Raw genomic sequence first — 57671 nt, 5'->3', positions numbered from 1 at the left:
GCGACCGGGCCCACTCCCGCCGTGATCCGGATGCTCGGCCGACGGCCGAGCTCGACCAGCCGCTCGGCAAGGGCGGTGCGCGCCTGCACGTCCGGAGTCTCGACGAGTATCAAGAAGTGTCCGGCGTCGCCGAGCAGCTCGATCCGGCGTCCCGGCTCGGACAGTGCTTCAGCCAGCGTCACCCGGAGCCGATCCACTTCTGCCGGGACAGTCCCGACAGCAGCGGTCATCCGGAGCACGATGGGCGTCGTCGCCCGACGCTTCCATCCAAGGGCGAGGAGCAGGTTCTCGGTGGTCTCCGCGTCCCCCGCTGCGAGCAACCGGTCCCGAGCAGGGCGCAGCGCCTCGGCCCCGATCAGCGACAGGGCGCCGGCGGCGATCTGTGCACCAATGGCCTCGAGGAGCACCTCGTCCTCGGGGGAGAATCGCCGCGTCCGGAAGACCGTGACGGCGCCGATCGGTGCAGCCACGCCCAAGGGGATCCGCAACCGTGAGGGGCTAAGGGGTGCCAGCAGTTGCGCGAGCTTGGTCTTGTCCTGCTCGCCTGCACGTACGACGTCGCTGTGCTCCTCGCAGAAGGCTTCGGACGCAGCGACGACGTGGAGCGAACCCTGCCCGTGCGTGCGGTCGGTCGTGACCTCGAGCGAGCAGAGGTCTGCGTCGAGGTCGACGGCGCAGTGCTGGGCCATCACCCGCAGGCACTGGGTGAGCGAACTCCACGCCTGGTCCGGCAGGTCGTGCAGGAAGCGGGCGGCCGTCGACTGGACCTGGAGCTTGGTCAGCGTCTCTGCCTGGACGAGACCGCTGGCGAGCAGTGAGCCGACCTCTGTCGCCAAGCTGACGTCGCTGGCGCTGAACGCCTCCTCGGTCGGCGCGTAGAGGGAGAAGACCCCCAGAACCTCTTCACCCGGAGCGACGATCGGGACAGCGACCATGGACTTGAACGTGGATTCACGCAGTTCGGGGAACGCCTTGAACCGCGGGTCTTGCAACGGGTCCTTGGGCACCAACACCGTCTGACGCATCAGGGCGGACCATCCGGTGACTCCTTCGCCGAGGCGGAGTCGGATGCTGTCGAGGTGTCGACGCTGCCAGCCGTCGGTGGCGACGCGGAGCACCATCCGCTCGTCGTCCTTGTCCCACAAGTAGACGAAGGCACCGGCGGCCTTCGTGGCCCGCGCGGTCAGTTCCACCGCACGCTGGGCAAGGGCGATCGCGTCACGACCCTCGCTCATGAGCGACGTGAGCTCGGCAAGAGTCGCGGCTCGCCGCTCGGAGGCGGCGAGGGCGATACGAAGGGCCTCGACGTCAGCTTCTCGCGGCGTGCCCTTGCTTCCCACCGTGCCCCCTTCCAACCACTCAGACTGCCAGTGGTCAGCGCTCAGCACCAGCGTACGGGGAACCTGCATGTCAGATGTGCTCGAGGTAGCGCGCGACCTCCCACTCGGTGACCGCGGCTCGGAACTGCTGGATCTCCCAGCGCCGAGTGGCCAAGAAGTGGTCCACGAAGGTGTCGCCCAGGAGGGTTCGGACGGTGTTGCTCGTCTCCAGAACTCGAAGCGCCTCGTCGAGGGTCTGCGGCAGGACGGTGTCCTTGCCCGCCTGCTCGTAGCCGTTGCCGGCAATCGGTGCGGGCGGCGTGAGGCCCTTCTGAACCCCGTGAAGACCAGCCGCGATGCTCGCCGCGATCACGAGGTAGGGATTGGCGTCCGCTCCAGCGATTCGGTTCTCGATCCGGGCCGACGGACCGGCCCCCGGGATGGCACGCAGCGCGACCGTGCGGTTGTCGAATCCCCAGGTGGCGCTCGAGCCTGCCCACGTGGCGCCTTCGGTTCGCTTGTAGGAGTTGATGGTCGGCAGGTAGAAGGCCGTCATCTCCTTCGCGAGCTCGACCACACCGGCCATGTAGGACTCGCCGACTGCGCTGAGGTTGTCCTCGTCATCGGGGTTGGCGAAGGCTCGCGAGCCGTCCAGTCCGACCAGGCTCTGGTGACAGTGCCCGGAAGAGCCTGCCCAGTCCGACGAGAGCTTCGCGATGAAGGAAGCGGTGTAGCCGTGGCGCGCAGCCAGCTCCTTGACGGAGCTCTTGAGCAGCATTGCCCCGTCCGCGGCGTGCAGCGCATCGCAGTAGCGCATGTTGACCTCGAACTGGCCAGGACCGTGCTCGCTGTTGCTGGCCTCGATGTAGATGCCGTACGCCGCCAGCTGCTCGCGGATCTCGCCGAGGATGTGCTCGGATGCGGTGTCCCGGTAGACGCTGTAGGTGTGGTTGCCCCGCGTGAACGTCTCGAGGTCTCGGTAGCCGCGTGAGGCCAGCTCGTCCGGGGTGCCCTTGAGCATGTAGAACTCGAGCTCGTAGCCGCACTTGGCCGAGTAGCCGGCCTGCTCGGCTTGGGCCAGGACCCGGCGCAGCACCTGGCGCGGGGAGAGCTCGAGCGGGGTGCCGTCGATGGAGTAGATGTCGCAGATCACCGAGGCCGTTCCAGGCTCCCAGGGGACCAGCCGCAGCGTGGACAGGTCCGGCAGGAGTGTGATGTCGGGGTATCCGGTGTGCCATCCCGTGTAGGTCAGGTCGGAGATCGAGACGTCCTGCATGTCCCAGCCGAAGAGGATGTTGCAAATGTTGGTTCCCTTGCTGGCGACGCTCTCCAGGAAGTAGGGCGCCGCGATCCGCTTGCCTCGCCAGAGTCCGTCGATGTCGACGGCACCGACCTTGAAGGTCTTGATGCCGTTCTCCTCGACGAACCTCTGGAGGTCCTCGGCGGTGGGCGTTTCCGGAAGGTTCTGGGACACGGGTCCTACCTCGTTTCTACGGGTGTTTCATCGATGCTAGGAGGGGCGCTGGGTCGTTGGAATGGCCTCGGGGCACACCTCGTGCGTGTGGCACGTGCCACACGCACGGGTGGGCCGTCAACCAACCCGGGACGCAGCGAGCAGCTCGTCGACGGTGACGAGCTTGGTTCGCGGTCGGCGCGCACGACGACCAGCCTTGCGCTCCGCTTGGTCGATGCGTTGCCAGCCGTCACCGTCGACGAAGTCAGGGCGGCGGTCACGCACCAGCGCCTCCAGCTCCCCGGCGCCGGAGGCCGGCGTGGGCAGTCGTCCGGCCCCGAAGTCACGCAGGAGCGAGTCGACGGTCTCTGCCGAGTCGGCCTTGTTCGTACCGATGATCCCGTTCGCACCGCGCTTGATCCATCCCGAGCAGTAGATGCCGGGGAGGGACTCCCCTGTCTCCGGCGCGCAGACGCTGCCTGCGATGTTGGGGATCACCCCGGCCTGCTCGTCGAACGGGAGACCCTCGACCTCCCGGCCTCTGTAGCCGATGGCGCGGACCACCAGGCCGGCCTCGATCTCCTCCATCGAGCCGTCGGCGTGCCGGAACGTGACGGACTGGACGGCACCCGTGCCGTTCAGTTGGACCGGAGTCAGCCCGAAACGGAAGATGATGCTCCGGCCTTGGCTCGACTGTTCGTTCTCGAGTGCCGGTCCGAGGACCCGCGCGACGGCCGGGACCGTGCCAACGGCATGGTCGACCTCATCAGCCACCACGCCGATGTTGATCCCGTCAACGTGGTGGAGACCGATCATCTCGCCCGTGGTGAAGGCGGCGAACTCCGGTCCGCGACGAGCCGTCACCACCACCTCTTCGACGGCGCTCTGCCTGAGCGCCTCGATGGCGTGGTCGGCCGTCTCTGTCCGCTCCAGGCCTTCGACGGGCTGAGCGAGGACTCGGGCGACATCGAGGGCGACGTTGCCGTTGCCGATGACCACGACGCGCTTGCCGGTGAAGTCGTACTCACGGTCGGCGAAGTCGGGGTGGCCGTTGTACCAGGCCACGAACTCCCGCGCGGACACTGACCCGGTCAGGTCCTCGCCGTCGACGCCGAGCTTCCGGTCGTCGGAGGCGCCGGCCGCCCAGATCACAGCGTGGTGGTGCTCGAGGAGCTCGTCGATGGTCACGTCGTGACCGACCTCGACGTTGAGGTACGCCTTCACGTTCGGCCGGGAAAACAGGCCGTTGAAGCGCTTGGTGATCTGCTTGGTGTTCGCGTGGTCGGGAGCCACCCCGGACCGCACCAAACCGAAGGGCGTCGGCAGCCGGTCGAACAGCGACACGGTGACGCCCTTGATGTCGCTGAGCTCTGCGGCGGCGTAGCAACCCGCGGGTCCGGTGCCCACGATGGCCACCGACAACTCTGGCCGGCTCGACGGGAGGGTGCGCCGCACGGGGTCGGGCGGCGAGGATTCCTCAATGGGGTTCGTCGCGAAATAGTCCGCGTTGATGTCGAGGAAGACGCTGAACTCCTCCGGGAGGTCCCACTCGGAGTGGATCGCGCTCACCGGACACTCATCCATGCATGCACCGCAGTCGATGCACGTGGCCGGGTCGATGTACAGCTGCTCGGCCGTGGCGAAGTCGGGGTCGCCCGGCCGTGGGCGGATGCACTGGACGGGGCACACCGCGATGCAGGAGGCGTCGTCGCAGCACCCCTGCGTGATGACGAAGGTCATGTCCGGGTCCTCCTGGAGGTCCTGGCTCTCATCGCCGGTCGCCGGTGAGAGCTCGATGGATGAACACGCTAGGAACAAGCAGCGGTCCTCGCGGTGGCCCGGCGGCACATGATGTGGGGCGACGCAGTGCCCGGTGCACGTTGTCCGTGCGGCAGCGCCCCGCGACGATGACGACGTCGCCGTCCGTCGCAACGGCAGGTTCGAGGAGTGATCTTGCGCAGACGCGTCACAGCAGCCCTCCTGACGGCTCCTCAGCAACCCTTGGTCCTGCAGGACCTGTTCCTAGATGCTCCCCTCAGGACGGAAGTGCTGGTTCGTACCGACTACGCCGCCCTCTGCCGGAGCGACGCGAGGTATGTCGGTGGCTCGCTCAGCATCCCGGTACCCGCGGTTCTCGGCCAGGAGGTCTCCGGTGTCGTGGAACGCGTCGGAAGCGCCGTGCGCCGGGTCGCTCCTGGTGATCGCGTGGTCGCCACCCTCAGCCCGGCGTGTGGGCAGTGCACCTTCTGCGTCCGCGGCCGGCCGACGCAGTGCGCCAACCTGGGGTCCTCGCGGGACCGCCGCCGCCCCAAGCTGATGTCCAACCTCGGCGACCCCGTCGGCACCCTGGCGGGCGTTGGCGCGTTCGCCGGCGCCTTCCTGGTGGAGGAGTCCGCCCTCGCGACCGTCCCCGACAACATACCCATGGATGTTGCCAGCCTGTTCGGCGGCTGCGTCAGCGCAGGGGCAGGCTCGGTCCTTCACGGCACGTCGATCTCCCCGGCCGACACCGTCGTCGTCATCGGATGTGGCGGCGTCGGCGCCGCTGCTGTCCAGGCCGCCCGGCTCAAGGGGGCACGACGAATCGTCGCCGTCGACCTGCAGCAGGAGAAGCTCGACCTCGCTCGTCGTTTCGGAGCGACGGACGTGGTTCGCGCCTCGACCGACCCTCATCTCACCGAACGTGCGCTCCGGAGCCTGGAGCCCAACGGCTTCGCCCATGCCATCGAGGCAGTCGGCAGGCCCCACACGGCAGAGCTCGCCTTCCGAGTCCTGGGTGCGTGCGGAACGGCGACCATCCTCGGCCTGATGCCGGACGGTGAGCAACTGGTGATCCCCGCCGCAGACCTGGTGTACGGCGACCGGCGGCTGCAGGGCGCCTACCTGGGCGCCAACCGCTTCCTGACCGACGTGGACCTCTACTGCAGCCAATACCGCCTCGGGCGTCTCGACCTGCAGGCCATGGTCACGGACGTCATCCCGTTCGATCGCATCAACGAGGCGTTCGTGGCGATGGATGATCCGGGATGCGTGCGCGTGGTGCTGGACGTGTCCGGAGCGACTCGGTGATCGCGACGGGCCGGGAGGTTCGACGGCAGCAGCGGGTCACCGAGGCACTGCGCGACGCCTGGCGGCAGATGGAGGTCGGCAGCGTCGTCGACGAGCTCTTCCGGGAGGTGGCCGCCGACGTCGTACGGAGGAACGAGGGCAGCGAAGGCCTACTGTCGTCCTGCTCGACGGTCGCCATCAGTGCGCCGCTGGAACTGGGCGAGATCGTCGAGGTGCGCGCGCAGATGATCGCTGTCGAGGTCGGGCAGCGACGGCTCAGGCTCGAGGCCCGGTCGGTGTCGCCCGGGTCGTGTTCCGCCGGACGCCAGGCCATCGTGACCGCGGTGGGCACCGTCGTCCTGCCGTGCGCAGCTCGAGGCTGAGCCAGCAAGAGAAGCGGCCCGGGTCATCGCCCTCCAGAAGGACGAAAACCCGGGCCGCACGCTGGTCCGGCACCAGCGGGATCAGCACCCCCCGATTACGACGCGTGTGGATCAGGAGGTGCCGACGACTGCTTGGCGCATCGCGAGGGCGAACTCGCGAGGCCTGTTGATGGAGATCCAGGCGACGGTGACGCCGTGCTGCTCGACCGTGTAGAAGGCAGCGTTGCGTTCGGGGTCGGCAACCTGCTGGACGAGGATTCCGTCACGTACGAGCGTGCCCAGGACCTGGATACGCCGTCCGAACTGGGTGCTCCAGAAGTAGTCGCGCTCCACGGCGAGGTCGTCCGCCGGCTGTCCCGAGAGGACCTGCGCGACGTGGCGACCCTGTCGCTGCGCGGACGTCCAGTCCTCCCGACGACGACGCGATCCGTCGTACGACGACCAACTGGCGACGTCTCCGATGGCGTGAACGCCCGCGATCGTCTCTCCGGACACGGCCAGGACCTGGCCGTCGCGGTCACACAGGACCCCATCGCCGAGAGCGACGCCTGAGCCGTCCAACCAGCCGACGGCCGGCCGGGTGCCGACCGCGCACGCCACGACGTCACCGGTCACGATGCCCCGGTCCGTGGCGACGAGCCAGTGGTCGCCCGAGCTCTCGATGCCTGCCACGCGCGTTCCGAGCCGAAGGTCGACTCCAGCGTCCTGGATCCAGTCCGCCGCTTCCACGCCGAGGTGCCCCGCGAGGAACCGGTCGAGGGGACGCTCCGCAAGGTCGATCAGGCAGACCTCGGCGCCGGCAGCCGACATGCTGGACGCCAGCTCGGTGCCCACCGTCCCCGCGCCGAGAATGACGACACGCTGACCCGGACGGGCATGGGCCCGCAGCTCGCGGGCATCCCGCGCCGTCCGTAACTCACGGACCCCCTCCGGCTGGCCCGGGATCCTGACCGGGGCTGACCCCGTCGCGATGACGACATCGTCGCCGGCGACCTCGACCGCCCCACCGTCCGACGTCCGGACTCGGACCGTCCGGTTCTCGGTGTCGAGGTGCTCTGCGACGCCTCGGACGAGCTCGCAGGCGTCGTTCCACCACGGCGCTTCGGGCCGCTCGTCCCCTGCCGTGAGGAACTCCTTGGACAGCGGCGGCCGGTCGTAGGGCATGTCGGGATCGCGGTCGATGACCACGATCCGGCCCTGGTGCCCACTCTCGCGGAGCTGCGACACCAAGGCGGCCGTAGCCACCGACGCGCCGACGGCGACAACCGCGGCGCGCCCAGTCACTGCCCCGGGTCCTCGGCGACCAGGATCGCCCGCTCCGGGCAGCTGGCGATCGCCTTGCGGACGTTCTCGGGGAGCTCGTCGAAGCGCTGGCTCTCCTCAGGAACGAATGCGTAGCCCTCGTCGTCGAAGTCGAACACCTCGGGGGCGAAGGCGAGGCACCGGGCGTGGCCCTGGCATCGCTCCGCATCAACGGTCACAGTGAACATGGTCATCCTCCGATCTTGAGCATCAGCGGTCCGACGCCGTGCCAGACCTGGTCCGGCTCAGCCAGGGAGAAGTCGTCGACCACGTCGAGGAACTCCTCTAGCGCGACCACGACCTCCTGGCGACCCAGGTTCGAGCCGAGGCAGCGGTGGATGCCACCGCCGAAGGCCAGGTGCCGGTTGTTCTCCCGGTCGATCTGGATCTCGTTCGGCTCGTCGTACGTCTCGGGGTCGCGGTTGCCGGCACCGAAGACGAGCACCACCCGCTCGCCCTCCCTGATCTCCTGGCCGGACACGACCGTGTCCTTCATGCAGGTCCGGGCCATGGCCTGGACAGGCGACAGCGTGCGGAGGAACTCCTCGACGGCATCAGGGATGAGGTCGGGATCCTCACGAAGCCGCTTCTGTGCTTCCTTGTCCTGCGCGAGGTGCCACAGGCTCGACCGGATGGCCCAAGCCGTGGTGTCGAGGCCGGCGAGGAAGAGCAGGTAGCAGTACGACAGGAGCTCGTCGTGGGTCAGCTTGCGACCCTTGATCTCGGCATTGGTCAGGATGTCGATCAGGTCGTCCTGGGGCGGCTGCCCCTCCCGCGACTTGAGCAGGTCGTCGAAGTAGGCCATCACGGCGTCGCCGGCGGCGTAGGCCCGCTCAGGGTCCACGGTCCGCTCGTAGATGATGTCGTCGATCCACTGGTCGAACTTCGGCCAGTCCTCCTCGGGGAAGCCCGCGAGACGGCTGAAGATGATCGTCGGCATCGGCCGGGCGAACATCGCCGATACGTCGGCGACGTCGAGCTTCGCAACCTCCTCGGCCAGCTCCCGCGACGTCTGGTGCATGCCGTCGTCGAGCTTGGCGATGGCCTTCGGCGTGAAGAGCGGAAGGAGGATGCGGCGGTAGTCGGTGTGCTCCGGCGGGTCGATGTCGATCGGGATCAGCGGGACGTCGGTACCGAATGCCGGCAGGAGCATCGAGGGGGCCACGGCGAAGGTCTCGGGGTCCTGCTCGGCAGCGAAGATGTCCTCGCTGTTCATCATGTACCAGAAGCCGCCGTGCTTGTCGCTGTGGCCGACAGGGCACTTGCCGCGGAGGTCGTCGTAGGTCTCGAAGATGTTGTCGAGCGCGGGGCCGTGGAAGTCGAAGTCCTTCGGCTCGACCGTCTGGTCGGACATCAGTTGTTCTCCTTGCTGGTGAGGTTCGTGGGGGCATCGGCCGCTGCGACGAGCGCTTGGAACAGCGCCGCCTGCTGGGCATCGGTGGCAGCCATCTGCTCGGGGTGCCACTGGACGGCGATCAGGTTGGCGTCGTCGGCCTCGACTGCCTCGATGACCGCACCACAGGTCGCGGTGACACGGAGCCCCGTGCCGAGCTCCTTCAGACCCTGGTGGTGGTAGCTGTTCACGCCGACGGTGCTCTGGTTGAACACGCCGGTGAGCCGAGCATCGTCAACGACATCGATCTTGTGGGCGGGCTCGTGCGACGGTCCGGTCTGCCAGTGCTGGATCTCGTCCTGGATGTCCAGGATGAGCGATCCACCCCGCAGCACGTTCACCAGCTGCATACCGCGGCAGATGGCCAGGACCGGCAGGCCACGCTCGATCGCCTCGTTGTAGAGCGCGATCTCGAACGCATCCCGCTCGGGACGAACCCCGTAGACGGTCGGGTCCGGCTGCTCGCCGTACAGCGTCGGGTCGAGGTCGCCGCCACCGGTCAGCACCAGTGCGTCGAATTTCTCGAGGAGACCTGCGGGCGGGTCGACCACGACCGGCATGACCACGGGCTGGCCGCCGGCGGCGTACACAGCATTGGTGTACGCCGTCGTCAACTTGGTGCAGTCCTGTTCGCCGAAGGCGGTCGGCGCCAGCTCGATCGGCGCCGAGACTGCGATCAGGGGGCGGGACATGTCAGTAGACCGTCCAGCCACCGTCGACGAACAGGGTGCTTCCGGTGACCCAGCTGGACTTCTCGCTGCTCAGGAAGGAGACCGCGTTGGCGACGTCCTCGGGCTGGCCGACCCGACCCATCGGGGTCCGCTCGAGGAGCCAGTTCAGGACCTCCTCGTTGCCCAGCACCGCCTTCGTGAAGGGTGTCTCGATGAAGCCCGGAGCCACGGCGTTGACGCGTACGCGGCTGGAGGCGCACTCGACGGCCAGGGCTCGGGTGAGCTGGAGCAGGGCGCCCTTCGAGGCGTTGTAGTGGATCTGGGGATGGCCGCTGCTGGAGATCACGATGTGGGCCTCGACCGAGGTGATGTTGACGATCGCCGCGGTGGCCTTCTCGCCACGAGCCTCGGCACCGGCCTTGAGGAGCGGCATTGCTGCCTGGCTCATCAGGAAGGGGCCGGTGGAGTTGACCGCGAAGACCTGGTCCCACTCTTCGACGGAGAGCTCCTCGAAGTTCGTGCCACGGACGATGCCGGCGTTGTTCACGAGGATGTCGAGGCGGCCGAACTGGTCCTGGATCTGTGCGGCGGCCTGGCGGACGGAAGTGGCGTCGGCGACGTTGCCCTCGACGGCGATGGCAGCCGGGTACTTGTCCGTGATCTCCGCCAGCGAGTCCGGGGCGATGTCGATGAGCGCGACCGAAGCGCCCTCCTCGAGCAGGGTCTCGGCGATGGCCTTGCCGTTGCCGGAGCCGGCCCCGGTGACGGCGGCGAACTTGCCAGTGTGAACGGACATGGGCTTCTCCTGTGGTGAGTCGTGACGGCTGTTCGTCCTCGGGCCTCGCCTGTTCCTCTGGGGAGAGCGCTTCGCCCGGTGGTGTGCCACGAACGTAAGCGTCCGAGACGGTCGTCACTGTGGCCGTCGTGCACATGCTTCGTCGCCCGGGAGGGCACTGCGTACGTTGTCGAGGAGTCGGTCCCGCCACAGCATGTAAAGGTCCTGAGCGGAGCTGTGCAGACGTCTTCTGCAGGCCTCCTGCTACACCCTGCCGATCCCTGTGAGGACCTGCTGTGAACGATCTGAACCGAGTCATCAACCCCGCTACCGAAGAGGTGATCGCCGAGCTGCCGATGGCCGACGCTGCGGCCGCCGAGGCCGCTGTCGAGAAGTCCGTGATCGCTCAGCGTGAGTGGGTTCGGATGTCGCTCTCTGCACGCCGCGACGCAATCCGCGCGATCGCCGGGACTGTGCGCGACCACGTCGAGGAACTGGCGCTCCTCGAGTGTCGTGACGTGGGCAAGCCGATCGCCGAGGCCCGCGGCGAGATCGGCGGCGTGGCCGAGTGCTTCGAGTACTACGCCGGCGTGGTCGACAAGATCCTGGGCGACACCATCCCCGTTGAGGGTGGCGTCGACATGACCTTCCGCGAGCCGCTCGGCGTGGTCGCCGTCATCGCCCCGTGGAACTTCCCGCTTCCGATCGCCTCCTGGAACATCGCCCCCGCGCTCGCCGCGGGCAACTCGGTAGTGGTGAAGCCGGCCGAGCTCACCCCGCTGTCGACCATCCGTTTCGGTGAGCTGGTGGCGGCGCTGGATCTCCCCGAGAACCTTGTCCAGGTCATCACCGGTCCCGGCCGGGTCGTCGGCAACGTGCTCACCAGCCACCCCTCGGTCGCCAAGGTCAGCTTCACCGGATCCACCGAGACCGGCCAGGCTGTCATGCGCTCCGCCGCGGGCACGATGAAGCGGCTCACCCTCGAGCTGGGAGGAAAGTCCGCCAACATCGTGTTCGCGGACGCCGACCTCCCGCGGGCCATCGCCGCCGCGCCGGGCAGCGTCTTCGGGAACACCGGCCAGGACTGCTGCGCCCGCAGTCGCATCCTCGTCGAGCGCAAGGTGTTCGACGACTTCGTCGCGGGCTTCGTGGAGACCACCCAGGCCATGACCATCGGTGACCCCGAGTCCGAGTCGACCCACCTCGGCCCCTTGGTCTCGGCAGCACACCGCCAGACCGTGTCGTCCTTCCTCAGCGATGACGTCGACGCCGTACTGGCCGGCGACACACCGGACGGTCCGGGGTTCTGGATGGCGCCGCGCGTCGTCGTGGCGCCCGACCCGAACTCGCGGATCGTCCGTGACGAGATCTTCGGTCCGATCGCCGCCATCATCCCGTTCGACAACGAGGCCGAGGCCGTTCGCCTGGCCAATGACACCATCTACGGGCTCAGCGGCTCGATCTGGACCTCGGACGTGGGCCGGGCCCTGCGCGTTGCGCGCGCCGTCGAGACCGGCACCGTCTCGGTGAACTCCAACTCGTCGGTTCGCATCCAGACGCCGTTCGGCGGCTTCAAGCAGTCCGGCTTCGGCCGCGAGCTGGGACTCGCGGCGATCGAGGGCTACACCGAGCTGAAGAACGTCTTCATCAGCACGGCCGAGTGACATCCCGTCCACCTCACGAGGGCGCCGCGGAAGCTCCGCGGCGCCCTCGCGCTTGACAATGGCTCGTCCAGGAAGTGACCGAGGGGCGGAGCGGACCAGGGTCCGCTCCGCCCCTCGGCGTACCGGTCGTCAACTGCTCGCGACGTCCGGGCCTTCAGTCGGCTGCGAGCACCGCGCCACCCACGGGGAAGTAGCTGGCGAACTCGCCGGGACCCTTGTTCGAGAACCAGCTCTCGGTGTATGGCACTGCCTCGGGCTGCGGGTCCGGCTGCGGGTTGTGACCGTGGTCGAGCTCGGTCATGTGCGGCGCGAGCCGTGCGAAGTCGACCTTCACGCCGTTGAGCTCGAACGGCGAGCTGCTGATGATCGAGTAGTCGACGCGCGTATCGAAGACGCCGCCCGCGGCGTCGATCGAGAAGTACTCATCCGACGTGTACGTCGCCACGAGTTCGCCACGGAGCCAACCTGTACGCTCCTCGTAATTCCGCGAGCCATCCGGATGCGCGTCATAGAAGATCCGGTAGCGGCTCGCGGTCGACGTGCGGCCCACGGTCTCGCCCTTCAGGTCGTCGCCGTTGCCGGTGACGAAGCCATGCAGGATCGAGCCGCTGCGCACGGCCACCAGATGGGCGCACTGTGGCCCGCGACCGTACTGCTCGACACAGTCCTCGTCGAAGAGTGAAACGTCGTCGCCGAACACCTGGCCCCCGGCGCCGCTCATGCCCCAGATGACGAAGCGTCCCTCGAAGCGCACGCCGTCGACGATGCCGGGCGGGTGCTCCTCGAGACGACCGCGACCCGTGGTCTGCATGACCATGGACGAGGTCTTGGCTGGCTTCGCCACCGGCTCGTTCCTCGGCTCCGCGTCGCTTCGACTGGCAACCAACTGAAGCCCGAGCGCGATGGCGATCGCTCCCAGAACCAGCCCGGCCACCACCGGTCGCCTCGATTGAATTGTTGTTGCGGTCATTGGCCCTGCCCCCGCGAGGCATCATGCTGAGCCCCGCTGAGTCCGGGCACCGGGAGCCCCCTTCTGCGGTCCGGATCGACGCTCGCAGAACATTCGCCGCTGCCGCCCCGCCCGCCAGGTCGGATGCTTCGACCCCGATTGTGGCACTGGCTGCCTGCGGCAATGGCCTCCCCGGGCTCTTCCTTGTCTCCGCCGAAGCGCCACACGCCTCCTGCATCAATGAGCCCGCCGCATGGGCCCGGAGGCCCCGTGCCATCCGCGCCTCACCGGAACATGGTCGGACCCCTCATGACCCGCTCCTCCCTGTCCGTCCTCTCCGCACCTCCTCCATTCCGCCTTCCCTACCGACCACTACCGACCTTCAATTCGTCATCCCGCTTCCACCGCTTCCTCCTCCCCCATCAAGCGGCACGCATGCTACGAAGGTCGTAGTTCGGTCCGTCCCCCCGGGACGGACCGTCCGCCGTTTTCGGGGTGATTGACGACTAGTGACGGGCGGTGATCGAGGTCGTGCACGGTGGCGTGAAGTTCTACCGCGGCTGCGCCAAGGCAGCCCGCAACTACGTGGAGGCCGACCGGTCCCGCGCCGACGACTACTACCTGGCAGAGGGATCCGGGATCGCGCAGCTGTACCTCACCGGCCCCGGCGGCCCTGTCGTCGATGGCGGGACGCTGGACGGGGACGCCTACGAGGGCTGGGTCGCGGGGTACGACACCAATGGCGGGACGAAGGGCCGGCTCCGCACCGACGAGAAGGGGCTGCGATTCGTCGAGGTCGTGGTCAACGGGCCCAAGACCTGGTCCCTCGCCGCATCACTGCACCCCGAGATCGCGGACGCATACGACGCCGCCCAGAAGAGGGCGGCAGTAGAAGTCATCGGCTGGTTGGCCGAGCACTCCACCACCCGCGTCGGACCCCGCGGACTGCAAGTCCAGGTTTCCGTCGAACGACTCGAGGCGGCCGTGGTGCGGCACTACACCTCCCGCGCCGGGGACCCACACCGTCACCTTCACCTCCAGGTCAACGCCCGCGTGTTTGCTGCCGGCCGATGGCGCGGGCTCCATTCAGTTGGCACGGTGGACTCGATCGAGGCCATCAACGGCATCGGGCACGCTACTGTCATGTGCGACCCCGAGTTCCGCGAGGCGCTGGCCGCACACGGGTACACGCTGGACGCGGAGTCCGGCGAGGTCGAGCAACTGGCGCCGTACGTCGGTGGGTTCTCACACCGGGCCGCACAGATCGGCCGGCACGTCGACCGCTACGAAGCCGAGTGGCGCGCCGACCACCCCGGCCAGGAACCCGGGCCCGCCATGCGTCGGAGGTGGGACCGGCGGGCGTGGGCCGAGGCCCGTCCCGACAAGGTCGTCCCGACCGACGGCGCGGACCTGATTCATCGGTGGCGTGAGGAGCTGCACGACCTCGGGTTCAAGCCGCCCACCGCCAAAGCGGTGCTCGAACCGGTGCCCGTCGGTCGGGTCGACCGGGACGCTGTCACCGACCTCGCCCTCGCCCGGCTCGGGGCACGACGGTCCGCGTGGAACGCCGCCGACATCCGAGGCGAGGTCGAGCACATGATCGCCACCACCGGCGTCGTGGCCGGACCCGACGTGCGGAAGGAGCTGGTGGAGGACCTCACCGCCCGCGCCGTCGACCAGTGTCGGCGGCTGGTCGACCGTCCCGATGTACCCGAGCACATCCGATCCCTCACCTCCGAGGTAGTGCTGAGCGTCGAGGCTGAACTTGTCGAACGGATCGCTGCACGCGCCGAACACCCCGGCGCACCGGCCCCTACCCCCTCGGAGGTCGCGCGCCGACAGCTCGACTCCGGTCAACGTCGGGTCGTGGCCGCGCTGACCGGAACTCACCCCCTCGTGGTCGTCGAGGGCGCAGCCGGTGCGGGAAAGACCGCGACCCTTTCTGCGGCGGCCTCGCTGCTCGCCGCAGACGACCGGCGACTCGTCGTGGTCACACCGACGTTGAAGGCCGCCCGGGTTGCTGAGGCCGAGGTTGGCTCTCCCTCCTCGTCCGCAGCCTGGCTGGTCCACCAGTACGGGTACCGGTGGGACGCCGACGGCCACTGGTCTCGGAACCCGTTCGACCCACGTCGCGACCGGCACACACTCCACGCCCGAGCACGGCTGCTGCCCGGCGACATCCTCGTGGTCGACGAGGCCGGGATGCTCGACCAGGACACCGCCACCGCACTCCTCACCATCGCCGACGAAACCGGAGCACGGGTCGCGTTCATCGGCGACCGGCACCAGCTCCCCGCCGTCGGCCGCGGCGGCGTCCTCGACCACGCCACCCGCTGGACACCCGCTGAGGCTCAGGTGGCCCTGGACACCGTCCACCGGTTCACCGACCCCGCCTACGCCGACCTGTCCCTCCTCATGCGAACGGGCGACCGCGCCGTACACGTCTTCGACCAACTCCACGCCCAGGGCCTGATCGTCGTGCATGCCAGCGAGGTCGAACGCACCGCAGCACTCGCCGAACTGGGTGCCGCCGGCCACTGCGTCATCGCTGATACCCGCGAACAGGTGACCGACCTCAATGCGGCCATTCGCGACCATCGTCGCCGCACGGACATCGAGCACAGCCGGGACAGCAGAGCTGTTGCCGTGACGACCGGGCGCGGCGAAGAGATCGGAGTCGGGGATCGGATCGCGACCCGACGCAACGACCGCGAGCTCGGCGTCGCCAACCGCGACACCTGGACAGTCACCGCCCTCGGTGTCGATGGCTCGCTCGAGGCCACCGGACGACTTGGGCACCGGAGCCTGCCCACGGGGTACGTCGCTCAGCACGTCGAGCTCGCCTACGCCACCACTGCCCACGGCGCCCAGGGCGACACCGTCGACCACGCCCACTTCGCGCTTACCGACACCACCGGCGCCGCCGCGACGTACGTCGCCATGACTCGGGGCCGGCGGTCCAACGCCGCGCACCTCGTCGCGGACACCCTCGACGAGGCTCGCGACCGATGGATCGCGACCTTCAACCGTGATCGCGCGGACCTCGGACCCGCCCACGCTCGCGAGCGCGCGCTCGACGACATCGACCGCTACGGCCCCGCTGCGACAACACCGAGCGCCACGCTCCCGTCGACGAGGCGTCGCCCCGACGAGCTGCTCCCCTACCCAGCGAAACGCTCGTCGCCGCGACCGGGAATCGGGATCTGAGCGCCTCGGGCTAGTTCGTCGTCGGCGGGCGGACGGCGCCTGCGAGCGCGCCGAGCAGCTCTTCAACCAGCCGGTGGTCGACGCTGTAGCGGCGGATGACGGGACCCGACTCGTCGCTGCGCGGCGGATCGGCGAGCACGACACCGTGCTCCTCGAGCGCTGACAAATGGGTGTGGAGGTTCGCCTCCGAACCACCCACCAGACGGTTCAGTTCAGCCTTCGTGCACGACCCGTGCTCGGTCAGCGCCCGGAGCAGCGCGACCCGGACCCGGGCTCCGAACACCTCGACCGCACGCTCGACAGGTGCGGGAAGGTCAGGACGAGCGATCCGAGGCACGGTGCATTGTCTTTGACCCGTCACCGGCTTAGCATGTTTCCTCGTTTAAAACGAAGAAAGGCATAGGCGATGTCCCTCGCCGTGACCGGATCCGTGATCGTGAGCGCAGACCCGGCCGCGCTCGACGAAGACCGATCGCCAGAAACGACGGTCTTCCCGATCAGCACCAGCCAGCACAACGACGCCGTGATCGGCGAGATCATCTGCCGCGATGCTCTAGCCGTACAGGCGCGCAGCAGTCTCCGCGCCGGCCAACGCATCTTGGTCACCGGGCAACTGACCCCGCGCCCCGCCGTCGGAAGAGGGCCCGACAGCGACGACGTCCTCCTCGTCATCGAGGCCACCCACATCGCCGCGCCCATCTGAGCTCCTGACGAGCTGGATGGCTCAGTCCACCATCCAGCGCGCGTCGGCCACTCCGGATCTCCCGCGTCCGGCACCGCCACCACCCCTGCCACCCACGGATTGGGGGTATGCGGCTGACCTGCACAAACGTGACGTACCCCACCGGTACCCCCTGGCCGGGGGTACGAAGTCGGTGATGTCGGATCGCCAACATGAACCGGTCCCCTCCGCGGCCGTCCAACACGATCACACGTCTGCAGGTGATCGCTCCCGACATCGGATCGCACATAGGTGACTGAAACCCACCGAAAGGACCGGATCATGCACCCCATCCAGATCCCCGACGACTGGAACGACAGCGCCCTCCTCACCTTCGAGGAGTTCTGCGCCCTCGTCCGTACTCCGCAGCGCACCGTCCGCGACTGGCGCCGGCGAGGCGTCGGGCCACGCTTCTGGCGTTTCAACGGCACCGGCCGTCTCTACACCACCGTCGCCGAGGTACGTCGGTTCCTCTCTCCCGCCAACTCCACTCGCTAGGAGGACGACATGTCCACTGCACACAACGGCATCGACACCCACGAGAACGACGAGATGCTCACCATCGACGAGGCCGCCGAGTTCCTCCGCGTCCCCGTCGCCACCATGCGCTACTGGCGCTACTGCGGCACCGGCCCCTTCAGCTTCAAGGTCCAGCGCCACGTCCGCTACTGGCGCTCCGATCTGGTCCTCTGGCGCGCCGAGCAGGGCCGCGTGCCCGGTTCTCCACAGGACCGCTCGCGCCCCGCCCGATCGGCCCGCGAACGCTGACACTGGAAGCGAGGAAGGGAGGAGCCATGGCCGGCAACATCGCCAAGCGTCCCGACGGGAGATGGCGCGCCCGCTACCGGGACGAGCAGGGCCGGGAACGGTCGCGCCACTTCGACCGCAAGGTCGACGCCCAACGATGGCTCAGCGAGGTCTCCGCCGCGGTGCTCACCGGCACGTATGTCGACCCGGACGCCGGGAAGGTGACGTTCCAGACGTTCTACGACCGGTGGTCGGCGCGTCAGTTGTGGGTGTCGTCGACCCGCTCCAACGCCGACCTGGCGACCGCCTCGGTCCCGTTCGCCGACATGCCCCTCCGGTCGATCCGCCGCTCGCACATCGAGGAGTGGGTCAAGGACCAGAGCGCCCGGCTCGCGCCCACGACCGTCAAGACGAGGTTCATCGTCGTCCGCTCGGTCTTCCGCGCAGCGGTCACCGAACGGGTCATCACCGCCGACCCGTGCACCGGCGTCGTCCTGCCGCGACGCCGCAGGGCGGACGCAGCCATGCGGATTCCCACCGTCGAGGAGGTGGGCAGGCTGATCGAGCACGCCGACAGTGAACGCGTGTCGACCCGCAAGGGCTTCCGGGCGTACGTCGCGCTCTGCGCCTTCGCCGGCCTTCGGAAGGCCGAGGCCGCCGCCGTCCAGCTCGAGGACCTCGACCTGACGCGAGGCCAGCTCGCGGTCACCCGTCAGCTGCAGCGCGAAGGCTCGACGTACGTCCTCCGCGCACCCAAGTACGGGTCCGAGCGGACCGTCTACCTGCCCGACCAGCTCGTGGGCATCCTGGCCCGCCACATCAGCGAACACATCAAGGACGGCGCCACGGAGCGCTGGCTGTTCACCGTGGGCGACGAGCCGCTGTACGACAACGCCATCCACTGGCGCTGGCGTGCCACGCGGTCAGCGGCAAGGCTGCCCCGGGTCCGGCTCCACGACCTCCGGCACTTCTACGCGTCGGGGCTGATCGCGGCAGGCTGCGACGTCGTCACGGTGCAGCGCGCGCTCGGCCATTCGTCCGCGAGCACCACGCTCAACACCTACAGCCACCTCTGGCCGACGGCCGAGGACCGCACCCGAGCGGCCGCCGCGGACCTCATGAGGCAGGCCCTGGGGCAGGCCGCAGCAAACCCGACTGACGGCTCGGCGGCGGGACCTCTCGCGAATTTTGCGGACTATTTGCGGACCAGAGAGGGCCCGCGACGCGCTGACCTGCACAAACAGGCCGATTCAGTAGTACCAGGGGTACGGCGACCAGTCCGGCTCCCGCTTCTCCAGGAACTGGTCCCGCCCCTCCTGCGCCTCGTCCGTCATGTAGGCCAGCCGGGTGGTCTCGCCGGCGAACAGCTGCTGGCCGACGAGGCCGTCGTCGAGCAGGTTGAAGGAGTACTTGAGCATCCGCTGCGCGGTCGGGCTCTTGCCGTTGATCAGGCGGCCCCACTCGAGCGCGGTGGCCTCGAGCTCGGCGTGGGGCACCGAGCGGTTGGCCGCACCCATGCGGACGGCGTCGTCGGCGTCGTACGTCTGACCGAGGAAGAAGATCTCGCGGGCGAACTTCTGGCCGACCTGACGGGCGAGGTACGCCGAGCCGTAGCCGCCGTCGAAGGAGCCCACGTCCGCGTCGGTCTGCTTGAAGCGGGCGTGCTCCTTCGAGGCGAGGGCGAGGTCGCAGGTGACGAAGAGGCTGTGGCCGCCGCCGGCCGCCCACCCCGGTACGACGCACAGCACGACCTTCGGCATGAACCGGATCAGCCGCTGGCACTCCAGGATGTGCAGCCGCGCGAGCTTCGCCTTGTCGATCGCGCTCGGCTCCTCGGCGCCGGTGTCGCCGGAGCCGATCTCCTTGTCCTCGTACTGGTAGCCGGCCCGGCCGCGGATGCGCTGGTCGCCGCCGGTACAGAAGGCCCACTTGCCGTTCTTGGCGCTCGGGCCGTTGCCGGTGAGGATCACGCAGCCGACGTCGGCGGACTGGCGCGCGTGCTCGAGGGTGCGCAGCAGCTCGTCGACGGTGTGCGGCCGGAAGGCGTTGAGCACGTCAGGCCGGTCGAACGCGATCCGGACGGTGCCGTGCGCGCGCGCCCGGTGGTAGGTCAGGTCGGTCAGGTCCTCGAACCCGGGGACCTCCACCCACTGGGTGGGGTCGAACGTCTCGCTCACGCCCTCGATCGCACTCATGGACCGAACGCTAGCGGCTGCCGAGATCGAGCCTTGACCTTGACCCCAGGGGCAAGGTCTACCGTCGTACGCGTGCTCATCAAGGACCTCGCCGAGCAGGCCGGCGTCAGCGTCAAGGCGGTGCGCTACTACGAGTCGCGCGGCCTGATCACGCCCGACCGGGCGCCCAACGGCTACCGCGAGTACGACGCCGCCGACGTCCTCGTCGTCCGGGAGATCCGCGCGCTGCTCTCCCTGGGGCTGACCGCCGACGAGACGGTGCCCTTCGTCGAGTGCCTCCGCGCGGGCAACGACCGCGCGGACGTCTGCCCGGCGTCCCTCGACGCCTACCGGCTGCGCATCGCCGAGATCGACCAGCGCATCGAGGAGCTGCGCCGGCTGCGCGGCGAGCTGTCCGGGCTGCTGCACGACGCCGAGAGCTACACCCCCGACACCACCGAACCCGACACCCAGGAGACGAGATGACCCTGCAGGAGATCACCGACGCCGACTTCGAGCACGAGGTGCTCGCGTCCGACCAGCCGGTGCTGGTGGAGTTCTGGGCGCAGTGGTGCGGTCCGTGCCACCAGGTCGCGCCCGTGCTCGCGAGCATCGCCGACGAGCGCGCCGGAGCGCTACGCGTCGTGAAGCTGAACAGCGACGAGAACCCCGTCACCTCGGCCCGCTACCGCGTCATGGGGTTGCCGACGATGATCGTCTTCCGCGACGGCGAGCCCGTGCACGAGCTGCGCGGCGCACGCCCGAAGGCGGCGCTGGACCGGGAGATCGACCACGCGCTGGCGGTCTGAGGCCGGGCGCTCGCTGGAATAGCGCCGATCCGCGTGGTCTTGTGGAGGTCATGGCACTTCAAGGTGAGTACGAGCCGAGCAGTCAGAAGTGGGTCCGCGACCAGGTCGCGGCGTACGAGGCCTCCGGCGGCCGGGAGGCGAACACCCTCCAGGGCGGCAAGGACCCGATCGTCGTGATCACGAGCGTCGGCGCGAAGTCCGGCAAGCTCCGCAAGAACCCCGTCATGCGGGTCGAGAAGGACGGCGTGTACGTCGCGATCGCGTCCAAGGGCGGCGCGCCGGACAACCCGAGCTGGTACGCCAACTTCGTGGAGCACCCCGTCGTCGACCTGCAGGACGGACCGGAGCCCAAGCCCTACCGGGCGCGGATCGCCGAGGGCGACGAGCGGAACAAGTGGTGGGCGCACGCCGTCGCGACCTGGCCGACCTATGCGTCGTACCAGGAGAAGACGGACCGGGAGATCCCGGTGTTCGTGCTGGAGCCGGTCGAGGCGGCCTGAGCCAGCAGTCGGCGCGGCGGGTCAGCTGTTCGCGATCGTCACGGCGAGGCCACACAGGTGGCCGAGCCGGGCGATCTCGGAGTCGGCGTAGTCGGGCCCGCCGCGGCGGCCGATGACGACGATCTCATTGCCGTCGAGGCGGCTCGCCGCGAACAACGTGACCTCGTCGTCGGGCGACTCGAGCCGGGTCGGGCTCTCGATCTCCACGAACTCGAACTCCTCGGGCGCGGCGCTCGTGCCGTAGACGACGCCCTTCGCGCGGTGCACGCGCGCGGCCCAGTCGACGCGGAAGGTCGCGGGCAGCAGGTCGACCAGCTTGTCGAAGGCCTGCGCGGGCGACGCGGTGAGCTCCTCGACCGCCTCCAGGTCCATGACCAGGTTGCCGCCCGCGGGGTAGCGGCTGATCCACAGCACCTCGACCCCGTCGAGCGCGCTGCACGCCGAGACCACCGAGTCCGGCATCATCCCGTGCGCGACCTCGAGCAGCACGTCGTCGACGGCCGTGCCGTCGTCGCGCTTCTCGACGATCTCGATCGCCTCGATGTCGCCGCCCGCCATACCGATGGCCGTCGCGACGCGACCCAGCGAACCGGGGACGTCGGGCAGCAGCACTCGCAGCAGGAACGGCATGACCTCGACCCTAACCCGCGTGCGTTTCGTGATCGTTGCGCGCCCACGCGTTGGGCGTGCCGGGGCGGTACCCACACCTCGGTGGAGAAACCCTCACACCTCGGCGGAGAAAACCGCACACTTCGCGCCTCACGAGAGTCGCTGGCGGAGGCCGGTGGCGCGCTGGGCGGTGGTGTCCACGGCGGCGCGTACGGCGGCCTCCGAGCCGACCACGACGACACGCTCCTTCGCACGGGTGACCGCCGTGTAGAAGAGCTCGCGGGTGAGCAGGCGCGAGTCGGCGTCGGGCAGCAGGACCACGACCTCGTCGGCCTGGCTGCCCTGGCTCTTGTGGATGGTCATCGCGTGCATGGTCTCGATCGCGCCGAGGCGGGCCGGGGCGAACGGGCGGGGCGCCCCGGCACCGGCGATCCAGGCGCGGGGCCGGCCGGAGGCATCCGGGACGACCACGCCGGTCTCGCCGTTGTAGACGTCGAGGGCGTAGTCGTTGGAGGTGACGAGGAGCGGGCGGCCGGGGTACCAGGCCGAGCCCAGCGGCGCGCCGAGCTCGGCGGCGAGCCACTGCTCGGCGTGGCGGTTCCACACCTGTACGCCGTAGGGACCCTCGCGGTGGGCGCAGAGCAGGCGGAAGCGCTCGAGGGCGGCGATCGCGGCGGCCGGCCCGGCGTCGACCGCGGCGGTGCGGACCTCGAGGGCAGCGGTCGTGATCCGGGCGCGCAGCGCGGTGACGGGGTCGTCGGTCTCGACGTACTCGACCTCGCCCGTGCCCGCCCGCAGCGCCGCGAGGACGCCGTCGGCCGCGTCGGGCCCGTCGTCGCGCAGGGCGAGCGCGAGCGCCTTGATCTGCTCGGTGGAGCGGTGGTTCTCGGTCAGGGCGACGACCGGTGAGTCCGGGTGCCCGGCGAAGCCGGCGACCAGGTCGGACAGCACCGCGCCGGCGCCGACCGAGGTCAGCTGGCGCGGGTCGCCGACGAGCACCAGCCGGCTCTCCGGCCGCACCGCCTCCAGCAGTCGGGCCATCATCGTGAGATCGACCATCGACGCCTCGTCGACCACGATCAGGTCGTGCTTGAGCCGGTTGGACCGGTCGTGCGCGAAGCGGGTCGTGTTGTCGGGCCGCCAGCCGAGCAGCCGGTGCAGCGTCATCGAGTCCGGCGTCGCGACCTGCCCGGGCCCGTCGCCCAGCGCGCCCAGGGCCGCCAGCTCCTCCGCCACGGCCTCCTGCAGGCGGGTCGCCGCCTTGCCGGTCGGCGCGGCGAGCGCGATCGACATCCGCCGCTCGTGGAGGGGCGCGAACTGGTCGGCCAGCGCCAGCACCACCCGCGCCACCGTCGTCGTCTTGCCGGTGCCGGGGCCGCCGGTGAGCACCGTCGTCCGGTGCCGCGCCGCGTGTACGACGGCCGCGGACTGCTCCGCGCTCAGGTGCTCCCCCGACACCCGCTCCAGCGTGGCGGCCAGCACCGCCTCGTCGACCTGCGGCGGCCCGAGCTCGGTGCGAGCCCGGAGGTCGTCGGCGACCTGCCGCTCCAGGCGGTGGTAGCGGTCGAGGTAGACGAGGCCGAGCTCGTGGTGGACCACGCCGGCCGCGACGAGGGGCGAGGCTGCCAGCGCCGCCGCCCACTCCGCCGGGTCGGGCCAGGCGAGGGCGGCCCGTGACGGTCGCTGCCCGACCTCCTCGACGACCTGGGCGAGGTCCGGCAGCGCCTCGAGGTCGAGCCCGACCGAGCCGCCGCGCACCGACCGCACCGCCAGCGCCACGGCCAGCCGGACGCGGTCGTCGTCCTCGCCGCCCAGCGCGGCGACCCGCTCGGCGACACGGACGTCGGCGGCGTCGACGACCCCCGCGGCGTTGAAGGCGGCGAGCAGCCCGTCGGCCCCGCGGGCGACCCGCGGGTCGTGCGGCGAGGTGGCCTCGAAGAGATCGGTCACGGTCGCACCCCGTCCAGCAGGTCGGACAGCTCGGCCACCAGCGCCGCGGGTGGGCGCCAGGTGAACACCCCGGCGGGGGAACCGTCGACGACCGGCGTCTCCGGTCCGCACATGCCGCGCAGGTAGAGGTAGGCGACGCCGCCGAAGTGCCGCTCCGGGTCGTAGCCGGGCTGGCGCCAGCGCAGGAACCGGTGCAGCACGACGGCGTACAGGAGCGCCTGGAGGGGGTAGTCGGAGTGGCCCATCGCGTCCTCGAGGGCAGCCTTGTCGTAGGAGGCGGCGGTGAGCGGGGCGTCCATCGGGCCCAGCCAGTTCGTCTTGTAGTCGACGATGACGTAGCGGACGCCGTCGGCGCCCGGGACCCGCAGCACGACGTCGACCGATCCCGTCAGGTAGCCGCGCAGCACCTGGCCCCCGAGCAGCGGGTTGTCGAGCGCGTCGGCGTAGGCGCGGACCGGGTCGTCCGCGGGCAGGTGCCGGCGCAGCAGCGTCGCGATGTCGCCGAGCAGCACCGTGTCGTCCTGCGCCAGACCCGTGTCGCCGCCGGCCAGCGGCAGCTCGAAGTCGAGCTCGCAGAGCCGGTCGCGGGCGCCGATCCGGCGCAGGGTGGCGCCGTCCATCAACGGGCCGAGTGGCGAGTCGAGGACCGCGACCAGCGCGTCGGCGAGGACCTCGCGGTCGAGCTCGACCGGCCACCAGGTCAGCTGGTCGTCGATGTGGGCGAGCAGCTCGGCGCGCAGGTCGTCGGCGCCCGGGTCGGCGTGCTCGAGCACCGCGTGCACGAGGGAGCCGAAGGTGGCGCCCACGGGCAGGTCGGCCATCGGCGACGGCAGTGCATCCGGTGTTTCGAGGCTCGGCGCTGGCGCGCCTCGCACCTCAACCGCCGGAGAGAGGTCCTCGTCGTCCTTGACCGCCACCTCGGGCTCGCTCGCCACCCCCGGCTGCCCGTGGGTCGCGGCGACGTCGACCTTGCTCAACGCCGAGTAGGAGGTACGCCGCCACTCCGTGTCGACCGCCCGCGTGAACGACCGCGCGCCCAGCTCGGGCACCTCGGGCGGCACGAACGCACCCGCGTGGTCGGCCGGCACGGCCATCTCCGGCGACGGACCACCGCGGTCGCGCCAGGCGGCGAACAGGCTGGTGACGGTGTCCTCGTCGGGGACGGCCGGCGCCGGCGGGACCGTGGGCTCCATCCCCTTGCCGTCGGCCGCCGGCCGGCGCATCAGCAGCCGGTGCAGGGGCGACGCCTCCGCGTTGCGGGTCGGCGCCCACCACGCGACGACCTGGCTCTGCGCGCGGGTCAGCGCGACGTAGAGCAGCCGCAGCCACTCGCCGGCCTCCTCGTCGGCCCACCGGCGCACGTGGTCGCCCCAGTCGGGGCCCGAGCCGCCGACGTCGATGCAGCGCCGGCCCTCGGCGTCGTGGAAGAGCGGCCGCTGCGGCTTGCCGACGTGGCGGTCGGCGAGGGCGGGGAGGTAGACGACGGGGTACTGCAGGCCCTTGCTCGCGTGGATCGTGACCAGCTGCACGGCGGCCGCGTCGGAGTCGAGGCGCCGGGTCCGCTCGGCGCCGCGGCCGTCGCGGGCCTCGACGACCTGCTCGCGCAGCCACGCCAGCAGGGCGACCGCACCCATCTGCTCGCGCTGCGCGACCTCGTGCAGCACCTCGCCGATGTGACGGATGTCGGTCAGCGTGCGCTCGCCGCCCACCCGGGCGAGCAGCCGCTCCGGCATGCCACCGGACACGGCCGCCTCGACGACGGCGGCCACGCCGCGGCGGGCCAGCGCCTCCGACCACGACCGCAGCCGGTCGCCGAGCTCGTCGGTCAGGTCGTCGCCGCCGCGATCGAGCCCGGCGGCGTCGACGCCGAGGAAGCAGGTGAGCGCTGCGGCGCGCACCCGCGGGGTCCGGTGCGGCTGCTCCAGCGCCTCCAGCAGCGAGAGCCACTCGCCGGCCGCCGGGGTCGCGAACACGCTCCCGCCGCCGGCGATCACCGCCGGGACGCCCACCTCGAGCAGCGCGGCGCGGGCCGCGGACAGGTCGGCGTGGCGGTAGCAGATCACCGCGACGTCGCTCGGCCGCAGCCGGCGCCCCTCGAAGGTCGCCTCGCTCGTGACGAGGTCGCGGATGTCGTGGGCGAGGTCCCGGGCGATGTGGGGGCGCACCTTGCCGACGGGCAGGGCCGTGGGGCCGCGCCTGCCGAAGGTCTCCCGTCGCACGACCCGCACCCGGAACGGCGCCGGCCTCGGCGCCCCCACCAACCGCGACTCCTGGTGGTGAGCGGTCACCTCGCGCACGACGATCCGCGCGTCGCCCAGCTCGGCTCCCTCCAGCAGCGCCTGGAAGCCGGCGAGCAGGCCGGCGTCGCTGCGGCGGTTGACCCCCAGCGTCTGGCGGGTCGTGGCCGTCCCGGACGCGGTGAGGTAGGTCGTCACGTCGCCCCCGCGGAAGGCGTAGATCGCCTGCTTCGGGTCGCCGATCAGCACCATCGTGGAGTGGCCGGAGAAGGCGCGGTCGAAGACCTGCCACTGCACGGGGTCGGTGTCCTGGAACTCGTCGACGAGCACGATCCTCCAGCGCTCGCGCATCCGCACGCGCGCCGGGGAGTCGTCGGGCTCGAGCGCCGTGGCGAGCTGGCTGAGCAGGTCGTCGTACGACAGCACGCCGAGGCGGCGCTTGCGCCGGTCGAGCTCGGCGCGGACGGCGCTGGCGAAGGCCACCCGGCGACCGGCCGGGTCCTCGCGGGGCAGGTCGTCGGGGACCAGCCACGCCTGGGGGTCGTTGACGACCGTGCGGGCGATCGCCATCGCCTCGCTGTGCTGGAAGACGGGCGCCGAGCCGTCGGGCTGGTGCGCGAACGCACGGAGGTAGAGGTCGTCGACGACCTCGACCAGCAGGTCGTCGAGGTCCTCCACCAGCCGGGCCCGGGCGTCGGTGTCGCCCGCGACACCGAGCGAGTCGAGCACCAGCGAGCAGAACTGGTGGATCGTCGCGATCGTCGCGGCGTCGAAGTCGGCCAGCGCCTGGGCGACCCGCGCGTGCCGGAGGCGCCGGACGTCGGGCGGGCAGTCGAGCAGCAGCTGGATGACGTCGGTCGCCGCGGGGTCGGGGACGGCGTCGTCGGCGAGCGCGCGCTCGGCCTCGACGAGCTGGTGGCGCACCTGCTCGCGCAGCTCCTGGCTGGCCGCACGACCGAACGTCACGACGAGCAGCTGCTCGAGGGGCACACCCTCCTCGGCGACATAGCGGGTCACCAGGGCCCCGATGGTCCAGGTCTTGCCGGTGCCGGCGCTGGCCTCGAGCAGAGTGGTGCCGGTCGGCAGCGGGCCGCGGATGTCGAAGGGTGGCAGTGACTCGATCACAGCTGGGCCACCCTCTCCGCGCCGCCGAGCAGCGGCTCCCACAGCTGCCACGCCACCTCCGGCAGCCCGGCCTCGAGCAGGACCTCGACCGGCGCACCGGCGCCCCAGATCCGGCGGTGGGCCGGGTCGTCGTCCTCGCCCTTGATGCCCCAGTCGTTGTAGGGGTCGGTCGCCCAGGCCTTCGCCGCGGCCTCGGCCGGGTCGACGTCCATGCCGCGCAGCTGCTTCGCGTGGGCGTCCGCCCAGGCGTACGCCGTGTCGAGGGGCATCGGCAGCGGGCGGGCGCGGCCGGCGTCGTACAGGTCGACGACGGAGCGCAGCCACTGCGCCGCTCGGTGGTCGAGCGGGCCGACGAGGGCACGCTGCGGCCCCGCCTTCGAGCGGGCGATGGCGTGACCGGTCCAGCTCTCGTCGGGGTGGGCCGCCGACAGGGCGAGCACCTCGAGCCAGGAGGCGAGCCGCTGCTTCGGCTTGAGCCGGGAGTACGACAGCGACACGACCTGGTTGCCGTGCACGCGCGGCACGGTGCCGGTCAGCCGGCGACCGTCGCCGAGGTCGACGTCGACGTCGATCGTGCGCGGGGCGGCGGTGCGGACCTGGGCGCTGCGGGTGAACAGCTCCTGGCACTCCTGGACGACCTTGGTCAGCTCGCCCCGGCCGAGGTCGAAGGGCGGGAGCGTGCCGCGCAGCTGCTCGGCGGTCATCACCGCCTGCGCGGTCGCGCCCGGGTCGTCGGCCGCGAGCACCTCACGCAGCAGGCGGTCGCCGATCTGCCAGACCTCCAGCCCGTTGAGGGACACCGGGATCGCGTCGGCGACCTGGTCGGGCTCGAACGGGGTCGCCACGTCGAGGCGGCTGCGCAGGAAGGTCCGGGCAGGGCGGTGCACGAAGGCCACCAGGTCGGCGAGGGTCACGTCGGCCACCGGCGCGGGCGGCAGCGCGCCGTCGAGGAACGGCGGGGCCGGGGTGCGCTCGCGCACCGAGGCCCGGGCTCCCGCGAGGGAGGCGCGGTCGAAGCTGAACGGCCCGCGGGTGCCGAGCTCGCCCGGCGCGTGGTTGCGCACGTCGTACGACTGCAGCGGGTGGCGCACCACGACGTGGTCGCGCACGGGCGCCGCCGCCGTGCGGTCGAGCGCGTCGACCAGCTCCCCGAGGGGTACGGCGGGCGGCCGCTCCGCTCCCGTGTGCTCGGTCGCGCCGGTGTAGGTGATCACCAGCCGCTCCCCCGCCGCGAGGATCGCGTCGAGCAGCAGCTGCCGGTCCTCGCCCCGGCGGTCGCGCTCGCCGACGAGCGGGTCGCGGCCGAGCACGTCGTCGCCGTCGACCCCGGTGGCGCGGGGGAAGACGCCGTCGTCGAGGCCGACCAGGCACACGACGCGGTGCGGCACCGAGCGCATCGGGACCATGGTGCAGACGGTGAGGGTGCCGGTGCGGAAGTTGGCGCGGGTCGGGCGGCCGGCGAGCCGGGCCTGCAGCAGCGCGCGCACGTCGGCCAGCCGGAGGGGGACGTCGGGGGCGCTCTGCTCCGCGCTGGCCCGGGCCCGGGCGAGCTCGCGCTCGAACTGCGGCAGCTGCCAGGCGTCGTCGGCGTCGACCTCGCACAGGTCGCGCACGCCGGTCGCCACCGCGTCGAACCAGTCGCCCGCCGCCTGCGCCGCGTCGAGCGCGGCCAGGCAGGCGCCGAGCCGGGTGACGGCCTCGCCGAGCCGGCCGACCAGCTCGATCTCGCCGCTCGCGATGTCGTCGACCGGGAGACCGCGGCCGAGGCTGCGGTGGTCGTCGCCGCTCATCGCGACGCCCAGGAGAAGCCGGTCGAGCCCGGCCCGCCAGGTGTTGTGCTCGAAGCCCTCCATCGCGTACGCCGCCCGCTGCGTGCCGTCGATCCCCCAGCGCACGCCGGCCTCCGCGACCCAACGGGTGATCCGCGCCAGGTCGTCGTCGCTGAACCCGAACCGCCGCCGGCACAGCGGCCGCGACAGCAGGTCGATCACCTGCGACGCCGTCGCCCGACCACCGGCGAGCTCGACGAGCGCGACGGCCACCGCCAGCAGCGGGTTGGTGCTGCTGGCGGCCCGATCGGCCAGCCGGACGCGCAACTGGTGGGCGGGGTGCAGCCCGTCGCCGGACTCGTCGTCGGTGATCAGCTCGCCCAGACCGAAGCCCGCCGAGATGAGCGGGGCGTAGGTCTCGATGTCGGGACACATCACGACGATGTCGCGCGGCTCGAGCGTCGGGTCGTCCTCCAGCAGACCGACCAGCACCTCGCGCAGCACGTCGATCTGGCGGGCCGCGCCGTGGCAGGCGTGGACCTGGATGCTGCGGTCGTCGGTACTGGGCAACCTCCCGGCGCGGGTGTCCGCACCGGGAGCCGCGTTGGCCCGCAGGTCGCCCTGCAGCCAGCCGAGCAGGGTGTCGGGAGTGGCCGGCTCCGGGGCCGCGCCCGCGTCGACCGCCTCACCCGCGGCGACCCGGGCGCCCAGCACGGTCGCCAGCTCGCGGGAGTCGCGGCCGAGCGAGGCGAGCAGCGGGTGGCCCGCCAGCCCGGCCGACGTCGCCTCGGATCGCCGCCGCACCTCGGCGCCGTCCGCCACGACGGCGTCCCACAGGGCGGCCGACGGCTGGGCCAGCCAGAGGTGGACGTCGCGGTGGGTGGCGAGGGCGACCAGCAGGTCGATCTCCGTCTCGGGCAACCGGGTGTGGCCGAAGAGCGAGAGCCGGTCGGGCAGGTCGAGCCCGTCGACCTCCCCGTCACGCAGCGCGGCACAGACCCGTGCATGGCGTTGGTCGGGCGCCTCCTCGTGACCGGCCGCCGCCATCCGGGCGAGCAGCCGTCGCCACAGCTCGGCCTCCCACACGAGGTCGGGCGCCAGCGCACCACCGGCACCGTCGGTGTCGCGGCCCTCGCGCCAGTCGGTGACGAGCGCGGGCCGCTGGACGGCGTACGACGCGAAGAGCTCCGCCAGCCGCCGCGCGACCGACCACCGGCGACTCCGGCGCAGCTCGCCCTCCTCGCCACCGATGCCGTGCCCGAGGTGTGTCGACAGGGTCGCGCACCACGGCTGGCCGACGCTGTCGTCGATGGTCGCCAGCAGCGGCCAGACCAGCCGGTCGGGGTGCCACGGGTCGTCGGCCGCGCGACCGAGCAGCAGCCCGACGAGCGAGGCCGGCTGCAGGAAGTCGACACCGGCGCACACGCCGTCGCCCCCGCGCGGGCCCGTGCCGAGCCGGTGCGAGAGCCGCTGGGTCAGCCACCGCTCCACGCCCCGCGCCGGCACCACGACGACCTCGCTCGCGAAGGGGTCGTCCGGCGGGGTCGCCAGCAGCGTGCCGAGCTCGTCGGCGAGCAGGTCGGTGCGCGCGGCGCGGTGGAGGTGGAGGGTCATGACGGGCCGAGACTAGACGTCGGGTCCGACCGATTCCTCACGACCCAGCGCGGCGTTCATCGTCACCCGTCCCCGCTCGATCGCGTTCGCGATCGAGTCCAGGTCGCTGCTCAGCCGGCCCACGTCGGGCGAGCCGAGCGGGGGGCGCACCTCGACGAGCGTGGCCACCGGCGCGGCGCTGGACTCGGCGAGGTGGAGGTCGTCGGCGGCGTAGGTCTTGTGCCGGTCGACGTGCGCACGCCCCGCCTTCCACCCGTGCCGGAGGAAGTACGGCGCCAGCAGGGCCCGCTCCAGCCGCGACGGCGGCTCGGCGTACTGGTCCGAGCGCCGCGTGCGCAGCACGAGCACGTGCGTGGCCCCGTCGGCCAGCGCCCGGCGGTAGGGCACGCCCTCGGAGAGCCCGCCGTCGACGTACGTCCGTCCGCCGATGCGCACCGGACGGCCCGCCAGGAGCGGCAGGCACGAGCTGGCGCGCAGCGCGGTCTGCAGGCTCCGCCGGTCGGTGACGTACGACGCCAGGTCGGTCCCCTCGCCGGTGCGGGCGTCGGTCGCCATCGGGTGGAAGCCGATCGGGTTGGCGAGGATCGCCTCGAAGTCCATCGGCGTGATCGACTCGTAGACGTGGTGGACGAGCAGGCCGAGGTCGATGAGCGGTCCGCCGCGCAGGACCCGCCGCGGGTTGGTGATGCCGGCGGCCGCGACCTCGGGCCAGGCCCAGCTGCGCATCCACCGCTGCGCCTCGCCGGTCAGCAGCCACGCGGCGTTCAGCGCGCCGCCGGAGGTGCCGTAGACGTCGTCGAAGGCGTCGGTCAGGCCGGCCTCGTCGAGCGCGAGCGCCATGCCCGCGGAGTAGGCGGCGCGGTTGCCGCCGCCCTCGATGGCCAGCGCGATCCGGAGCCCGTCCTCACGTCGCCCGGGCCGGCTGCCCGCCGCACGCCGGGCCTCGAGCGCCTCGAACAGGGAGAGCCCGCTCATGACCGGTCGAGCTCCCTCACCACCCGGGCCGGGTTGCCGAGCGCGAGCACGCCGGCGGGCAGGTCCTTGGTGACGACCGACCCCGCGCCGACCACGGTGTCCGCCCCGATCGTGACGCCGGGACAGACGATCACGCCGCCGCCGAGCCAGACGTTGTCGCCGATCGTGATCGGCTTCGCGGCCTCCCACTTGTCCCGGCGGGGACCCGCCTCGAGCGGGTGGATGGGCGTCAGCAGCTGGACGTTGGGCCCGATCTGGACGTCGTCGCCGATCACGATCTCCGCGACGTCCAGGGCCACGAGGCCGAAGTTGGCGAAGGTACGGGCACCGACCCGGATCTGCGTGCCGTAGTCGACCTGCAACGGCGGCCGGATCGTGACGTCCTCGCCCACCTCGCCGAGCAGCGCCTCGAGCAGCTCGCGACGACGCTCACCCTCCCGGGCGGTCGTCGCGTTGTACGCCGTCGTGAGGTCGACCGCGCGCTGGTAGGCCTCCAGCAGGTCGGCGTCGTCGGCGACGTACCAGTCACCCGCGAGCATCCGCTCGCGCATGCTTCGGTCGTCGCCGGGCTCGGGACGTCGGAAGGTCACGACTCCTCCTTGTGCCGCCGCATCCGCTCGCGTTGCTCGTGGGCGTCGTCGTCGGCCTCGTCGATCTTCGACTCCAGCGCGGCCCGCGCCTCGGGCTTGCCGTGGAAGCGGCGGTAGGAGTAGACGAGCAGCCCGAGCGCGATCAGCGACGACAGGATGAGCGTGACGCCCGTCCACGGTCCGCCCACGAGCCACCACTTCTCGTCGATCGGCCACCACGACGGGACGTCGGGCTTGACGATCCAGAGCGCACCGAACGCGCCCAACCCGAGCGCGCCGAGGGTCGAGGCGATGATCCGGGGCCAGGTCTCGACGCCCTCCGCGGCGGCCCGAAGGGCACGGAGCAGGACGGGGTCGAGCAGCCGCTCGGCCCAGGTGTACTGCTGCGAGAGGACGGCGAGGCCGGCCGCCATCAGCAGCAGCCCGGGACCGGGCAGCACCATCGCGGCGATGCCGGCGAGGAGCAGGACCCAGCCGAGGATCTCCAGCAGGATCCGCTTCGCTGCCCCCGTCACCGGCCGCCTCCGAACTTGTCCAACCACACCAGCACGTCCTCATCGGCGTTGCCGTGCGCGGCGGCGATGCGCGCCCACCTCAGGGCCATCGCGTGGAAGCGGAGCGGGTTGTAGACGTCCTCCTCGCGGGAGAAGAGCCCGTCGCCGGCGTACGTCATGATCGTGATGTTCGGCTCGGTCAGCATCGTCCCGTCGCCCGGGTCCGGCATCGGGTTGAGCACCTCGCAGACCAGGCGGCCCTGCTCGGCGTCGACGACCTGCCAGCTGATCGGGAAGCCCGGCATGACCCGGCCCGGGTACGACGTCATCGTCCGCACCGCCCACTCCCGGATCTCGTCACGGCCGTGGAAGGTACCCATCGCGTGCTCGACGTACTCCGCGTCCGGCGTGAACAGATCGGCGTAGCCGGTCCACTCGCCGGTCTCCGCCATCACGGCGACCTTCTCGTGGAAGACGGCGTAGGCGTCGGTGATCTCGGCGGCCGTGAAGGCGACCGCGGGGGTGCCGGTCATGGAGTCGATCCAATCAGGTGAGGGCAACCGGGGCACTACGCTTCGGTCATGCCGCGGGGATCCTTGTCCAGCCGGAGGGGCCCCTTCGGCTCCCGGCTGCTCGGCCCGCGCGACCAGGGGCCCCGCCAGCTCCGCATCCGGATCCAGGTCCTGCTGACCGTCCTGCTGGTCTCGACCAACCTGATCGGCGCGCTCGTCGTCTTCGTCGTCAACACCTGGGCGATCCCCTCGCCGTCCCCGAACAGGGAGATGGTGATCGCGCTGGCGATCGCCATCCCGACGTACGTCTTCACGGCGGCGGCCGTCGGCGCCATCTGGGGTACGACGACGTCCCTGCGCGCGCTGCGCTGGGCGACCCAGCCGGGCGTCGACCCCGACCACACCCAGCGGGCGCGTGCCCTGCGGGTCCCGCTCACCCTCACCACGATGCAGCTGCTGATGTGGGGCGTCGGGACGGTGCTGTTCACGCTGCTCACCGTCTTCCTGCAGCCCTCGCGCGCCCTCGGCACCGGACTGACCGTGGGCATCGGCGCCGTCGTCGTGGCCGGCGTGTCCTACCTCCTGACCGAGTTCTCGCTGCGCCCGATCGCGGCGCGGGCGCTCGCCGACGTGCGGGTGACCGAGAAGGTGCGCGGCGTCGGCGTGGGCCCGCGGATGGCGATCTTCTGGATCCTCGGCACCGGCGCGCCGGTCGTCGGCCTGATGATCGCCGCGATCCTGGCGCTGACGCCGGCCGGTGAGGACGCGACCCTGCAGCAGCTCGCCGTCGTCACGATCATCGTCTGCGGGATCGTGCTCGTCTTCGGCTTCCTGCTCACCGACCTCAACGCCCGCGCCGTCGTCGCGCCCCTGCTGTCGCTGCGCGACGCGATGCGCGAGGTCGAGGCGGGCCACCTCGACGCCGACGTCGTCGTGTACGACGGCACCGAGCTCGGGCAGCTGCAGTCCGGCTTCAACGACATGGTCACCGGGCTCCAGGAGCGCGAGCTGATCCGCGACCTGTTCGGCCGCCACGTCGGCCAGGAGGTCGCGGCGGCGGCCGCCGCGGTCGGCGCCGGAGAGGTCGAGCTGGGCGGCGAGACCCGCGTGTGCTCGGTGCTCTTCGTCGACCTGGTCGGCTCGACGACGTACGCGACCCAGCACGGGCCGACCGAGGTCGTCGCCGTGCTCAACCGGTTCTTCGGCGTCGTCGTCGACGAGGTCGACCGCCACCACGGACTGGTCAACAAGTTCATCGGCGACGCGGTGCTCGCGATCTTCGGCGCCCCCGTCGAGCACGCCGACCACGCCGCCGCCGCGCTCGCCGCCGCGCGGGCGATGGCGAGCCGGCTCGCCGTCGAGGTGCCCGAGGTCGGCGCCGGCGTCGGCGTCGCGACCGGCCAGGTCGTCGCCGGCAACGTCGGCCACGAGCAGCGCTTCGAGTACACCGTCATCGGCGACGCCGTGAACTCCGCCTCCCGCATCACCGACCTCGCCAAGGACGTCCCCGGCTGCGTGCTCGCGGCGTGGGACTCGGTCGAGGCGGCGCGGGAAGCGGGGTCGATGGAGGCCGAGCGCTGGGTCGAGCACGGTGAGACCATGTTGCGCGGGCGAGGCGAACCGACCCGCCTGGCCGTACCGGCAGAGGGGGCCGTGTGATGCGTCGGATGATCGGGGCGTACGTCGCGGGGGTGGTCGCCGTCGCGGGGGTTGCTGCTCCGGCAGCGGCTGAGGACGAGCCGCCGCCGCAGGTGCGGATCGTCAACGCTCCGCCCTTCATTCCGATCGACGCCAAGCCCGTGCTCATCGGCGCGACGCTCGACCAGACGCCTGCGGGCGATCCCCCCGTGCTCTACGAGTGGGACCTCGACGGGGACGGGTTCGACGACGGCACCAACAACGCGATCATCTGGAACCCGGCGGAGCATGACCTCGGGACCTTCACGATCACGGTTCGAGCCACCGTCAACGGAATCACGTCGACGGCCTCGACGGAGATCCTCGTGATAGCTGCCTTCAAGGTCGGACTCGGCAATCCGGTCGCTGTCGCAGGCCGCAAGAGCTCCATCGGCGCGACCGTCTCCAACTACCCGCTCAACAGCGTCCTGACGTTCTCGTGGGAACTCGACGGCGACGGGGACTTCGATGACATCGCCGATCCCCATGACGACCTCGTCGAGCCGATCTGGGCCACGCCGGGCGAGTACCCGATCCAGGTCAAGGTGATCCACGACCAGCTGGCAGACCCCGTCCCTGTCACGGCATCCACCATCGTCAAGGTCATTCCGCCCGTCACCCTCACCGCCGCCAGCATCAGCGGAACGTTGAAGGCGGGCTCCCTGCTCACCGCCACGGGCGCGACCCCGACACCCTCCGACGCCGAGCTCACCCGGAGCTGGCTGCGCGACGGCACGCCGATCGCCGGCGCGACCGGGACGACGTACAAACTGACGACGGCTGACGCAGGCCGGCGCATCAGCGTGCGGGTCGATGCCGCCAGGGACGGCTGGGGTGACGCCCTCCCGGTGAGCAAGACCGTCAACGTCGCCGCCGCCTGCACCGTCCGCCCCACCTTCACCGGCACCGCCCGCGTCGGCCGCACGCTCACCGGCAGCAAGGGCACCTGGCGACAGGTGGGCCACACCTTCAGCTACCGCTGGCTGCGCGACGGCAAACCCATCACCGGCGCCACCCGGACGACGTACACGACGACCCGCGCGGACCGCGGCCACCTGATCACCTTCCAGGTGACGGCGAAGCGGAGCGGCTTCCCGACGGTGACGGCGAAGAGCGCCGCCCGCAGGATCTCCTGACCACGCGAGTGCCCCGACCGCGCCGGCGCCGTTGACGTCATACGAAGCGGGCGTCATAGCGCTCGGTTCGTATGACGCCCCGCCCCCACCACCACGCGGTCCGGGGGAGGTCATACGAAGCGGGCGTCATAGCGCTCGATACGTATGACGTCCCGCCCCACCACCACACGCCCCGGGGGACGTCATACGAAGAGGCCGTCATGACGCTCGGTTCGCATGACGCCCCGCCCCCACCCCCACGCGCCCCGGGGGAGGTCATACGAAGCGGGCTCTCCGACGCTCGGTTCGTATGACGCCCGCGACGGATCCCGCTCGGAGTCGACTCAGCCGATCGCGTCGAGGGCCCGGGCGACCCGCTCGAGCAGCCGGCCGGTGTCGACCTCGGGCAGCACGTCGCCGAGCTGGGCGTCGCGCTGCAGGACCGCCAGTCCGTGGACCGCGGCCCAGCCCATGACGGCCAGCTCCTCGGTCGGGACGGCGGCGCCCCAGCCCTCGGCCTGGGCCGCGGAGACGATCTGGACGAGCAGGTCGCGGTGCAGGCGGCGCACGTCGAGCAGGCGCGGGTCGTCGGCGTGCAGCAGCTCGGGGCGGAACATGACGTCGAACATCGTGGGGTGCCGCGTCGCGAACTCCACGTACGCCGCACCCGCGGCCGCGACCTGGGCCCCCGACGCGATCCCGTCGGCCCCGACCGCCTCGACCGCTGCGGCCGACTGCTCGAGCAGCAGCTCGAAGCCCTCGACGGCCAGCGCGGTGAACAGTCCGGCCCGGTCGTCGAAGTGGTGGGCGGTGGCCTGGTGGGACACCCCGACCCGGCGGGCGATCCCGCGCAGGCTGGCCTTGGCGGGGCCGCTGGTCGCGATCTCCTGCTCGGCGGCGCGGAGCAGGCGCTGACGCAGGTCGCCCACGGTCATCGCCCGAACCTCATGCCCCCGATTCTGCCCCAGCCTGCTCCGGGCGCTGCGGCCACCACAGCCGCCGTCCGAGCAGGGTCGCGAGCGCCGGGACCAGGAGCGAGCGCACGACGAAGGTGTCGAGCAGCAGGCCGACCGCGATCGTGAAGCCGACCTGGCCGATGGTCGTGACCCGTCCGGCGAGCAGCGCCATCATCGACACCGCGAAGATCACGCCGGCCGAGGTGATCACGCCGCCCGTGGCCGCGGTCGCCCGCGCGATGCCGGCGGCCGACCCGTCGGGCGCCTCCTCGTGCATCCGTTTCGTCAGCAGGAGGTTGTAGTCGGCGCCGACGGCCACGAGGATCACGAAGGCGATGGCGGCGACGGTCCAGTCGAGCTGGATGCCCAGTCCGTACTGCCACACCAGCACGGAGAGGCCGATCGCGGCGCCGTACGACAGAACCACCGTGGCCATCAGCGCGAACGCCGCCACCAGGCTGCGCAGCAGCAGGAGCAGCACGAGGAAGACCGCGACCAGCGCGCCGGCAGCGATGACCTCGAGGTCGGACTGGGAGTAGTGCCGCAGGTCGTTGTTGGTCGCCGCCATGCCGGTGACCGCGACCGTGGCGTGGTCGAGCCGGGTCCCGTTGAACGACGTCTCGATGATGTCGAGGACCTCCTCCGAGCGCTGCGCCGCCTCGGGCCCGAAGGCATCGGTGTCGCCGAGGACCGCAATCCGCGCGGTGCGGCCGTCCTCGGAGACGAACAGCCTGCTGGCGCTGGCGAACGACTGGTTCGAGAGCGCCGTCGGCGGCAGGTAGAACCCGCCCGCACCCGCGCCGTCGGCCTCGCGCCGCGTCGTGCGGAGGTGGCGTACGGCGACCGCGAGTCCCTCCTCGAGCTCGGGCAGCGACGCCGCGACCTGCTCGGTGCCGCCGCGCAGCCGGTCCGCACCGGTGGCGAGCTGGTCGGCCCCGCCGGACAGCTCGTCGAGCCGGTCGGCGAAGGTGCGCTGGCCGGCGGCCAGCTGCTGGGTGCCACCGCGCGCCTGCGCGAGGCCGCTGCGGAGCTGGCGCAGGCCGGCGCGGAGGTCGCCGGTCCCCCGCGCGAGGGTCCGGGCGCCGCGGGCCGCCTCGCGCAGGCCGGGCAGGAGCTGGTCGCGCTCGGCCTCCCAGATCCTCTTGATGCCGGTCCGGGCCTGGCGGCAGGCCGGGTCGAGGCCGCAGGTGAGGGACTTGGTGGCCAGGGCGTCGTACACGAGGCCGAGGGAGTCGACCGCGAGCTGGACCTGGTCGGCGGCGGTGGTGAGCCCGTCGGCGAGGGAGGCCGCGCCCTCGCGCAGCCCGCCCGCGCCGGTCACGCTGGCGTCCGCACCGTCGAGCAGCTTGGTCATCCCGCGGGAGAGGCGAGCCGTGGCGGTGGCGATCCGGTCCGCACCGGCGACCGCCCGGTCCGCGCCGTCGGCCAGCTGGCTGGCGCCGTCGTCGAGCTGCCCGGCCCCGTCGGCGAGCTGCTCCGCGCCACCAGCCCCCTTCGCGACCCGGTCCTTGGCCTCGCCGAGCCGGTCGCCGATGAGGCCGGACTGGTACGCCACCGACGCCTGGGTGATCGGCTCGCCGGTCGGCCGGGTGATCGTGCGGACGAGCGCGACGCCCTCGTGCTGCTCGACCGCCGCGGACGCGCGCTCGATGAGGGCGAGGTCGCGGGTGTTGCGCAGGTCGTGGTCGGCCTGGATGACGACGTAGTCGGGCAGCACCTCGTTGACGGGGAAGTGCCGGGCGAGCAGGGCGTACCCGCGGTTGCTCTCGGCGTCGTCGGGGAGCGGCTCGCGGATGTCGTACGACAGGTCGACCAACGGGAAGAGCGCCGCCAGGAGCGCGAGCGGGACCAGCGACGCGGCGAGCATCCGCACGGGGTGGGCGGCGACGAGGTTCGCGACCCGCTGCCAGGCCCCGGCGGCCTTCGACTCGCGGGGCTCGGCCCAGCCCCGCTTGCCGGCGAGCGCCAGCAGCGCCGGGGTGAGGGTCAGGCTGAGGACCAGGTTGACCGCGATGCTCACGGCGACCGCCGGCCCCGTCGTGTTGAAGAAGCCGAGGTCGGCGAAGACCATGCACAGCGTCGCCAGTACGACGGTGACGGCCGACCCGGCGATCACCCCGCCGACGCGGGTCGCCGCGATGGCCGCGGCCTGCGCCGGCTCGACGCCGAGGCGCCGCTGCTCGTGGTAGCGGGCGACCAGGAAGACCGCGTAGTCGGTGCCGGCGCCCAGCACGATCGCGGTGAGGAAGGAGCCACTGAAGGTGGAGACCGCGAAGAAGTCCTCCATGCCGCACCATGCGACCACTGCCCGCCCGACGCCGAGGCCGAGCCCGACGACGCCGAGCACGATGAGCGGGATCGCGACGGCGCGGTAGATGAGGAAGAGGATCAGCGCGATCAGGCCGATGGTGACGATGGTGATCCGTACGACGCTGTGCTCGGTCTCCGTCGTCAGGTCGACCACCGTCGCGGTCGGCCCGGTGACCTCGACGGTCAGGCCGTCGGGCGCGCGCTCGCGCACGATGTCGCGGACCGCCGTCACCTGCCGCATCGACGCCGGGGCGCCGGTCGCGCCGGTGATGCCGACCAGCAGGTAGCGCGCCTGCCCGTCCTTGCTGGTGAGCGCCTTGCGCAGCTCCGGGCGGCGCAGGTCCTGCACGAAGACGACGTCGTCCTTGTCCTTCGCCAGCTCCGTGACGAGCGACTCGGCGTAGCGCCGGTCGGCCGCGGTCAGCCCGGCGGGGCGCTCCATCGCGACCACGATGTAGCTCTCGCTGCCGCCGTTGCCGAACGCCTCGTCCATCGCCTCGACGGCGACCATCGACGGCGCGTCGTCGGGGACCATCGGCGAGGAGTCCTGCCCGGCGATCACCTCGAGCTGCGGCACCGCCACGTTCATCACCACGGTGAAGGCGAGCCAGGCGCCCACGACCCACGCCGCCCGTCGTACGACGAGACGGGCGAAGCCCGCCGCCTTCGTGCCGGTGTCCCCGCCGGCCGTCCCCATGCCCATCCGCCGAAACTAGAACCCGTTCCTTGCCAGTGGCAAGGAGATGTGTCGGGAGCCACTCGACGCCCTCCTGCCGACCGCTGGTGTGGCAGGCTCCACCGCGTGAGCGCAGACCCCGCCTTCCAGCCCGATGCCATCGTCGTGGGAGCCGGCCTCGCCGGGCTCGTCGCGACCTACGAGGCCACCCGCGCCGGCAAGAAGGTGCTGGTCCTCGACCAGGAGAACCGCGCCAACCTCGGCGGGCAGGCGTTCTGGTCGCTGGGCGGGCTGTTCTTCGTCGACTCCCCCGAGCAGCGCCGGATGGGCATCAAGGACTCCCGTGAGCTGGCCTGGCAGGACTGGCAGGGCTCGGCGGCGTTCGACCGGATCGGCGAGGACCCCGACGACGAGGGCCCTGACCGCGGCGAGGACCACTGGGGCAGCCGGTGGGCAAAGGCGTACGTCGACTTCGCGGCCACCGAGAAGCGCGACTACCTCCACGGGCTCGGCCTGAAGTCACTCACCTTCGTGGGCTGGGCCGAGCGCGGCGACGGCTCCGCCAGCGGCCACGGCAACTCGGTGCCCCGCTTCCACCTCACCTGGGGCACCGGGCCCGAGGTGGTCCGGATCTTCCAGGAGCCGGTCGAGGCCGCGGAGGCGGCCGGGCTGGTGCGCTTCGGGTTCCGGCACCGGGTCGACGAGCTGGTCGTCGAGGACGGTGCGTGCGTCGGCGTGCGGGGCTCGGTCCTCGAGCCCTCCGACGACCTGGCGCGTGGCGTGAAGTCGTCGCGCGAGGTCGTCGACACCTTCGAGCTGCGCGCGCCCGCCGTCGTGGTGACGTCCGGCGGCATCGGCCACAACTTCGAGCTGATGCGCGCCAACTGGCCCACCGAGCGGGTCGGTCCGGCGCCCGAGCACATGATCGCCGGCGTCCCGGCCCACGTGGACGGGCGGATGCTCGCGATCACCGAGTCCGCGGGCGCCAGCCTGGTCAACAAGGACCGCATGTGGGCCTACGTCGAGGGCATCCACAACTGGGACCCGGTCTGGCCCGACCACGCGATCCGGATCCTGCCCGGCCCGTCGTCGATGTGGTTCGACGCCGACGGCCACCGGCTGCAGGGCATGTCGGGTGTCCCGGGCGCCGACTCGATCGGGTCGATGAAGCAGGTCCTCGCGACCGGCGCCGACTACTCGTGGTTCGTGCTGACCCAGTCGATCATCGAGAAGGAGTTCGCCCTCTCCGGCTCCGAGCAGAACCCCGACTGGACCGACAAGGACATCAAGCTGATGCTCAAGGAGCGGCTCGGCAAGGGCGCGACCAGCCCGGTCGAGGCGTTCAAGGAGCACGGCGAGGACTTCGTCGTCGCGTCCACCCTCGAGGAGCTCGTCGAGGGAATGAACAAGATCGCCCGCGGCGGCCGGGTCCTCGACGCCGCGCTGCTGCGCCAGCAGATCGAGGACCGCGACCGACAGGTCGACAACGCCTACTGCAAGGACGCGCAGGTGATGGCGATCCACAACGGCCGCAAGGACCGCACGGGCAAGATCATGCGCGTCGCCAAGCCGCACAAGATCCTCGACCCCGCCCACGGCCCGCTCATCGCCGTCCGGCTGAACATCCTCAGCCGCAAGACCCTCGGCGGCATCGAGACCGACCTCGACAGCCGGGTCGTGCGCCCCGACGGCTCACGCTTCCCCGGCCTGTACGCCGCCGGCGAGGTCGCCGGGTTCGGCGGCGGCGGGGTCCACGGCTACAACGCGCTCGAGGGCACCTTCCTCGGCGGCTGCATCTTCTCGGGAAGGGCCGCCGGCCGCTCCATCGCCCGCAGCTGACCGCGCACGAGTCGGGTGGGTGAGCGTGACCCCTGGGTCACCCTCACCCACCCGACTCCGGCCTCGGTCAGTCCAGTGCGGCGGCCACGATCGCGCCGCCCTCCCGGTTGCCCAGCGCGTTCGGGTGGTACGGCGACGCCGCGCTGGTCGGGATCAATCCCTCCACCCACTTGGTGGCGATCGGCGCGCAGACACCGTGGTCCCGGCTCGGGGTCGCGAGGTCGACGTACGACGCACCGTTGCTCGCGGCCACCGCAGCCAGCTTGGCGTTGAGGCGGTCGAAGATGCCCTGCAACCACTTCGCGTCGACGGACCAGATCGGGTCGATTGGGTAGCAGCCGCTGGTCCCCCAGTAGGTGTAGTAGCTCACGAGGTACACCCGGGCACCGGGTGCGCGGGTATGGACCGACTGCACTGCGGACGCGATGCGCGCGCCCACCGCATCGATCTGGCTGGAGTACGTGTCCGGCTGGTAGCTCGAGCACGCGATGCCGAACGGCGCCGGGAGCGGCTGCATGCAGCTCGGCACGAGGACACCGAGGTTGAGGTCGTTGGCGCCGATCGTGATCGTCACGATGTCCGTGTCCGGCTTCACCGCGTCCAGCTGGGGAGCCATGTAGCCGAACCGCCGACCGGTGAGGTCCGACGTCGTCGCGCCCGAGCAGGTCACATCGGTCAGGGTCGCGCCGATCGTGCGCGCCGCAACGGACGGCCAGTTGTCGTCCGAGCGCAGGCAGTCCCAGCTGTTCTGGGTGGTCACCAGCGGGCCCGCCGCCTGGGAGTCGCCGATCGCGACCATGGTCAGGCCGTCCTCGGCCTGCGCGGGCGCCGCGACCGCGCCGGCGGCCACCGTCGCGGCGGCCAGGGCCAGAGTGCCGAGCACCCCGCCGGCTCGTGCTCCGAATTTCTTCACCATCATCGTCAGACCTCTCGCTCGTGGCGGGCGACGTCGCCCGTCAGGAATGATGGGCCACAATCCCGCGCCCCGGCGCTGGCGTTCTCGACCAAGATGAGCGGACCCACATTGTGACGGATCACAACGAGCCCGTCTGGGCGGGCTGCCCGTGTCGGCCCTTCTCGACCGCGACCACGACGCGCTGGTCGACATCGTCCTCGAGGAGCTGGTCGCCCACGTGCCCGTCTATGACCGGCTGCCACGCGAGCTCATCGACGGCGACGTCCGCCGCGTCGTCGACCACGCGCTCCGCCTCTTCCCGACCTCGCTCGCCGGAGGCCCCTCCACCGAGGAGCTCGCCTCGCTCACCGAGTCAGCGGCCCTGCGCGCCGACGAGGGGGTACCGATGGAGATGGTGCTCGCGGCGTACCACCGCGGCGCCAGGGTCGCGCTCGACCACTGCTTCGGGCAGGCCCGTCCCGACGAGCTGGACGATGCCCGTACGGTCGCGATCACCCTCGTCGACTTCATCGAACGGCTGACGACCGCCGTCGCGGCCGGTTTCGCGCGACATGGACGCACGGTCCTCGCCGAGCAGGCCGACGCGCGGCAGCGCCTCCTGGGCGCCCTGCTGGCCGGCGAGGGCTACCGGGAGGCGGCCGGACCGGCGGAGCTGGCGCTGCCCGAGGAGCTGCTGGTGGTGCGTCTCGTGGTCGGCCCCCACCCCGACGAGGCGGACCCGGACGTCGACCGCGAGGTCGCCGCGCGGCGCAAGCTGCGCCGGCTGCGCGGCGAAATCGACCGGCACTATGCCGCCCCGGTGCTCTGGCAGCCGTCGGTCGACGGCGGCCTCCTGCTCGTGCCCAGCGCCGACGACGGACGCCTCCGCAAGGCACTGCGGTCGGCCCGCCGGATCGCCGGCGCACCCGTCTGGGCGGCTGTCGCCGTGGCCAGCCCGGCAGAGGTGGCTGCCACCGCACCGCTCTGCGACGAGGTGATGGACGTCGTTCGCTCGACGGGCCGGCCGGAAGGGGTCTACGCACTCGCGGACGTGGCGCTCGACTTCCAGCTGCGGCAGGCGTCTCCTGCCCAGCCCGTTCTGGCGGCGCTCCTCGGCCCGCTCGACGACCATCCCGACCTGCTGCGGACACTCGAGGTGCACCAACGTGCCGGGATGAGCCGGCGCCGGGCGGCCGTCGAGCTCGCGGTCCATCCCAACACGGTCGACAACCGGCTGCGTCGCGTCGCGGAGCTCACCGGCCTGGACCCGACCGACCCGTCCGCCGTACCAATCATCTGGGCAGCCCTGATGGCCCGCGCCGTGGTCCGTTGAACCTCAGAGCGACGGGTCGACCAGGATCTTCGCGTGCCGCTCGGGGTCGGCGAGGTCGGTGAACGCGCCGGCCACCCCGTCGAGGCCGACCGTCCCGGTGACCAGCGGACGGACGTCGACCTTGCCGGAGGCGATCCACTGCAGGGTCTGGTGGAACTCGCTCGGGTCGTAGGCGAAGACGAAGCGCAGGTCGATCTCCTTGTTGATCGCCATCGACGGGCGGAACGAGTCCTGACCCATGCACACCCCCACCACGACGACGCGGGTGAGCAGCGGTGCGTTCGCGACGACGTGCTCGATCATCCCGGGCACGCCGACGCACTCGAAGACGACCGGCCCGCGCGGCGTCGCGCCCACCTTGTCCGCCGCACGCATCAGGTGCGCCCACGGCAGGAGCGGTACGGCGCGCAGCTTGTCCATCGCGTCGAGGCCGAGCTCGGCCAACGCGATCGCCTCGGTGAGGTAGCGCTTCGACTCGGCGAAGGACGCCCAGGGCGACTCCTCGGCCGGGTCCACCACGACGTCGGCGCCCATCTTCTCGGCGAGCGCCCGGCGACCCGGCGAGAAGTCGCTGGCGATGACGTGCCGCACGCCGGTCGCCTTGAGCATCGCGATCACGGCGAGCCCGATGGGGCCGCAGCCGATGACGACCGCCGTGTCCTTCGCCCCGACCTGTCCCCGTCGTACGGCGTGCAGGGCGACCGCCATGGGCTCGGTCAGCGCGGCCGCGTCGGCGTCGAGGCCGTCCGGGACGCGCATCGTCATCGCGGCGTCGACGAGCACCTGCTCGGCGTACCCGCCCGAGGCCTGCGCCGTCAGCCCGGTCAGGTGCACGCCGCGGTCGGTGCGCAGCACCGGCAGCGAGACGACGCGGGTGCCGACCGGCCAGGACCTCTTCGTGCGCGGGCCGTAGTCGGCGACGGTGCCGACGAACTCGTGGCCCATCACGACCCGGTCGGTCGAGCGCATGAAGTCGTCGTACCCGAGCTCGGCGACGTCGGCGGCGGTCTCGTCGCAGTGCGTGCGGGCGTGGAGGTCGGAGCCGCAGATGCCGCACCGCTCGACGTCGAGCAGGACCTGCCCGCGCGTCGGGGTCAGGTCGGGCAGGTCCTCGACGGTGAGCTGGGCCTGGTGGCAGACGACGGCGCGCATGGCGGGAGGCTACGCGGGCGGGTGGGAGTTTCACCGGCCGGCCGGTGATTCTGTCGCGCCTGGACGACGAAACTCACGCTTGGACGACGAAGTTTCATCGTCCAAGCGTGAGTTTCACCGGTCGGCCGGTGAAACTCCCAGCGACGAAAAGCACAGCACCCCGGCTCCGAGGAGCCGGGGTGCTGCGAGGAGTCGCTGGGACTCAGGCGTTGTCGAGCGCCTGGGCGACGCGGCGGTGCGCCTCCCAGATCTCCTCGGGCAGGCCGTCGAACTGGGCGAGGTGCTTCTCGCGGAAGCCCATCTCCTGCTGCCAGCGCGGGACGTCGATCGTCAGGATCGTGTCCAGGTCGGCGAGGGCCTGCTCGTCGAGGCCCTCCAGGTTGAGCTCCTCGCGCTTCGGCAGCACGCCGACGGGCGTCTGGACGCCCTCGACCTCGCCGTTGAGGTACTCCATCAGCCAGTTCAGCGGGCGGAGGTTCTCGCGGTAGCCCGGCCACAGGAAGCGGCCGTCCTCGCCACGCTGGAACCAGTTGACGTGCGCGAAGATCGGCTTCGTCGTCGCCCGGCCGAGGACCTCGAGCCAGTGCGCGGCGTAGTCGGCCTCGGAGTACGACATGAACGGGCGCATCGACATCGGGTCGTAGCGGAGCACGCCCTCGAGGCCGTCAGCGGCCGCGGTCGCCTCGGCGCCGAGCGTCAGGCCGTCGTACACGCCCTCGGCGACGTCGCGGATCGCACGGATCAGCGGCTCGCGGTCGCGGGTGCGGCCACCGAAGATGATGCCGTGGATCTCGACGCCCTTAGGGTCCTCGAAGTCCTTCGCGACGTTGGGCACGTTGGCCAGCGTGGTGGTGAAGCGGCTGTTCGGGTGCGCCCACGGGTCGTCGGCGTTCTCGGGGGCCCGGTCGGCGATGATGTCGCCCTTCCAGTCCTCCCAGCCGTCGAGGTCGGTCGGCTTCTCGCTCTTGCCCTCCCACCAGACCTCCTGGGTCTTGGCGTTGTAGGCGACGTTGGTGAAGATGGCGCCGGTGCCCGGGACGATCGAGTCGATCGCGGTCGGGTTGGTCTTCTCGTTGGTGTCCTTGGCGACACCGAAGACACCGTTCTCCGGGTTCATGCCGTAGAGCTTGCCGTCGTCGCCGACCCAGATCCACGCGATGTCGTCGCCGTAGAACTCGACGTAGTAGCGGTCGCCGAGGGCGTCGGGGGCCAGCGTCATGGCGAGGTTCGTCTTGCCCGAGGCCGACGGGAAGCCACCGCAGATGTTGTACTTCTTGCCGGTCTGCTTGTCCGTGATGCCGAGCAGCATGAACTGCTCCACGAGGAAGCCGTTCTTCCAGCCGTCGTAGGCGCCCTGGCGCAGGCCGTGGGCGATCTTGCCGAGCAGCGCGTTGCCGCCGTACGACGAGCCGAAGTGCAGGATCGTGCGCTCGTCGGCGACGGTCACGAAGTAGCGCTTGTCGTCGGGCGTGCCCTGGCCGAGGTTCTCCAGGTCGCCGGTGACGTGCACGGCCTTGACGAACGAGTCGCCCAGGTCGTTGATGTACTCCACGCCGACCCGCGCCATGCGGATCATCTGGAGGACGACGTTGCGGTTGTCGGTCAGCTCCACACCGGCGGCGAACTTCTCGACCGGCGAGCCCTTCGGCGACATGAGGTAGGGGATGACGTACATCGTCTTGCCCTCGGAGGCGCCGGTCATCAGCTCGACGAGCTTCGGCTTCATCTCCGCGGAGGGCTTCCAGTTGTTGTAGACGCCCTTGTCGGCCTCGTTGGAGGTCGCGACGATGGTGCGCTCCTCGGCGCGCGCGGTGTCCTTGTAGTAGGAACGCGAGTAGTAGAGACCCTCGCCGGCGGGAAGCAGCTCACCTGCGTCCAGCGACTCCTGGATCAGGCGCGCGTCGTCGGCCGCGGACACGACCTCGATGCGCTCTGCACCCGTGATGTTGGCCCAGTGTGCGACGTACTCACGAACGTGGGGGTTGGTGAGACCCGCCTCGTCGAGCGTCCGCTCCACATCAACCATTTGTTTCGCCAGCCTTTCGGTCCTTGTCAAGGTGTGGGCACGCTACCCCACAGCCCACCCGTAAAAATCCGGGGTTCGAATCACTCTGATCCGTGGACACCGTCGTCCGCGTGACAGTCACCATGACACCCGTTTCGCCTTCGCGCACATCGGCGCCACCACCCGAGATCGGGCCGCCTGCGGCGCCGTCCGCATTGGATCGATCGAATGCCGGAGCGGATTGACGAGCCTCCGGCGGGGTAGGACCGGCGCATGAGCTACCCACCCCAGCCGCCCCCCGCCGGACCTCCGGGCTGGGGCCCGCCGCAGGGTCCGCCCTCCGGTCCACCCCAGGGTCCGCCCCAGGGTCCGCCGCCCGGGTGGGGCCCGCCGCAGGGCCCGTCGGGTTGGGGTCCGCCCGGGCAGCCGCCGTACGGCGGAGGCGGCCCGAAGCGCAACGTCGGGCTGATCATCGGGATCGTCGCGCTCGTCGTGCTGCTGGTCGGCGGCATCGTGACGACGGCCGTCCTGCTCGCCACGCGCGACGACGACGGGGACAGGAAGGCCGGCGGCGACAGGTCCTCGTCGACCTCGGAGAGCACCGACACCCCGAGCCCCACCGAGGCCTCGTCCGCCACGGCGGACCCCTCGCCGATCGACCCGTCGTCGGCGACGACCCCCGCGACGCCGTACTCACCGACCGACGACACCGGCGACGACATCCACGGCGACGTGAAGACGTCCGACTTCCCCGGCGACTGGGACTTCCAGTACGGCGACGTGAAGCACAACGCGACGCTGCGCGACTCCTGGGACTACGACAGCTGCGGCCCCGTCGAGGACGGCTCCGTCTTCACCCAGCAGCGGTGCGAGTACGCCGTCCAGTGGAGCTATGCCGCGCTCGGCGGCAAGGCACGCGTCACCCACGTCTTCCTGGTCTTCGACTCCGAGCGCCACGCGAAGGCCGCGGAGGCCAAGCTCGACGACAAGGACCTCGACCTGCGCGACGAGTCGGTCATCAAGGACTTCGTGCAGGGCAAGTGGAACAAGAGCGTCTACGGCAACATCGTCGGCGTTACGGTCGGTACGACGAACGCCACCGTCCCGGACCGGAGGCTCCAGTCGCTGGTGAACTACATGAACACCGACTACCGCCTGGCCCTGCTCTGGAAGGGCTTCTGAGCGCGGCCGGTGGAACCACCCCGGAAAAATTGAAGCCGCCGCTGGCGTCTCGGGTCACCAGCGGCGGTGGAAGAACGATGACAGACGAGAGCGGCCGCTGTCAGCCCGTCGAAAGTAAAATTTCGCCGGTCAGCTGCGGTAGGCCGGAGCCCGGCGACTGGGCGCCGCGTCGGCACTGGCCAGCAGCGGCAGCACCCGGGGCGCGATGAGCACCGACAGCACCATGACGCTCGTCGAGCGCACGACCGACGACGACTGGTCGATGCGGACGAGGGTCGCCTGCAGCTCGGGGTGGGAGCGGGTGGCGACCCGGCACAGGACGTCGTACGAGCCGGTCGTGACATAGGCCTCGAGGACCTGCGGGATCGCGGCGAGGTCGCGGCTCACCTCGTCGAGCGCACCCTGGGAGATCTCGAGGGTGACATAGGCCTGCACCTCGTAGCCCGCGGCGGCGACGTCGAGCGTGGGGTCCCAGTCGGCGATGACGCCGGCCTCCGTCATCCGTCGCAGCCGGCTCTGGACGGTCGCCCGCGCGACCTGGGTGAGCCGGGACAGCTCGAGGTCGCCGGCCCGCGGGTGCTCGGTCAGCGCGGTGAGCAGCGCGATGTCGACCTGGTCGAGGGCGAGCGGATCAGCCATGATCCGATGCTAGTCAGATTGACCAGTCGATGCACCGTCCACCTAGGCAGAACTGGCCATTCTGACGACCTCCTGATGCGCAGGTTGTGCGGCCTCCGTCGACCCTGTTGTGCTGCTCACATGTCCCTCCAGGAGACCCTGACCAGCGAGGAGCGGCTCGCCGAGCTCGACCTCGACACGTTGAAGCAGCTCGTCGGCCTCGTCGAGTACGACGACCGCGAGGACCCGTTCCCGGTGACCGGCTGGGACGCCGCGGTCTGGGCGGTCGGCAACGCCACCCAGTCGGCCCACTTCTTCATCTCCGCCTTCGGCATGGAGCTGGTGGCGTACTCCGGTCCGGAGACCGGCAACCGCGACCACATGGCCTACGTCCTCAAGAGCGGCGCGGTCCGGTTCGTGATCAAGGGCGGCGTCGACCCGCACAGCCCGCTGCTCGACCACCACCGCAAGCACGGCGACGGCATCGTCGACATCGCGCTCGAGGTCCCCGACGTCGACAAGTGCATCGAGCACGCCCGCTCCGTCGGCGCGACGGTCCTCGAGGAGCCGCACGACCTGACCGACGACCACGGCACCGTCCGGGTCGGCGCGATCGCGACGTACGGCGACACCCGCCACACCCTCGTCGACCGCAGCCGGTACGACGGCCCGTACCTCCCCGGCTACGTCGCCCGGACCTCCACCTTCGTCAAGCGCGACGGGGCGCCGAAGCGGCTCTTCCAGGCCCTCGACCACATCGTCGGCAACGTCGAGCTGGGCCGGATGGACGACTGGGTCGAGTTCTACCGCAAGGTCATGGGCTTCACGAACATGGCCGAGTTCATCGGCGACGACATCGCCACCGACTACTCGGCGCTGATGTCGAAGGTCGTCGCGAACGGCAACCACCGCGTGAAGTTCCCGCTCAACGAGCCGGCGATCGCGAAGAAGAAGTCGCAGATCGACGAGTACCTCGAGTTCTACGACGGTCCCGGCGCGCAGCACCTGGCGCTGGCCACCAACGACATCCTGCGCACCGTCGACGCGCTGCGCGCGGAGGGCATCGAGTTCCTCAACACGCCGGACTCCTACTACGAGGACCCCGAGCTGCGCGCCCGCATCGGCGAGGTCCGGGTCCCGGTCGAGGAGCTGCAGAAGCGCGGCATCCTCGTCGACCGCGACGAGGACGGCTACCTCCTGCAGATCTTCACCAAGCCGCTCGGCGACCGGCCGACGGTCTTCTTCGAGTTCATCGAGCGGCACGGCTCGCTCGGCTTCGGCAAGGGCAACTTCAAGGCGCTCTTCGAGGCCATCGAGCGCGAGCAAGAGCGCCGCGGGAACTTCTGAGGCGACGGCGATGGCCCACTACCAGCGGATCGGGTTCGTGCCGCCGAAGCGGCACACGCAGCACCGCGCCGACGACGGACAGCTCTACTTCGAGGAGCTGATGGGCGAGGAGGGCTTCTCCTCCGACTCCTCGCTGCTCTACCACCGCACGATCCCGTCGGCGGTCGTCGAGGCCCGGGTGTGGGACTTTCCCGACCTCACCACGACCCCCAACCACCCGCTCGTCCCCCGCCACCTCACGCTGCACGACCTCTTCGACGACAGCCCCGACGGCGCCTGGACGGAGGTCGACGCCGTGACCGGGCGCCGGCTGGTGCTCGGCAACGGCGACGTCCGCATCTCCTACGCCGTCTGCGGGAAGGCCTCGCCGCTCTACCGCAACGGCATCGGCGACGAGTGCGTGTACGTCGAGAGCGGCACCGGCCTCGTCGAGACGGTGTTCGGCGTGCTGGAGGTCGGCCAGGGCGACTACGTCATCCTGCCGCGCGCGACGACCCACCGTTGGGTGCCGACCGGCCGCGAGCCGCTGCGCCTCTACGCCATCGAGGCCAACAGCCACATCACCCCGCCCAAGCGCTACCTGTCCCGGTTCGGGCAACTGCTCGAGCACGCGCCGTACTGCGAGCGCGACCTGCGCACGCCGGCCGAGCCCTTCCTCCCGGACGAGCAAGGTCCGGTCGAGGTCTTCATCAAGCACCGCGGGCCAGGCCCTGGCGGCATCGCGGGCACGGTGCACGTCGTACCCGACCACCCGTTCGACGTCGTCGGCTGGGACGGCTGCCTCTACCCGTACGTCTTCAACATCGCCGACTTCGAGCCGATCACCGGCCGCGTCCACCAGCCGCCGCCGGTGCACCAGGTCTTCGAGGGCAACAACTTCGTGGTCTGCAACTTCGTGCCGCGCAAGGTCGACTACCACCCGCTGTCGATCCCGGTGCCCTACTACCACTCGAACGTCGACTCCGACGAGGTCATGTTCTACGTCGGCGGGGACTACGAGGCGCGCAAGGGCTCCGGCATCGGGCAGGGCTCGATCAGCCTGCACCCGGGCGGCCACGCGCACGGCCCGCAGCCGGGCGCCTACGAGCGGTCGATCGGCGTGGAGTTCTTCGACGAGCTCGCCGTCATGGTCGACACCTTCCGCCCGCTCGAGCTCGGCGAGGGCGGCCAGGCGTGCGACGACGGGGTCTACGTGACGTCCTGGGTCCGGGGGCAGTCGTGACCTTCCCGTTGCTCCTGGACGACGCCGCCATCTTCCCGCCCGGCAACCTGCCGCTCGCCGACGCGGTCCGTGCCCACCTGGCCCACGGCGTGGCACCGTACGCCGACCTGGTCGGCCCGCTGGTCGTCGCCCTCGCCGACCTGCCGGCCCTCGCCGAGGCGACCGCCGACCTGCCGGCCGGCAGCATCGCGCTCAGCGTCACCGTTCCGGCGCCGGCGCTGGTCGGCGACGTGGTCGACCGGGTGCGCGGGATCCGCGCCGCGCGGCTGGCCGCGCTCGAGGTGGCGGTGCCCGAGGGCGTCGCCGCGACCGACGTGGTGCCGGTGCTCGACGCCGCGCTGACGGGGGTTGGACGACGAAACTCACGGTTGGACGATGAAGGTTCGTCGTCCAACCGTGAGTTTCACCGGCCGGCCGGTGAAACTCCCACCACCGTCTACGTCGAGCTCCCCCGCGACGACCGCCGCGACGCCCTCGTCGCCGAGCTCGCCCGGACGTCGTACCACGCGAAGCTGCGGACGGGCGGGGTCCGGGCGGACCTCTACCCGGACGAGGCCGAGCTGGCCGCTGCCGTGGTGGCGCTGGTCCGCGCGGGCGTGCCCTTCAAGGCGACCGCCGGACTGCACCACGCACTGCGCAACACCGACCCGGAGACCGGCTTCGAGCAGCACGGCTTCCTCAACCTGCTCGCCGCGACCGCGGCTGCCGGCGACGGTGCCGGTGTCGAGGAGGTCGCCGCGATCCTCGCCGAGCGCGACGCGCGGCGGCTCCCCGACGGCCCGACCACCACGCTCCTCGGCTCGATCGGGACCTGCTCCATCACGGAGCCGGTCGACGAGCTGACCGAGCTCGGCCTGCTCCCGGAGGTGGCAGTGCGATGACGAACCCGACCAACGACAGCGAGCTCTACGGGCTCACCAACCTGCCCTACGGCGTCTACTCCGTCGACGGCTCCGCCCCCCGCGGCTGCACCCGGCTCGGCGACCACGTCGTCGACCTCGGCGTGCTCCTCGGTGACGCCACCTTCGAGCAGCCGACGCTCAACGCCTTCCTCGCCCAGGGCAAGGCGCGCTGGGACGAGGTCCGGGCGGCCGTCACGGCAGCGCTGGCCGACGGCCTCCCCGCGGCGGGCACGCACCCGATCGACGACGTCGTGCTGCACCTGCCGTTCGAGGTGGCCGACTACGTCGACTTCTACGCCTCGGAGCACCACGCCTCCAACCTGGGCCGGCTGTTCCGCCCCGACAACCCGAACCCGCTGCTCCCGAACTGGAAGCACCTGCCGGTCAGCTACACCGGCCGCGCCGGCTCGGTGGTGGTCTCCGGCACGGAGGTCGTCCGCCCGTGCGGGCAGCGCAAGGCACCCGATGCGGAGCTGCCGACCTTCGGCCCGTCGGTCCGGCTCGACATCGAGGCCGAGCTCGGCTTCGTCGTGGGCGTCGGCAACGAGATGGGTACGCCGATCGCGACCGCCGACGCGGACCAGCACCTCTTCGGGGTGGTCCTGTTCAACGACTGGTCGGCGCGCGACATCCAGGCCTGGGAGTACGTCCCGCTCGGGCCGCACCTGGGCAAGTCCTTCGCCTCGACGATCTCCCCGTGGGTGGTCCCGATGGCCGCGCTCGACGCCGCGCGGGTGGACACGCCGACCCAGGAGCCCGCGGTGCTCCCCTATCTCGCCCTCGACCGGCCGTGGGGCCTGGACATCGACCTCGAGGTCGAGTGGAACGGCGAGGTCGTCAGCCGGCCGCCGTACTCCTCGATGTACTGGTCGCCCGCTCAGATGCTCGCCCACCTGACCGTCAACGGCGCCCCGACCCGCACCGGCGACCTGTTCGCCTCCGGCACCATCTCCGGCCCCGGCAAGGACCAGGTCGGGTCCTTCATCGAGCGCGGCGAGGGCTTCCTCGAGGACGGCGACGAGGTCGTCCTGCGCGCCACCGCGCCCGGCGCCGACGGCACCCGGATCGGCTTCGGCGAGTGCCGGGGTCGGATCGCGAAGGCCCGCTCATGACCACCACCAGCTCACCCGGTCTCGTGACGGTTGCTGCGCAACCTCCTCGACCACCGAAGAAGAAGGACTCCGACATGAAGAACCTCCTCGACCGCTTCGAGGCCAAGGCGCCCGAGATCGTCTTCGAGTGGCACGACTCCGAGACCGAGGCCAAGGGCTGGGCCGTCATCAACTCCCTGCGCGGCGGCGCGGCCGGCGGTGGCACGCGGATGCGCGCGGGCCTGGACCGCAACGAGGTCGAGTCGCTGGCGAAGACGATGGAGGTGAAGTTCACCGTCTCCGGGCCGGCGATCGGCGGCGCCAAGTCGGGCATCGACTTCGACCCGAGCGACCCGCGCCGCGAGGGCGTGCTGGCGCGGTGGTTCAAGGCCGTCACCCCGCTGCTGAAGACCTACTACGGCACCGGCGGCGACCTCAACGTCGACGAGCTGCACGACGTCATCCCGCTGACCGAGCGCTACGGCCTGTGGCACCCGCAGGAGGGCATCGTCAACGGCCACTTCGCCGCCGACGAGCGCGAGCTCGTGCAGCGTGTCGGCATGCTGCGCCTCGGCGTCTCCAAGGTCGTCGAGGACCCGCGCTACACGCCGGACCGCGACGCGAAGTACACGATCGCCGACATGGTCACCGGCTGGGGCGTGGCCGAGTCGGTCGTCCACTACTACGCGACGTACGGCGCCGCGTCCGGCCAGGGCCTCGCCGGCAAGCGCGTCATCGTGCAGGGCTGGGGCAACGTGGGCTCCGCGGCGGCGTACTACCTCTCGCTCGTGGGCGCTCGCGTCGTCGGGATCATCGACCGCGACGGCGGCCTGATGAACCCCGACGGGTTCACGCCCGAGGAGGTGCACGCGCTGTTCGTCGGCAAGGAGGGCAACGCCCTGCGCGCCGACGGGCTGGTCCCGTTCGCCGAGCTCGACGACGCGATCTGGGACATGGGTGCCGAGATCTTCCTGCCCTGCGCGGCCTCGCGCCTGGTCACCGTGGAGCACGTGAAGCGGCTCGTCTCGGGCGGCCTGGAGCTGATCTCGGCGGGCGCCAACGTCCCGTTCGCCGACCCGGAGATCTTCTACGGCCCGACCTACGAGTTCGCCGACCAGCACGTCGCGGTGATCCCCGACTTCATCGCCAACTGCGGCATGGCGCGCACCTTCACGCTGCTCATGGAGGGCATCGGCGAGGTCTCCGACGAGATGATCCTCGGCGACGTGTCGCGCACCATCCGGACCGCGCTGGAGAAGTGCCACGAGCGCTCGCCGCACCCGACGCTCGTCGCCGCGACGGCCCTGGAGATCGCGCTCGACCAGCTGGTCTGAGCGCGCGGCCGTCTCGGGCGGGCAGGACCGGCGTGGCCAGGCCGGTGGACCGCGCCTATCGTGGCCCTGTGTCACGGCGTACGAGCGCGGAACCCACCGTGGGGTCCGAGCGCCGCACCTGAGGGGACGGATGGACATGGCCGACGACGACTTCCGCCTGCCGGGCGAGCCCACCCACCCGGGTGAGTCCGCACCCGAGGTCGGGAACGACGACGACACGACGACCAGGTCGGCCAGCGCGGCGGCCGAGCCCGCCGCGGAGCAGTCCGGGGAGGCGCCGGTGGAGCGGCCGAGCGAGCCCCTGACCGACCCGCTGCCCGACCCGCTGCCCGACCCGCTCGACGGGTCGCGGCCGTTCGCCGACGACGAGCCGGAGCCGCGCGAGTCGCGCTCGCTCAAGGAGGCGTGGCCGATCGCCGGCGCCCCCGCCCCGGCCGCCGCACCCGAGGCTCCGGCGGCCGAGTCCTCCGACGCACCGGCCGCCGTACTGCCGTCCGCACAGCACTTCCAGGACCTGATCGCACTGCGCCGGGAGGCCGAGGAGTCCGCGGCCGCCGCGCTGCACGAACGCCGGGAGGCGACCAGCCAGGCCTCGAGGATCATCGAGGAGGCGATGCGCGCGTCGGAGACCCTGCAGAGTGAGGCGAGGCAGGACCTCGAGCGCCGTCGCTCCACCGCCGAGGCCGAGGCCGCCGCGATCCTCGAGCGGGCGCGCGCCGAGGCCGCCGAGATCGTCCGCGCCGGCGAGAGCGACGTCCGCGAGGCGCAGCGCCTGCGCCTCGAGGCGTCGGCGGAGCGCGAGCGGATCAACACCGAGCTCGAGCGGATCCGCCGCACCGCCCAGGAGGAGCTCTTCGCCGAGGCCAACCGGCACGCCGCCCGGATGGACGAGATCCGCACCCGGGTCCTGCACGGGGTGGAGGCGATCACCGGCGGGCTGCGCGAGCCGGCACGCGACGCGCTCCCGGCCATCTCCCCCGCTCCGGAGCCGCGGGCGGCCGACGTACGCCAGCCGGACAGCCACACGCACGACGACGCCCGGCCGAAGCCGGCGGACGCCGCGCCGGCGGACGCGACGTTCACGGTGGGCGCGCCTCCCGCTCCGGAGCCGGCCACCGAGCCGGACCCGGCTCCTGCCGCCTTCTGGGGCACGCCCGACCCGAGCCCGGCCACCCAGGTGACCCCGTCGGTGACGCCGTCGGTGACGCCGCCCCCGGGCATCCCGGCGGACGCCCCGATCACGCCGTACACGCCCGCAGCGAGCGACGGTTCCGCGGCCCGGGACGCGGTGGACGAGCGGGTCGACCGCGGCAAGCGTGGCTGGCGCAGCCGCCGCTCCTGACCCCTTCGGACAGCAGCATCGGATTCTCAGATCCGGTACCACTGGACACAGAGCGCGTGCCTGTGACACGCCGTCTCCCTACCATGCTTTCACGGCTGCGCTCACCCGGCAGGTGGGGACCTTGAGGTAGACGCGGCCGCGGAGAGTCCGTCGCATTGGGGGCTGCGGACGTCCGCGACACGGACAGGGCGCAGGCTGATGTGGGGGATCGTCGCACGCTTCGAGGATCGCGCATCCAGGGACGCGGACCTCGTGGCGACCTGGCGGGCCACGAAGGGACCCCTGGAGTCCGGGGACGCCCGCCCGCGCTCGGTGCGCCTGGCGGTGGCCGCCAACGCCCTCGCGCTGGTGCAGTACGACGCCGACGACGACGTCCTCGACCTGCAGCGGATCACCGTCGATCTCGGCCGGCGGCAGGTCGCCGGCCTGCAGGACGAGATGCTGGCGAGGTCCGACACCGAGGCCGGCCGCCCGGTCACCACCCGACTGGTGCGCGTCCTCGGTCAGCGGGCCTGGGGACGGGCCGCGCGAGCGAGCGACACCCTGACCGGTGGCTCGGCCGAGCTGCGCGCCCTGTGCTCCGAGGCCGCCCTCGAGCTGCTCATGGTCGGCCCCCGCGACACCGCCCCTGCTCCCGCCCTGACCTCGCGGGAGGACCTGCTCGAAGCCTTCGCCACCGGTGACGTCCTGCTGTGGCGCCGGCTCGTCGCCGCCGCCCTCGCCGAGCCGTGGGCGGGCCGCGCCGACGAGCACCTCGCGCTCCTCGACCAGGAGCAGCGGCCGAGCGAGTTCGATAGCGTCCGCGCCCTCGCCGCGATGGCCCGCCGGATCGCCGAGGAGGACGAGCGCCGGGCGGTCGCCGACCACATCCGGAACACCATCGCGAGCACCGGCCTGACCCAGCGGGAGTTCGCCACGCTCGTCGGCACCTCGCCCTCGCGCCTCTCGACCTACGTGACGGGGAGCGTCACCCCCTCGGCGGCGATGCTGCTCCGGATCAACCGCATGGCGAAGCGCGCCCGCGTCGAGGCCGCCCGGGCCGGCAGCCCCGGTCGCTCGGACGAGCCGGCCTGACCCGTCCGGCCGGGCCGCTCAGAAGGGGCGGACGCCGACGGCGTCGCCGTCGGCGCGCAGGGTGGCCGTGCCGGTCGGCTGCGCACGCTGCAGGCCGTCGAGCGCCGCCGCGTGCAGGGTGAGCGGCGGCGGGGCCGCACCCGTGTAGTCGAACTCGCAGACGACCGGTCCGGTGAGCGCGTCGCCGAGGCCGATCCCGACCTGCAGCCCGATCGGGAGGCCGCCGGCCGTGTGGCAGGTCCAGCCCGCGCTCGCACCATCCTTCTGCACGAGCACGGCGTCCTGGTCGAAGTCGAAGGTGAGGGTCAGCGCGTGCGGGGCCGTGTCGGTGACGGTCACGGCGCTCGCGATGTCCCAGTGCCCCCAGACCGGGTGCGGGACCTCCGCGGAGGAGACCGACGCCAGCTGGACGCACGAGCTGGCCTCGCCCAGGTCGCCGGAGAAGGTACGACGCGAGCCGCTCCGCAGCACGTAGCCGGACCGTGCCGTCGCCTCGACCGTCCACGCGCCCGTCAGCCCGTCGCCTGCCGTGCGCTCGTAGCGCACCCCGCGCGTGGTGGGCAGGGTCAGGCTGCCCGTGGTGCCGCAGCCGGCGACCGGGCGGGCGGTCG

At 71.4% G+C, this 57671-nt stretch carries 49 protein-coding genes and 2 pseudogenes (1 of these 51 running past the window's edge); 24 read left to right on the top strand and 27 right to left on the bottom strand.

All coding sequences use genetic code 11. The features are described 5' to 3' along the window. From AC2YHB_RS17775 to AC2YHB_RS17765, 3 genes are all read right to left on the bottom strand, one after another. A protein-coding gene (locus AC2YHB_RS17775) for a helix-turn-helix domain-containing protein (protein ID WP_487354370.1) crosses the window boundary here: on the bottom strand, positions 1 to 1409 show its 5' portion. It extends 532 nt beyond the left edge of the window; the window shows 1409 of its 1941 coding nt (coding positions 1–1409); it begins with the start codon at positions 1407 to 1409; the stop codon falls past the left edge of the window. A 1-nt stretch (position 1410) separates the two neighbouring features. Continuing rightward, a complete protein-coding gene (locus tag AC2YHB_RS17770) occupies positions 1411 to 2793 on the bottom strand; it encodes a glutamine synthetase family protein (protein ID WP_487354369.1) in 1383 nt (460 codons plus the stop codon). A gap of 117 nt (positions 2794 to 2910) precedes the next feature. Then, entirely contained in the window at positions 2911 to 4512 is a 1602-nt protein-coding gene (locus AC2YHB_RS17765; protein WP_487354368.1) for an FAD-dependent oxidoreductase, read from the bottom strand. Between the two features lie 207 nt (positions 4513 to 4719). Between AC2YHB_RS17765 and AC2YHB_RS17760 the strand changes: the two genes are divergently transcribed. Together AC2YHB_RS17760 and AC2YHB_RS17755 are read left to right on the top strand one after the other, a co-directional pair. After that, complete coding sequence (locus AC2YHB_RS17760) at positions 4720 to 5841, top strand: zinc-binding dehydrogenase (protein ID WP_487354367.1); 1122 nt, start codon at positions 4720 to 4722, stop codon at positions 5839 to 5841. Then, the gene (locus AC2YHB_RS17755) at positions 5838 to 6203 is read left to right on the top strand and encodes a hypothetical protein (protein ID WP_487354366.1); all 366 of its coding nucleotides are present in this window, start codon (positions 5838 to 5840) and stop codon (positions 6201 to 6203) included. The genes AC2YHB_RS17760 and AC2YHB_RS17755 overlap by 4 nt, the downstream gene beginning before the upstream one ends. Before the next feature lie 111 nt (positions 6204 to 6314). Here AC2YHB_RS17755 and AC2YHB_RS17750 read toward each other — a convergent pair whose 3' ends face one another. From AC2YHB_RS17750 to AC2YHB_RS17730, 5 genes are read right to left on the bottom strand one after another with little or no spacing between them, the layout of a single operon-like run. After that, complete coding sequence (locus tag AC2YHB_RS17750; RefSeq protein ID WP_487354365.1) at positions 6315 to 7487, bottom strand: NAD(P)/FAD-dependent oxidoreductase; 1173 nt, start codon at positions 7485 to 7487, stop codon at positions 6315 to 6317. Beyond that, positions 7484 to 7699, bottom strand: a complete 216-nt coding sequence (locus AC2YHB_RS17745; RefSeq protein ID WP_487354364.1) for a ferredoxin — start codon at positions 7697 to 7699, stop codon at positions 7484 to 7486. The genes AC2YHB_RS17750 and AC2YHB_RS17745 overlap by 4 nt, the downstream gene beginning before the upstream one ends. After that, a complete protein-coding gene (locus AC2YHB_RS17740) occupies positions 7696 to 8859 on the bottom strand; it encodes a cytochrome P450 (protein WP_487354363.1) in 1164 nt (387 codons plus the stop codon). Before AC2YHB_RS17740 ends, AC2YHB_RS17745 begins: the two co-directional genes overlap by 4 nt. Continuing rightward, positions 8859 to 9590: a gamma-glutamyl-gamma-aminobutyrate hydrolase family protein gene (locus AC2YHB_RS17735; RefSeq protein WP_487354362.1), complete on the bottom strand. Its 732-nt coding sequence runs from the start codon at positions 9588 to 9590 to the stop codon at positions 8859 to 8861. Before AC2YHB_RS17735 ends, AC2YHB_RS17740 begins: the two co-directional genes overlap by 1 nt. Position 9591: 1 nt before the next feature. Then, positions 9592 to 10365 (bottom strand): SDR family NAD(P)-dependent oxidoreductase, encoded by a 774-nt coding sequence (locus AC2YHB_RS17730; protein WP_487354361.1) that lies wholly within the window; start codon positions 10363 to 10365, stop codon positions 9592 to 9594. A 275-nt stretch (positions 10366 to 10640) separates the two neighbouring features. Between AC2YHB_RS17730 and AC2YHB_RS17725 the strand changes: the two genes are divergently transcribed. Then, positions 10641 to 12008, top strand: coding sequence for an aldehyde dehydrogenase family protein (locus tag AC2YHB_RS17725; RefSeq protein WP_487354360.1), 1368 nt, complete (start codon positions 10641 to 10643; stop codon positions 12006 to 12008). Positions 12009 to 12162: 154 nt separating this feature from the next. On the opposite strand, the gene AC2YHB_RS17720 is transcribed toward AC2YHB_RS17725, so the two are convergent. After that, positions 12163 to 12942 (bottom strand): hypothetical protein, encoded by a 780-nt coding sequence (locus tag AC2YHB_RS17720; RefSeq protein ID WP_487354359.1) that lies wholly within the window; start codon positions 12940 to 12942, stop codon positions 12163 to 12165. Between the two features lie 600 nt (positions 12943 to 13542). Between AC2YHB_RS17720 and mobF the strand changes: the two genes are divergently transcribed. Beyond that, positions 13543 to 16164: a MobF family relaxase gene (mobF, locus tag AC2YHB_RS17715; RefSeq protein WP_487354358.1), complete on the top strand. Its 2622-nt coding sequence runs from the start codon at positions 13543 to 13545 to the stop codon at positions 16162 to 16164. A gap of 10 nt (positions 16165 to 16174) precedes the next feature. Here the strand turns inward: mobF and AC2YHB_RS17710 are convergent, their stop codons facing one another. Beyond that, positions 16175 to 16501: a winged helix-turn-helix domain-containing protein gene (locus AC2YHB_RS17710; RefSeq protein ID WP_487354357.1), complete on the bottom strand. Its 327-nt coding sequence runs from the start codon at positions 16499 to 16501 to the stop codon at positions 16175 to 16177. A gap of 69 nt (positions 16502 to 16570) precedes the next feature. On the opposite strand from AC2YHB_RS17710, the gene AC2YHB_RS17705 reads away from it, so the two are divergent. From AC2YHB_RS17705 to AC2YHB_RS17690, 4 genes and pseudogenes are all read left to right on the top strand, one after another. After that, positions 16571 to 16867 (top strand): hypothetical protein, encoded by a 297-nt coding sequence (locus AC2YHB_RS17705; RefSeq protein ID WP_487354356.1) that lies wholly within the window; start codon positions 16571 to 16573, stop codon positions 16865 to 16867. A gap of 300 nt (positions 16868 to 17167) precedes the next feature. After that, complete coding sequence (locus tag AC2YHB_RS17700; RefSeq protein WP_487354355.1) at positions 17168 to 17383, top strand: hypothetical protein; 216 nt, start codon at positions 17168 to 17170, stop codon at positions 17381 to 17383. Positions 17384 to 17392: 9 nt separating this feature from the next. Further along, positions 17393 to 17653, top strand: coding sequence for a helix-turn-helix domain-containing protein (locus AC2YHB_RS17695; protein WP_487354354.1), 261 nt, complete (start codon positions 17393 to 17395; stop codon positions 17651 to 17653). A 26-nt stretch (positions 17654 to 17679) separates the two neighbouring features. Further along, positions 17680 to 17802, top strand: a pseudogene (locus AC2YHB_RS17690) (tyrosine-type recombinase/integrase); the annotation flags it as partial. Between the two features lie 89 nt (positions 17803 to 17891). Here the strand turns inward: AC2YHB_RS17690 and AC2YHB_RS17685 are convergent. Continuing rightward, positions 17892 to 18158, bottom strand: a complete 267-nt coding sequence (locus AC2YHB_RS17685; protein ID WP_487354353.1) for a hypothetical protein — start codon at positions 18156 to 18158, stop codon at positions 17892 to 17894. Here AC2YHB_RS17685 and AC2YHB_RS17680 point away from each other — a divergent pair. After that, positions 18157 to 18693 (top strand): annotated as a pseudogene (locus AC2YHB_RS17680) (site-specific integrase); the annotation flags it as partial. The gene AC2YHB_RS17685 and the pseudogene AC2YHB_RS17680 sit on opposite strands and share 2 nt — an antisense overlap. 189 nt (positions 18694 to 18882) lie before the next feature. On the opposite strand, the gene AC2YHB_RS17675 reads toward AC2YHB_RS17680, so the two are convergent. Beyond that, positions 18883 to 19827 carry a 1,4-dihydroxy-2-naphthoyl-CoA synthase gene (locus AC2YHB_RS17675; protein ID WP_179648327.1) on the bottom strand — a complete coding sequence of 315 codons (945 nt, stop codon included), beginning with the start codon at positions 19825 to 19827 and terminating at the stop codon, positions 18883 to 18885. Positions 19828 to 19899: 72 nt separating this feature from the next. Between AC2YHB_RS17675 and AC2YHB_RS17670 the strand changes: the two genes are divergently transcribed. Genes AC2YHB_RS17670 through AC2YHB_RS17660 form a run of 3 tightly spaced genes read left to right on the top strand, consistent with a single transcriptional unit; the run spans position 19900 to position 21115 of the window. After that, complete coding sequence (locus AC2YHB_RS17670) at positions 19900 to 20292, top strand: MerR family transcriptional regulator (protein WP_179648328.1); 393 nt, start codon at positions 19900 to 19902, stop codon at positions 20290 to 20292. Next, positions 20289 to 20615, top strand: a complete 327-nt coding sequence (gene trxA, locus AC2YHB_RS17665; protein WP_306457097.1) for a thioredoxin — start codon at positions 20289 to 20291, stop codon at positions 20613 to 20615. The genes AC2YHB_RS17670 and trxA overlap by 4 nt, the downstream gene beginning before the upstream one ends. Before the next feature lie 50 nt (positions 20616 to 20665). Further along, complete coding sequence (locus AC2YHB_RS17660; RefSeq protein WP_036549707.1) at positions 20666 to 21115, top strand: nitroreductase family deazaflavin-dependent oxidoreductase; 450 nt, start codon at positions 20666 to 20668, stop codon at positions 21113 to 21115. Between the two features lie 21 nt (positions 21116 to 21136). Here the strand turns inward: AC2YHB_RS17660 and AC2YHB_RS17655 are convergent, their stop codons facing one another. The 8 genes from AC2YHB_RS17655 to AC2YHB_RS17620 all read right to left on the bottom strand — a co-directional run bounded on the left by AC2YHB_RS17655 (position 21137) and on the right by AC2YHB_RS17620 (position 33011). Then, complete coding sequence (locus tag AC2YHB_RS17655) at positions 21137 to 21745, bottom strand: ACT domain-containing protein (protein ID WP_036549163.1); 609 nt, start codon at positions 21743 to 21745, stop codon at positions 21137 to 21139. A gap of 129 nt (positions 21746 to 21874) precedes the next feature. Beyond that, positions 21875 to 23674, bottom strand: a complete 1800-nt coding sequence (recD, locus tag AC2YHB_RS17650) for an exodeoxyribonuclease V subunit alpha (RefSeq protein WP_487354352.1) — start codon at positions 23672 to 23674, stop codon at positions 21875 to 21877. Beyond that, on the bottom strand, positions 23671 to 27036 hold the full coding sequence (locus AC2YHB_RS17645) for a UvrD-helicase domain-containing protein (protein WP_487354351.1): 3366 nt from the start codon (positions 27034 to 27036) through the stop codon (positions 23671 to 23673). The genes recD and AC2YHB_RS17645 overlap by 4 nt, the downstream gene beginning before the upstream one ends. Then, positions 27033 to 30419, bottom strand: a complete 3387-nt coding sequence (recC, locus tag AC2YHB_RS17640) for an exodeoxyribonuclease V subunit gamma (protein WP_487354350.1) — start codon at positions 30417 to 30419, stop codon at positions 27033 to 27035. Before recC ends, AC2YHB_RS17645 begins: the two co-directional genes overlap by 4 nt. A 12-nt stretch (positions 30420 to 30431) precedes the next feature. Then, a complete protein-coding gene (locus tag AC2YHB_RS17635) occupies positions 30432 to 31394 on the bottom strand; it encodes a patatin-like phospholipase family protein (protein WP_487354349.1) in 963 nt (320 codons plus the stop codon). Further along, on the bottom strand, positions 31391 to 31984 hold the full coding sequence (locus AC2YHB_RS17630) for a sugar O-acetyltransferase (RefSeq protein ID WP_277987646.1): 594 nt from the start codon (positions 31982 to 31984) through the stop codon (positions 31391 to 31393). Before AC2YHB_RS17630 ends, AC2YHB_RS17635 begins: the two co-directional genes overlap by 4 nt. Beyond that, positions 31981 to 32499, bottom strand: a complete 519-nt coding sequence (locus tag AC2YHB_RS17625; RefSeq protein ID WP_036549175.1) for a PGPGW domain-containing protein — start codon at positions 32497 to 32499, stop codon at positions 31981 to 31983. The genes AC2YHB_RS17630 and AC2YHB_RS17625 overlap by 4 nt, the downstream gene beginning before the upstream one ends. Then, on the bottom strand, positions 32496 to 33011 hold the full coding sequence (locus tag AC2YHB_RS17620) for a nuclear transport factor 2 family protein (RefSeq protein ID WP_487354348.1): 516 nt from the start codon (positions 33009 to 33011) through the stop codon (positions 32496 to 32498). Before AC2YHB_RS17620 ends, AC2YHB_RS17625 begins: the two co-directional genes overlap by 4 nt. 48 nt (positions 33012 to 33059) lie before the next feature. Here AC2YHB_RS17620 and AC2YHB_RS17615 point away from each other — a divergent pair, with 48 nt between their 5' ends. Then, on the top strand, positions 33060 to 34649 hold the full coding sequence (locus AC2YHB_RS17615; RefSeq protein WP_036549181.1) for an adenylate/guanylate cyclase domain-containing protein: 1590 nt from the start codon (positions 33060 to 33062) through the stop codon (positions 34647 to 34649). After that, a complete protein-coding gene (locus AC2YHB_RS17610; RefSeq protein WP_179648332.1) occupies positions 34649 to 35803 on the top strand; it encodes a hypothetical protein in 1155 nt (384 codons plus the stop codon). Before AC2YHB_RS17615 ends, AC2YHB_RS17610 begins: the two co-directional genes overlap by 1 nt. 323 nt (positions 35804 to 36126) lie before the next feature. Here AC2YHB_RS17610 and AC2YHB_RS17605 read toward each other — a convergent pair whose 3' ends face one another. Together AC2YHB_RS17605 and AC2YHB_RS17600 are read right to left on the bottom strand one after the other, a co-directional pair. After that, on the bottom strand, positions 36127 to 36717 hold the full coding sequence (locus AC2YHB_RS17605; RefSeq protein WP_051932589.1) for a TetR/AcrR family transcriptional regulator: 591 nt from the start codon (positions 36715 to 36717) through the stop codon (positions 36127 to 36129). A 10-nt stretch (positions 36718 to 36727) separates the two neighbouring features. Further along, positions 36728 to 39751 (bottom strand): MMPL family transporter, encoded by a 3024-nt coding sequence (locus AC2YHB_RS17600; protein WP_179648333.1) that lies wholly within the window; start codon positions 39749 to 39751, stop codon positions 36728 to 36730. 99 nt (positions 39752 to 39850) lie between these two features. Here AC2YHB_RS17600 and AC2YHB_RS17595 point away from each other — a divergent pair, with 99 nt between their 5' ends. Beyond that, positions 39851 to 41563, top strand: coding sequence for an FAD-binding dehydrogenase (locus AC2YHB_RS17595; RefSeq protein WP_179648334.1), 1713 nt, complete (start codon positions 39851 to 39853; stop codon positions 41561 to 41563). A gap of 67 nt (positions 41564 to 41630) precedes the next feature. Here AC2YHB_RS17595 and AC2YHB_RS17590 read toward each other — a convergent pair whose 3' ends face one another. Beyond that, positions 41631 to 42446 carry an SGNH/GDSL hydrolase family protein gene (locus AC2YHB_RS17590; RefSeq protein WP_179648335.1) on the bottom strand — a complete coding sequence of 272 codons (816 nt, stop codon included), beginning with the start codon at positions 42444 to 42446 and terminating at the stop codon, positions 41631 to 41633. A gap of 181 nt (positions 42447 to 42627) precedes the next feature. On the opposite strand from AC2YHB_RS17590, the gene AC2YHB_RS17585 reads away from it, so the two are divergent. Further along, positions 42628 to 43791 (top strand): helix-turn-helix domain-containing protein, encoded by a 1164-nt coding sequence (locus AC2YHB_RS17585; RefSeq protein ID WP_179648336.1) that lies wholly within the window; start codon positions 42628 to 42630, stop codon positions 43789 to 43791. 3 nt (positions 43792 to 43794) lie between these two features. On the opposite strand, the gene AC2YHB_RS17580 is transcribed toward AC2YHB_RS17585, so the two are convergent. Beyond that, positions 43795 to 44943 carry a zinc-binding dehydrogenase gene (locus tag AC2YHB_RS17580; protein ID WP_179648337.1) on the bottom strand — a complete coding sequence of 383 codons (1149 nt, stop codon included), beginning with the start codon at positions 44941 to 44943 and terminating at the stop codon, positions 43795 to 43797. A gap of 202 nt (positions 44944 to 45145) precedes the next feature. After that, complete coding sequence (locus AC2YHB_RS17575) at positions 45146 to 46969, bottom strand: phosphoenolpyruvate carboxykinase (GTP) (protein WP_036549191.1); 1824 nt, start codon at positions 46967 to 46969, stop codon at positions 45146 to 45148. A 252-nt stretch (positions 46970 to 47221) separates the two neighbouring features. Here AC2YHB_RS17575 and AC2YHB_RS17570 point away from each other — a divergent pair, with 252 nt between their 5' ends. Next, positions 47222 to 48130, top strand: a complete 909-nt coding sequence (locus AC2YHB_RS17570; RefSeq protein ID WP_487354347.1) for a hypothetical protein — start codon at positions 47222 to 47224, stop codon at positions 48128 to 48130. A gap of 129 nt (positions 48131 to 48259) precedes the next feature. On the opposite strand, the gene AC2YHB_RS17565 is transcribed toward AC2YHB_RS17570, so the two are convergent. After that, complete coding sequence (locus AC2YHB_RS17565; protein ID WP_036549193.1) at positions 48260 to 48769, bottom strand: Lrp/AsnC family transcriptional regulator; 510 nt, start codon at positions 48767 to 48769, stop codon at positions 48260 to 48262. A 120-nt stretch (positions 48770 to 48889) separates the two neighbouring features. Between AC2YHB_RS17565 and hppD the strand changes: the two genes are divergently transcribed. The 7 genes from hppD to AC2YHB_RS17530 all read left to right on the top strand — a co-directional run bounded on the left by hppD (position 48890) and on the right by AC2YHB_RS17530 (position 57060). After that, on the top strand, positions 48890 to 50095 hold the full coding sequence (gene hppD / locus AC2YHB_RS17560) for a 4-hydroxyphenylpyruvate dioxygenase (protein WP_179648339.1): 1206 nt from the start codon (positions 48890 to 48892) through the stop codon (positions 50093 to 50095). Between the two features lie 10 nt (positions 50096 to 50105). Further along, positions 50106 to 51317 (top strand): homogentisate 1,2-dioxygenase, encoded by a 1212-nt coding sequence (locus AC2YHB_RS17555; protein ID WP_179648340.1) that lies wholly within the window; start codon positions 50106 to 50108, stop codon positions 51315 to 51317. Next, positions 51314 to 52198, top strand: a complete 885-nt coding sequence (locus AC2YHB_RS17550) for a hypothetical protein (protein WP_218864637.1) — start codon at positions 51314 to 51316, stop codon at positions 52196 to 52198. The genes AC2YHB_RS17555 and AC2YHB_RS17550 overlap by 4 nt, the downstream gene beginning before the upstream one ends. Beyond that, positions 52195 to 53331 (top strand): fumarylacetoacetase, encoded by a 1137-nt coding sequence (fahA, locus tag AC2YHB_RS17545; protein WP_179648341.1) that lies wholly within the window; start codon positions 52195 to 52197, stop codon positions 53329 to 53331. Before AC2YHB_RS17550 ends, fahA begins: the two co-directional genes overlap by 4 nt. A gap of 74 nt (positions 53332 to 53405) precedes the next feature. Beyond that, complete coding sequence (locus AC2YHB_RS17540) at positions 53406 to 54644, top strand: Glu/Leu/Phe/Val dehydrogenase dimerization domain-containing protein (RefSeq protein ID WP_179648342.1); 1239 nt, start codon at positions 53406 to 53408, stop codon at positions 54642 to 54644. Between the two features lie 136 nt (positions 54645 to 54780). Then, complete coding sequence (locus AC2YHB_RS17535) at positions 54781 to 55986, top strand: F0F1 ATP synthase subunit B (RefSeq protein ID WP_179648343.1); 1206 nt, start codon at positions 54781 to 54783, stop codon at positions 55984 to 55986. A 252-nt stretch (positions 55987 to 56238) separates the two neighbouring features. Then, a complete protein-coding gene (locus AC2YHB_RS17530) occupies positions 56239 to 57060 on the top strand; it encodes a helix-turn-helix domain-containing protein (protein WP_218864638.1) in 822 nt (273 codons plus the stop codon). An 18-nt stretch (positions 57061 to 57078) separates the two neighbouring features. Here AC2YHB_RS17530 and AC2YHB_RS17525 read toward each other — a convergent pair. Continuing rightward, positions 57079 to 57671, bottom strand: a 593-nt coding sequence (locus AC2YHB_RS17525; protein ID WP_487354346.1) for a hypothetical protein, incomplete at its 5' end; no start/stop codon positions are given.

The organism is Nocardioides sp. SRI_004, assembly GCF_057586415.1.
Note: the sequence above shows the minus strand (reverse complement) of the source record. Positions and strands in the feature narration are given on the sequence as shown.

Coding starts and splice junctions, on each gene's coding strand:
- AC2YHB_RS17765 (WP_487354368.1), bottom strand. CDS start 4,512: ATGACCTTCGTCATCACGCAGGGGTGCTGCGACGACGCCTCCTGCATC.
- AC2YHB_RS17535 (WP_179648343.1), top strand. CDS start 54,781: ATGGCCGACGACGACTTCCGCCTGCCGGGCGAGCCCACCCACCCGGGT.
- AC2YHB_RS17730 (WP_487354361.1), bottom strand. CDS start 10,365: ATGTCCGTTCACACTGGCAAGTTCGCCGCCGTCACCGGGGCCGGCTCC.
- AC2YHB_RS17700 (WP_487354355.1), top strand. CDS start 17,168: ATGCACCCCATCCAGATCCCCGACGACTGGAACGACAGCGCCCTCCTC.
- AC2YHB_RS17695 (WP_487354354.1), top strand. CDS start 17,393: ATGTCCACTGCACACAACGGCATCGACACCCACGAGAACGACGAGATG.
- AC2YHB_RS17740 (WP_487354363.1), bottom strand. CDS start 8,859: ATGTCCGACCAGACGGTCGAGCCGAAGGACTTCGACTTCCACGGCCCC.
- AC2YHB_RS17575 (WP_036549191.1), bottom strand. CDS start 46,969: ATGGTTGATGTGGAGCGGACGCTCGACGAGGCGGGTCTCACCAACCCC.
- hppD (WP_179648339.1), top strand. CDS start 48,890: ATGTCCCTCCAGGAGACCCTGACCAGCGAGGAGCGGCTCGCCGAGCTC.
- AC2YHB_RS17600 (WP_179648333.1), bottom strand. CDS start 39,751: ATGGGCATGGGGACGGCCGGCGGGGACACCGGCACGAAGGCGGCGGGC.
- AC2YHB_RS17570 (WP_487354347.1), top strand. CDS start 47,222: ATGAGCTACCCACCCCAGCCGCCCCCCGCCGGACCTCCGGGCTGGGGC.
- AC2YHB_RS17555 (WP_179648340.1), top strand. CDS start 50,106: ATGGCCCACTACCAGCGGATCGGGTTCGTGCCGCCGAAGCGGCACACG.
- AC2YHB_RS17675 (WP_179648327.1), bottom strand. CDS start 19,827: ATGAGTGCGATCGAGGGCGTGAGCGAGACGTTCGACCCCACCCAGTGG.
- AC2YHB_RS17620 (WP_487354348.1), bottom strand. CDS start 33,011: ATGACCGGCACCCCCGCGGTCGCCTTCACGGCCGCCGAGATCACCGAC.
- AC2YHB_RS17565 (WP_036549193.1), bottom strand. CDS start 48,769: ATGGCTGATCCGCTCGCCCTCGACCAGGTCGACATCGCGCTGCTCACC.
- fahA (WP_179648341.1), top strand. CDS start 52,195: ATGACGAACCCGACCAACGACAGCGAGCTCTACGGGCTCACCAACCTG.
- AC2YHB_RS17705 (WP_487354356.1), top strand. CDS start 16,571: ATGTCCCTCGCCGTGACCGGATCCGTGATCGTGAGCGCAGACCCGGCC.
- AC2YHB_RS17605 (WP_051932589.1), bottom strand. CDS start 36,717: ATGACCGTGGGCGACCTGCGTCAGCGCCTGCTCCGCGCCGCCGAGCAG.
- AC2YHB_RS17635 (WP_487354349.1), bottom strand. CDS start 31,394: ATGAGCGGGCTCTCCCTGTTCGAGGCGCTCGAGGCCCGGCGTGCGGCG.
- AC2YHB_RS17735 (WP_487354362.1), bottom strand. CDS start 9,590: ATGTCCCGCCCCCTGATCGCAGTCTCGGCGCCGATCGAGCTGGCGCCG.
- AC2YHB_RS17615 (WP_036549181.1), top strand. CDS start 33,060: ATGCCGCGGGGATCCTTGTCCAGCCGGAGGGGCCCCTTCGGCTCCCGG.
- trxA (WP_306457097.1), top strand. CDS start 20,289: ATGACCCTGCAGGAGATCACCGACGCCGACTTCGAGCACGAGGTGCTC.
- AC2YHB_RS17745 (WP_487354364.1), bottom strand. CDS start 7,699: ATGACCATGTTCACTGTGACCGTTGATGCGGAGCGATGCCAGGGCCAC.
- AC2YHB_RS17660 (WP_036549707.1), top strand. CDS start 20,666: ATGGCACTTCAAGGTGAGTACGAGCCGAGCAGTCAGAAGTGGGTCCGC.
- AC2YHB_RS17610 (WP_179648332.1), top strand. CDS start 34,649: ATGCGTCGGATGATCGGGGCGTACGTCGCGGGGGTGGTCGCCGTCGCG.
- recC (WP_487354350.1), bottom strand. CDS start 30,419: ATGACCCTCCACCTCCACCGCGCCGCGCGCACCGACCTGCTCGCCGAC.
- AC2YHB_RS17685 (WP_487354353.1), bottom strand. CDS start 18,158: ATGGCTGCGTCCGCCCTGCGGCGTCGCGGCAGGACGACGCCGGTGCAC.
- AC2YHB_RS17655 (WP_036549163.1), bottom strand. CDS start 21,745: ATGCCGTTCCTGCTGCGAGTGCTGCTGCCCGACGTCCCCGGTTCGCTG.
- AC2YHB_RS17580 (WP_179648337.1), bottom strand. CDS start 44,943: ATGCGCGCCGTCGTCTGCCACCAGGCCCAGCTCACCGTCGAGGACCTG.
- AC2YHB_RS17540 (WP_179648342.1), top strand. CDS start 53,406: ATGAAGAACCTCCTCGACCGCTTCGAGGCCAAGGCGCCCGAGATCGTC.